The organism is Streptomyces sp. NBC_00212 (genome assembly GCF_045206365.1).
GTDB lineage: Bacteria > Actinomycetota > Actinomycetes > Streptomycetales > Streptomycetaceae > Streptomyces.
Window position 1 is genome coordinate 8,015,163 of record NZ_CP108115.1, and the last position, 54,913, is coordinate 8,070,075.

Below are 54,913 nucleotides of genomic sequence, written 5' to 3' on the forward strand. Positions count from 1 at the left end.
TCAGCAGAGGATCCAGCCGGACGAGAACCCGATGACGGACACGCAACGGCATGGGCGCAGGGAAGCCAGTGGCCCAATCGCCTCCACATCCGGCGCCAGCGGATCGATTCCGCTTGGTGTGCCCGGCAATGCGAATGGTGGCGGAAGAGTACGAGCCTTGCTCGCTGTGCTGCGGGCTCCAACTCCAACTGTGACTCCATCAGTTGTTCCTGGGAAAACAACTAACCAGTTACTTCAAGGAGACGGAAAGAAGCCGTCGACCCGCGCCAAACGATGGGGCCTGGCCATACGTTCAACGTTATGGGCGCTGATGCCTACGCTATCGGCCGGTCTTCTCCTGCCGGTTCCGTTCGTGCACGCTGCGTTCCGACTGCACGGGCGGAAGTTGTGGACGATCGCATCCTGCTACACCATTACTTGGCTGGGCCTCGGGATTCCGGCGATCGTCATAGGCAGTTCTCCGTCGGGCGAAGCTCCCGTGCCTTTCGACATACTGGCGACGATCTCCTGGATCAGTACCGTGCATGCGTTCAAGCTGCGACGCCGCGTCTTCGGGTCGGGAAAACCTCCCACCGATTCCCCGCCGTGCTGACCTCCGAATCGGGAGCGTCCCCCAGCGAATCGCTGATGCGATCTGCGTCTGCTCCGTCAGTTCTCTGAAGTGGGAGCCGTAAGGGCGCAGTTCACGTCCACCACTCCTTCGACGGAGTGGGTGAGACGTTCGGCCACCGGGATGAGGCTGCTGTCACGGACGGCCCCGGAGAGGGTGACGACTCCGTCTGCGACGTCGACCCGCACGTTTCGGTGCGAGACGGGAAACAGCCGGTCGACGACCTCGCGGCGCACCTCGGAGGCGAGTTCGTCGTCCGACCGCAGGAAGATCTTGAGCAGGTCGGCCCGGCTGACTACGCCTTTGAGTACGCCGCTGTCGTCCACTACGGGCAGCCGTTTGACGCGCCGGCCGGCCATGAGTCGGGCAGCCTGCGGCAGGGTGGCGTCGGCGTGGACGGTGATGGCCGGGAACGTCATCAGGTCCCTGGCGTGCGTCGAGCCGGCCTTTGCGGTGTCGCCGAGTCGTCGCATCTGCTCGATCATGCCGGTTTGGTGCTGGTGGAACTCCTCTTTGAACAGCAGGTCGGCCTGCGAGATCACCCCCACGACCTTGCCCTCGCCCTCGATGACGGGCACGGCCGTGACCCTCCACCGCTCCATGGCGGCGACGATCTCCTTGAATCCTGCGTCGGGTGTGACCGTGACGACGGTCGTGGTCATCACGTCGGCGACGGTGTACCGGCTGTTGGTCATGACGCTGTCCTCACTGGGCGCGACGAGCGGTCTCCGCTCGTTCTCAGCATGGCCCCGACCAGGCCGTCCGCCAGGGGCCGAGGGGGCACACTTCACGAGGTCGGAGCGGCGGCGGTCAGCGGACGAGCACGGCCTCGCCGGAGCGAGGCACGACAGCTGTCCAGCCCAGTTCGCGGTCGATCCGGTCCCGGAGCGCGTCGGCCGAGCTCTCCTCGCCGTGGACCAGATAGGTGGTGTGCGGCGCCGGTGCGTCACGCAGCCAGTCGAGGATCTGCGTGGCGTCCGCATGTGCCGAGAAGTGCGGCACGTCCGCCACCTCGGCGCGTACCGGCACGTACTCGCCGAACATCTTGAGCGTACGGGCGCCGTCCACCAGGTCGCGGGCGCGTGTGCCGGCGGCCGCGAAGCCGACGATGACGACGGCGTTGCGGGGATCGGGCAGCAGGCGCTGAAGGTGGTGCAGGACGCGTCCGCCGGTGGCCATGCCCGCGGAGGACACGATGACGGCCGGACCCTGCGTGCTGTTGATGTCGATGGACTCCTGGACCGTGCGGGCGGCCAGGAACGGCTCCGGACTCAGCGCGCCTGCCCCGTGCGCCAGGATCTCGGGGCGCAGCTCTGGGGAGCGGGCCGCGATGGCGTCGCGGTAGACGTCCAGCGCGGCGAGCGCCATGGGGCTGTCGACGTACACGGGCACGGACCTCGGCAGGACCCCGCCGCCGCGCAGGCCCGCCAGCTCATGGAGGACGACTTCCGTGCGGTCGATCGCGAATGCGGGAATGACCACGGTGCCGCCGCGCGCCAGTGTCTTTTTGATGACGGCAGCGAACGCGGCCCGCCCGCTCTCCGGGTCGTGCCGGCGGTCGCCGTACGTCGACTCCATCAGCAGTACATCTGCGCCGGAGAACGGTTCGGGCGGCAGCAGCAGGGGGTGGCCGGGGCGACCGAGATCGCCGCTGACGGCCAAGGTGTGGCCGTCTTCGAGGGTGAGGTGGGCCCAGGCCGAGCCGAGGATGTGCCCGCCGTGGTGGAGCCGCAGCCGGGTGCCCGCCATGATCTCGATGTCGGCGCCCATTGGCACGGGATCGAAGAACGTGAGCGTCTTGTCGACATCGGCGTCGTCGTAGAGGGGCTTCGCCGGGCGATGCTTGGACCAGTGGTCTCATTGGCGTGCCGCGCCGCCTCCATCTGAAGGTGTGCGCTGTCCCGCAGCACGATCTCGGCGAGCCGGGCGGTGTTCGCGCTGGTCAGGATCGGTCCCCGGAAGCCGTTTCGGACCAGCCGCGGCAGATAGCCGCAGTGGTCGAGGTGGGCATGGGTGACGACCACCGCGTGGATGTCGGAGGCGTCGCAGGGCAGCGTTTGCCAGTTCCGGCGCCGGAGGTCCGAGAGACCCTGGAAGAGGCCGCAGTCGACGAGGATGCGGGCGTGGTCGCTCTCGACGAGGAACTTGCTGCCGGTCACCGTGCGCACCCCGCCCAGGAACCTCAGCAGGGCCGGTCTGGGCGTCACGGCGCGCGGGCCGGGGCTCGGGGTGTCGGACATGTCCGGCCCTCCTTCGGTCGGTGAGGGGGCCAGGTTTCACCATCGCACTCCCGAGGACGACGACGGATGGGCCCGTCAGGCCCCCATAGGGGACCGTCCGGCCCATGCATGCGAGCCGGTCACCGCGACAGCCTGAGGCTGACGCACACCGGAACAGCCAGGAAGAAGGCTGATGTCATGAAGGCACTCGTTTTCCAGGGACCCGGACAGACCGCATGGCAGGACGTTCCAGACCCCGGCATCAAGGACGCCGCGGATGCGATCGTCCGCGTCGACGCGGTGACCATCTGCGGTACCGACCTGCACATCGTCAAGGGGGACGTACCCGAGGTGGTTCCCGGGCGGATACTGGGCCACGAGGCCGTCGGTACCGTGGTGGAGACCGGCGGGGACGTCAGGACGGTGCGGCCCGGCGACCGGGTGCTGATCTCCTGCATCTCCGCGTGCGGCCGCTGCCGGTTCTGCCGCGAGGCCCGGTACGGGCAGTGCCGCGGAGGCGGCGGCTGGGTGCTCGGCCACACCATCGACGGCACCCAGGCCGAATACGTGCGAGTGCCGTTCGCGGATCTTTCCGTGTACCCGCTGCCCAGTGCCGTGGACAGCTACGACGCGGTCCTCCTCGCAGACATCTTCCCTACCTCCTACGAGGTGGGCGTGCTGAACGGCAGGGTGCGGCCCGGAGACACCGTCGTCGTGGTCGGTGCAGGCCCGATCGGCCTCGCCGCGATCACGACCGCCCGGCTGTACTCGCCGAGTTGCATCATCGCGGTGGACCTCGCGGAGTCGAGGCTGGCCGCCGCCCGCTCGCTGGGCGCGGACGCGGCCGTGAATGCCGCAGAGGAACCGGAAAAGCTGGTCGAGGACCTCACCGAAGGTCTCGGCGCCGATGTGGTCATGGAGGCCGTGGGCGTGCCGGAAGCCTTCGAAATGTGCACGCGTATGGTCCGTCCCGGCGGCCGGGTCGCGAACATCGGAGTGCACGGCAAGCCCGCGACCCTGCACCTCGAAGACCTGTGGATCAAGGACGTCACCATCACCACGGGACTCGTGGACACGCACTCCACACCGCTGCTGCTGCGCATGATGGCGGCCGGACGACTGCCCTCGTCCTCGCTGATCACCCATCGTTTCGAGCTGGGCCAGATGGAAGAGGCCTACGAAGTGTTCGCTCGCGCGGGCGACACGGGTGCACTGAAGGTGGCGCTCGGCGGTCCCCAGCACACGGCCGTCACCGCACCGGCCGAGCCGTGAACCGAGGGAGATGAGCATCATGGCTGTCAACAGGTCCGAGCCGTCCTCCGCCGGGGCACCGGCAGGCCGCAGTGACCTCGGGCGGCGGATGGCAGCGCGCCGCGAGGCGCTCGGGCTCAGCCGCGAAGAGGTGGCCGATCGCTGCGGGGCGGCGCCCTCGTACATCGCCTATCTGGAAGAACGCGCTGCGGCGCCCGGCCGGGGCGTCTTGCTGCGCATCGCCGGCGCACTGCACACCAGCGTGGCCGAGTTGTCCGGCACGACGGTCGACCTTCCGCCGGGCAGGGCTGCCGCCGCCAGGGACGCCGAGCTGGTGTCACTGGACGAGCCGGAGTGCCGTCGGCTGCTCTCGACGCACGGCGTGGGCAGGGTGGCGACGTACAACGCCCGGGGGCCGGCCGTCGTGCCGGTGAACTACGTGGTGACCGGGAGCGGGATAGCGTTCCGCACCTCGGAGCACGGAGCGCTCGCCGCCGCCGCGGGAACCGAAGTGGCCTTCGAGGTCGACCACATCGACGATGCCATGCGGCAGGGCTGGAGCGTTCTGGCCGTCGGGCGGGCCGAGAGCGTGACAGAGGACACCACCGTCCGCCGGCTGGACGACCTGGCCCGCTCGCTCCCGTGGGCGGGAGGCCACCGCTCCCATTGGATGACGGTCACGCCGCAGAAGATCACTGGACGCCGCATCGAGCACGGTTGACGTACGAGGCGCGCTCCGGGCCGTCTAGTGAGGCGTAGGCGTGGGTGTTCCCGCAGGACGTTCCCTCACTTGATCTCCAGCACCTCGCGCACCGGCCGACGAGGGGTGGCCGGTCCCTGGGGGCCGTAGCCGAGGCGGATGATGATGTGGACGTGGCCCATCGCGGAGGTCGGGTCGCGTACGGCCCAGCGGAGTTCGGGCCATTCGAGGGGCTGCGAGGTCATGGACGTGACGAGGCCGTCAAGAGTGGCCTGGAGGAGCACGCGCTGCATCGCCTGCCCGGCCCTGAGCCAGTCCATCGGTGTGTCCTGGAAGGTACCCAGAATCGCGATCCGGGGGTGCCGTTCGAACCGGGCCGACTCACGGCCGAGGTGGGGCCGCCAACTGCCGAAGTCCCTGACCGGCGCGCTTGAACCGTACTGGCGCGGGCCGAACGCGTAAGCCGGGATTCCTTCCCTACGCGGGCCGTCGTTCTCGCCGCCCGGGTCCGTCCAACTGGCCGTCTCCTCCCGGACCGCAGGGTCCTCGGCCTCGTAGTGCTCGGAGTCGTGGACCAGGCCGAGCACGACCTCGGTGTGCCAGGCGTCGGGTAGGAGCAGCTTGGCGCCTTCGAGCAGGGCGGCCGCCTGGAGTCCGTCGAGGACGGGGGTGGGGATCTTCTCGTCGGTGAAGGGGAAGCGGCTCGTGTGACGCTGCCGCAGAGCGGGATGCAGGGCCGCCAAGTCGTCGTCGGGCCGGGTGGGTTCCCGGAGTTCGACGTTGGCCAGATGCCAGGGATCTTCGGGGGAGGGGAGCAGCTCGGTGACGGGCTCCCAGCCCGCCTTTGCCGCGCTGACCCGCAGGTTGAAGAGCGCGGCCGCGCAGCCCAGATGCAGCGCCCGGCCGTCCGGGTCGCTGTGGGTCATGGCCCGCTCGGGGTCACCGTGCAGTTCGATCGTGTACGTGCCGGGCCGGTACCGGAATGCCCAGGGCTGGGCATTGTGCATGGAGGGTGCCGTGACGGCGTCCTCGACCAGAGCGGTCACGGACGCCGCGTCCAACTGTGGTGAGAGCACGGGATGCATCCTGTTCTGTGCGTAGCGGTCGGCCGTGGCAGAGCAGGTCCACCACGCTCCGGTGACCGTGGGCCCCGTTCGACTTCGGACCGGGCGACGGCGGGCCTTCCGCCGACGAACCCGACGGGCGCATCTCGCTCGGCGCGCCCCTCACCATTCACCATCCGCCGGGAACCGCCCGCCCATCGAGGGCCGAATGGTCCTCCGCCAAGACCGACCGGGCCAGATCCGGCGGGAGCCGCCGGTCTCCGAGGACCGAACAGGGACCTTTGGCCCCCGGCCCGACCCCTGCGGCCCTCTCGCTCCGGCGGCTGACGGTGCCAGCGTGAGAGCTGACCCCCGCTGGCACTCGGTGAGGAGGAACCATGGAAGGCAGCATCACCGGTGGATCGGAACCCGGTTCGGTCGTCGTGGGCGTCGACGGCTCCGAGCAGGCCCGTGCAGCGGCCCTGTGGGCGGCGGCCGAGGCCGTACGGCGTGGGAGTTCCCTGCACCTCGTCCACGCGACGGACACCGACGGCCGGGCCGCGGACCTCTCGGAGAACAATGTTCTGAGCCTCCGCGCCGAGGGCCGCGAGCTGCTTGAGGACACCGCCGCAGCAGTGTCGGAGCGTCATCCCGGACTGCCCGTCACCACGGAACTCAGTCGCGGCGGACCTGCCGTCAGCCTGCATGGCGCGGCGGCGAATGACGGCATCCTCGTGGTCGGCAACCGTGGCCTCGGCGGGTTCAACTCGCTGTTGCTCGGGTCGGTCGGATTGAAGGTCGTGGCGAGTGCCAAGACTCCCGTGATCGTGGTGCGGGGCACCGCGGACCCGGACGGGATCAGCACAGTGCTGGTCGCAGTCCGTGACGAGCACGATCTCGTCTGCGCCCGCCATGCGGCGCGCGAGGCCGCGCTGTGCAAGGCGTCGCTGCGGCTCCTGCACGTGTGGAACCTCCTGCAGTCCGTCGGGTACGTCGCGCCCCTGCTCGACGACGTGGAAGAGCTCGCCGGGGGCCGCATGGGAAGCGTTGCCGCGGTGGCAGACCTGATCCGTGCCGAGTTCCCGGAGCTGACCGTGGACGTCGATGCGGAGAAGAGCGTCTCCGTGGCAGCCGTCCTGGTCGAAGCCTCGCACCATGCGCAGCTGCTGGTCATGGGAGGCAGGCGGTCGCCCGGCTACATCGGGCCGACGCTCGGACGGGTCACACACAGCCTCCTCCACCACGCGCACTGCCCGGTGGAACTCATCCCCAGGAGCGAAAAGGAGCACGGGGGTGGATCGTGATGGACATCGCTGAGGGCCGTGACATCGTCGTCGGCGTCGACCCCGCAGGCACGGGCCGCCTGGCCCTCGCCTGGGCGGTGGACGAAGCCCACCGCCGCAAGGTCCGGCTCCGGCTCGTCCTGACCGTGCCGCCCCGGCACGACACCCAGCACGTCGACGACGAACCCCGGTACATCGCGCTCCGCCAGACGGGATCGGATTCCATCAAGGGAGCCGCCGCCTGGGCCGAGGCGCGTCACGCCGATGTGGAACTTGCGACGGATCTCCTTGATGGTGCTCCGGCCCCCGTGCTGTGCAGGCTGTCCCGCCACGCCCGCATGGTGATCCTCGGCTCCCGTCACCTCAGCCGTGCGCAGGAGTTCTTCGACGTCGGCTCCGTGGTGCTGCCTGTCACGGCGCAGGCGCACTGCCCGGTCGTGGTGGTCGGCGACGCCGAGCACGTCACGCAGCAGCCGGCTTACCTAGTCGTCGGCATCGACGGCAGCGAGCCCTCGAAGGCTGCGGTGGCCCTTGCCTTCCGGGAGGCGAGCCTGCGCGGCTGCGCTCTGCGAGCCATCTCGGTGTGGCAGCCGCCCGCCTTCTCCTTCCAGGACGACGCCCTGGCTTTGAGTGCCCAGCGCCGCATGCTGTCGGAGGCCGTCGCCGGCTGGTCGGAGCAGTACCCGGACGTCGCGCTCACCCACGAAGCCCCCGTCGGGCACCCGGTCGAGACGCTCGCCGAGGCTGCGGAGCACGCACTGGCCCTGCTCGTCGGGCGCAGAGGCAGGGGCGGCTACAGCGGCATGCGCCTCGGGTCGGTCGTCCACGGGCTGCTGCACCGAGCCCACTGCCCGGTGATCACTGTCCCAGTGGCATGAGCGTGCCCGCGCTCGGGATGAACCGGCAGAAGCAGAGGCCTACGGTGAATATGAGCACGCAGTGCCGCCCCCCTCGACGCTGCCGGAGGTATCCATGGCCGCGGAGCGGCCACATGCCGCACGGAGCAGAGTTCCCCACTTGAAGCTCGATGAGCTCCTGGACGAGCTCCAGGCACGCGTCGATGACGTGAGGTGTGCCCGGGACAGGCTGAACGATCCAGCGGCTGTTCGCGACCGGGATGACCCTGCAGAGCGCGCAGAGGTTCGTGGAGCACCCGCTGGCGTCGGAACGGCTGGCACGGGCCATCGACGACTTGGACGCCACCATCAAAATCATCCGTTCGACCATCTTCGGGCTCCGCGAGCACGATGCGCCGGGAGAGGAAACCAAGCTCCGCCTCCGCGCTGCGCGGGCCGTCGCAGCAGCAGCCGCGGTGCTCGGATTCGCTCCTGCCCTGCGCACCGAAGGGCTGATCGACACGGATGTTCCCCGGACGGTCGCGGACGATGTCGTCGCGGTGATCGGCGAGGCGCTCACCAATGTGGCGCGCCATGCCCGGGCGACCCGGGCAGAGGTGTCGATCGTCCTCGCGGAGGGCGTGCTGACGGTCGTCGTCGGCGACAACGGGGTCGGCATCCCGGAGGCGAGCCGCCGCAACGGGCTGCGCAACCTCGCTGAACGCGCTGCGGGGCTGGGCGGTGAGCTGTCCCTCTCGCCGCACTCGGAAGGAGGCGGCACCCGGCTGGAGTGGCGCGTACCGGTGCGTGCGGAGTGATCCGCGGCTCAATGCGGGATTTCGTCCTGCTCGTGTGTGTGGGCGGCGATGACGGCTGCCTGAACGCGGCGTTCGACGCCCAGTTTGGCGAGCAGCCGGGAGACGTGGTTCTTGACCGTCTTTTCGGACAGATAGAGCCGTCCCGCGATCTGGCGATTGGTCAGGCCCTCGCCGATGAGTTCGAGCACGGCACGCTCGCGCTCGGAAAGGATGGCCAGGCGCTCGTCCTCCGGGGGTTTCCCGGCGTCCGGGTCCCGCAACGAATGCATCAGCCGGGCGGTCGTCGCCGGATCGAGCATCGACTGTCCCGTCGCCACCGTCCGCACCGCGGAGACGAGGTCGGATCCCTTGATCTCCTTGAGCACGTATCCCGCCGCCCCAGCCATGATCGCATCGAGCAGCGCGTCCTCGTCATCGAACGACGTCAGCATGAGGCAGGCGAGGTCCGGCATACGCGAGCGCAGCTCACGGCACACGGTGATGCCGTCGCCGTCCGGCAGCCGGACGTCGAGGACCGCGACGTGCGGCCGCAGAGCGGGCCCCCGGGCAAGGGCCTGCGCGGCCGTCGACGCCTCGCCCACCACCTCGATCCCGGGCTCGGCATCCAGCAGATCGTGCAGCCCGCGTCGGACGACCTCGTGGTCGTCGAGGAGGAACACCCGGACGGGGACCTCCGCGGATCCAGCTGATATCTCGGACATGCCTGCCCCTGAGGTCGGCGTACGCCTCACCTGAATTGTCCCAGAACGGTGCGGAAGGCACCTGTGGAGCCGATGCCCCGGGACGGACTACTGCAAGGGGTCTTCAGGCCGTCGTACCGGCCGTGCCTTCCAGCTGCAGGCGTATGTCGACGACACCCTCGACGGCACGGACGGCCCGCGCCAGAGAGGTACCAGGGCGCGGTTGTCCCGGCGACCGATCCGGAGAGTGACGACACCTTCCTCGACCGAGCATGCGATGTGCGCTGGTGGAGTCAGTTCACCGAGGACGGCGGTGCGGACCTCGTCCTCAATCTCCTCGTCCGGCCGCAGGAACACTCTCAGCAGGTCACCGCGGCTGACGACGCCCTCCAGCATCCCGATGTCATTGACCACAGGGAGCCGCTTCACGCCCTTGCGGGCCATGATGCGGGCGGCTTCGGAGACCGTGGCGGCCGGGCGCACGGTGACGGCAGGGCTGGACATGAGCTCTTCGGCGAGGACGGCTCCAGCCTTGGCGGCTTCCTCCGCCCGCTCCAGCGGGGCCGGATCGGCACGCCGGAACTGCTCCTTCACCAGCAGGTCGGCCTCCGACACCACGCCCACGACACGGCCCTCGCCCTCAAGCACCGGCAGGGCGCTGACCTTCCACTGGTGCATCACCTCGACGATCTCCTTGTAGGAGGCTTCGCGGCCCACGGCCACGGCCGTATGGGTCATGACGTCGCTGACGGTGTACTGGGACGCAGGCATCGTGACCTCCTTCTGCGGGCCGACCGGGAGGCAGCCGTCACAACGTGCTGCCGCTGCCGTAAGGGGCGTATCGATCGAGCAGCCGGACCCTGGCGGAGGTGAGCCGGCGGGCGAGGACCTCTCCCACCCAGTGACCGATCTCGGAGCCGATGGCCGGGTCCGCGTCCATCAGCATGCGCACGGCTTTCGCGTCGAACTCATGGGTACGTACGAGCGTCTTTGCCTCGGCGCCCAGATGCCAGACGTAGGGGCGGAACAGCCAGGACCAGCCGACCAACTCATCGGGGCCCAGGGTCTCCACCACCGTGGCCTGCCTGCCGGGCACGTGAAGGTCCAGTGCCACGGCGCCCGACTTCACTATCCAGAACCGGTCGGCGTGACCGCCCTCATTGAACAGGCGAGTACCGGCCGCGAAGTTCACTTCACGGGCAAGTTTCATCAGGCGGATCCGGTGGTCCGCGGACAGGGCGGCAGTGATCCGTGTCGGGGACTTGATGCTCATGGCAGCCTCCGTTTCGAGTCCTCTTCCAGTCTCCGTCGCCGACAGCCGGCCCGGGGAGGGCCGATCGGTCCACTCGCGGGTCCGCACGCCCCTGCGGGCGCTGCGTGGGTCTGCTCGGGTCCGCTCGGGTCCGCTCGGCCTTCGTGTCGGGCGGCCGGGAGCGGGATTCCGGGGACAGCGGCCCGAAGGAGCGCCATGCCCCGGCTTCTACTGCTGGACGGCGAACTCACCACCGCCGAGCCGAAGAAGCTCCGCTACCGGCTCCTGCACGTCGCCGCCCGCCTCACTCGCGGCGGCCGCCGCCTCCACCTGCGCATCTCGGCAACCTTGCCCTGGAAAAACGAACTGGCCACGGCCTTCCACCGGCTCGCAGCCCTGCCCCGACCCGCCGGATGACCTGCACGTCCTGCACACCCACGACCACGAGGACCTCGGAGACACCGGACACCGCGCGAGCCATCCGACATGCCCAGACCACGAAGCCAGCCCGGACACCCACAAGCTGACGATCAACACCGCCATCTCACTCGAAATGAAAGAGCGAGGCTAGAGGTACACGGCGTCGCCCACCTCCAGCACGTTCCATAATCGCGCGGCGTTCGCCGAGGCGCAGGTTGGTGCAGCCGGCCGAACTGAGGCCAGGCGTGGCGTTGCCATTCCCCTCGGTGGGCGTCCTTCCCTAAGCTGCCCCGGAGAAGTTGAACCGCAGAAGGCCTTGGGGGAGGCACGCGTGCGCAGACCGCTGGACATGGGCGAGGGGGAGGTCAGGCCGCTCTTCCTCCTCAGTTACGCGCATACGGCCGCTGCCGATCCGAGAGGCAAGGATCCCAGTGTCTGGGTGCAGAGATTCTTCAGGGATCTCTCGGATCATGTGACGCAATTGACATCTTTGCAGGTCGGCAGCGCCGGTTTCATGGCTCAGCGGATGCAGTCGGCGGAGACATGGGACGAGCGGTTATCGGAGGCGCTCGCGTATTGCAAGGTCTTCGTACCGCTCTACTCGCCCCGCTATTTTCTGAGCAGACAATGCGGCAGGGAGTGGTCCGTCTTCTCCAGCCGTGTTTCCCGTCACCAGTCCGCCGTTGACACCATTACGGTGAGCGGCATCGTGCCCGCGCTCTGGGTGCCCGTGCCCTTCCAACAGCTTCCGGCACCGGCGGAGCAACTGCAGTTCAACCACGCGGACTTCGGCGAGGAGTACGCCGACGAGGGCCTCCACGGGCTCATCAAGCTCAGCTACTTCCGGGACGCATACGAACGCGCGGTGTACGGGCTGGCCAAGCGCATCGTCAGCGTGGCCGAGCAGACCCAGCTCGCCGTCGGCGACCCATACCAGGACTACCGCGAGGTGCCGGCCGCGTTCGGGGAGCCGTCCGGTCCATCTCGCGGGTACGAGGTGTCCCCGGGATTCCGTCGGGACAGGGCACTTCCTGGCGAAAGGTCTCGAAGCGGCCCGGCGCCCTTTGGCGTGAGCTCGGCGGAAGGGACTGTGCCTCCAACTCCGGTAATGGAGAGCGGACATCCGCCCGGGTCGGCCGGCGCGTCGGATGGCGATGTCATCCAACGCATCGCAAAGGTCGCGGCTCAGCTGCGGGACCACACGGCCCCGGAAGTCGACGATGCCGCCGAGGCTGTCAGCAGGGAGATCGCCGACATGTACCTGCGCATCGGCCCGCCTCCCACCACGACGCCGTCCAGGAGAGATCGCGATCCGGGGCCGGGCAGCTCGGACCTCGAAGAGGGTAGCCGGCCTCCCGTACCGGCAGAGGACATGGCCGGGGGCGGTTGGCATGGCTGAGCAGGAGGTACCGCCTGGGACATCCGAGCTTGAGTTCGCGCACAAGATCGCCCGCGAGTGGGCGGACGTCCCGTCCGACCAACTGGTCGCCGTCCTGGACGCCATGGAACGTCGGCTCAAGCGGGAACATCAGCTGAGGGCCAAGCAGGACGAGCGACGGCATGCACTCGATCTCGCCCGCCTCAAGGAAGCCGAGCGCCACCACGAGCTCGAACTGGCGAAGCTCCAGGAACGTCGCGACCGTATGGACAAGGCCCACAAACAGCACCTGGTAGGCGTGGTTGCGGGCATGGTGGTGAGCCTCAGCTGTATCGGCGGGGCCACCTGGTTCGGCCTGACGGGGCACTACCTCCCGATGGGGATCCTGGTCGGGCCGGTGCTGATCGCTCTGACCAAGATGTTCGTGCTGCGCAAGAGCGATGCGGGTGACGTCGGCGCGGTGGCGACGTCCTTGAACAGACTCATCTCCCGCGCGCCGACAAACCCGGCCCCGGCCCCGGCACCCGCTCCCCTCGACCCGGGCGCGGGAGAGACGTCGTAACCGCGCCGACAGCCACCGCCCGCCTCTCTTCAGCAGATGACAACGGACACCCCGCACTGTCGGCGTACTGGCTCATGCCCTGGCAAGAGCACGGCGATGACGAGATCGGCCCTGGAGAAGATCACCGACCGCGAGCAGACCGTGGCGGGCGAGGCCGACCGGGTACGCACCCGGATCGAACAACTCAACCAGCATCTGCTCGGGAGATGGAGGGAGAGCTTGCCGAACGCGCCACCGCCCGCAAGGTCGTTCTCGCACTCGACACCGACGAGCCCGCCACCAGACAGCAACCGCACCTGCCCGACAACCCCGCCTACCAGCACATCCTCACCGCCCTCGCCGACGCCGGGGAACCACGGCGGGCCCGCGACCCGTGCCGGACGCTCGACCTGGGCATCGCGGCGGACCGGGTCGTACCCCTTGGCCCGGGAGAACCCGAAAGCCGGGTTTTCCTGTCGGCGCATGTATTGCTCGATAGTCCCTTATCGAAATGGCGATGCCGGCGGAAATATCCCCGGGGCGGTGCGGCGTTCGCCTCTGGCATCGTGATCGCGAGTGGGGGAGTGGTCGGTCTGAAGTTGTTCAGCACGGCAGGTGGCGTGGCCGAGGTGATGCCGCGTCTGGCTGAGGTCGAGGCGGATGTGCAGAACCTCGTCGAGGCACACATGGAGACGATGCTCGGCGTCAGGTTCCTGGCAAGTGAGTTCGTCATCGACTGTGTCGACGGCGGGCGGATCGACTCGTTGTGCCTCGACGAGAACGGGGCACCGGTGATCGTCGAGTACAAGCGCGGCACTGACGCAGGCGTGATCAACCAGGGCCTCTACTACATGGCTTGGCCCACGAACCACAAAGACGCCTTCCGGAGTCTGGTCCGCGACCGGCTCGGGGGGATGGCCGCGTCCCAGATCCTGTGGAGCGCCCCCCGACTGATCTGTGTCGCTGGCGACTTCACCCGCTACGACGCGCATGCCGTACGTGAGCACCGGCGCTCGATCGACCTGGTCCGCTACCGGTACTACGGCAGCGACCACGTCGGCCTGGAGACCGTGGCGTCGGTCACCGGGCAGCCGGCCATCGCTCGGCGGGTTCGCCGGCGTGGGGCCGGGCTGCTGAACGGGGCTCGGCCACCACGGCACCGGCGACCTGGAGCTGCAACTGCGTACGGAGCGGGATCTGGAGCGTGCCCAGGTCCTGTTCCGCCTCAGCTACGCCGCGGCGTAGTGGGCCGGTGGTCGACGCGGGCGTGTGCGACTGGGATGTGTAGTCGTCGCCTTTTGTCGTGGTGCTGCCTTTCGACTTGGCGGTCAGGGAATAGCGGTGGAGCTATAAGAATGCGGCGGATCCCCGGTTTCGGTAGGTGCTGAAGTTCTTTGACGTCGAGCTGGAGCAGTGAGATCCACTGCATCTGCCACGCCATCAGCGGCTTCCGTTAGGACCAGTTACAGGCCATTGTTTGGTTAATTTCACCATTTCAAGACATTTGATCAGTATTTGTCGTGTAGTGCGTATAATTTCCGTTTAGGGTGGGTGTTGTCAGTCGGAGAATTTCTTCGGCTGTACAACCGAAAGGCGTACCTCATGCGCTTCACGCGCACCATCGCCATCCCCCGAAGCCTTCTCGTCGCCGTGTTCGCTGTTGCCGGCCTCGCCGCTACCCCTGCCCTCGCTTCCGCAACAACGGCACAGACCAACGCGGGCATCGCCCGCACCCACACCGGCCTCAGCGCCCTGGGGCTCCCCGGTGGTAACGGAGCCAACGGCGTGGGGAGCAACGGTGGGATCGGCGGCCTGGGCGGCACCGGCGGTGCGTCCGGCGCCAACGGCAACGGAGGCAACGGAGGCGCCGGCGGCAACGCCAACGGTCTTGCGAGTGTCGGTGGCGCCGGTGGTGCAGGAGGCGCCGGCGGGGCCAACGGCAATGGCGGCAACGGAGGGTTCGGCGGCGCCGCCACATTCAATGGCACCGGTGGCAAGGGTGGCGTAGGGGGCGTCGGCGACGCCGGGACCGGTATCTCCGGCGGCCTGGGTGGCAACGGCGGCGCCGCCACGGCGGGAGGCGGCCACAAGGGCGGTACGGGCGGCGCCGGCGGCGCTGCCAGCCCTGTATGCCCGGGCAAGCCCGGCGGCAACGGCACCGCTGCCACGTTCATCGCTGACGGCACCACAGGTGCCACCGGCGCCGCCGGTCACACCACCCTCCCCTGCTGAGGCAACGAGCAGTACGGGCTCGATGATTGCGCCTGACTCTCGTTCCCAGGGAGGCCGTACACAGCCACTGAGCCCGCGACGATGAGCAGTCTCATTGATCCTTGAGTGCCGTAGTGCAGAAACGCCCGGCGCCCCGCACTAGTAGTGCGGGGCGCCGGGCATCAAATTCGTCAGACGACGCGAACGTTGTCGGCCTGGGGGCCCTTTGGGCCCGCCGTGACGTCGAACTCCACCAGCGCCGCCGCAGCTGTGGCTGCCCTCATCGACCGGTGCAGGTCGAGGGCTGGGTGCAACATTCGCCGACCCAGGTTGGGCGGCTCAGCACGACCCCTACATCACGTTGGGAGCGGCGCCTCCGGGAAGGCGGGCGCGGATGCCACAGACGTCGCAGCTCTTCCTGGACGTCAGTGGTGTCCTGCGTGCCGCGTTGCCGTCTGAGTTCTGAGGATCATCCGTGGGGCCCCGGCTAGTCCGGTCGGCGAAGTACCCCGCAAACCCTCCGGCGTGTCCGGCGTGTCCGGCGGCCAGGGGGGGGAACCACGCAACGGTGTAGGAGCTGGTACGCCATTTCGGGGTCAGGGGCCGCATGGTGCTCTTTTAGCCGCTCGGCAGCTTGCCCATCAGTGGACCCCCGAGGCGTGATCGCGAATCTCGGTCGTTGGCTCGCAGCCTGCCCGAGACCATCGGCCTCGACGAGGCCGTTGAGATCCTCGCGGCACCGCGCCGAGCAATTGTGTACTGGGACCATCGACGCAGCAGACCACACGAACTCGGCGCCGGATCGACCCGGCCCTGACCGAACTGCTCACCGACCCCGCCCTGACGGGCATGGCCCGCTCCGACTTCGACCACTTGGTGACGGTCTCGGAGCCGTACTGGGACGCCCTGGCCGAGGCCGCGTTCCAACGACGCTTTCACCGCCCGCGCCGCTACCTCCACCGACAGACCAGCAGCCTGGACCACTGCCACGGACTGCTGACGGCACTGTTACGCCGCCGCCGAGCAGCAACCAGTACGCTCCTGGCCCAACTGCTCGGCGTCACCCGAACCAACCTGTCGAACCAGTTCCAGGACGGGCACCGCCTCCTGGACCTGCACAGAATCACCGTCACGCCGATACCCCAAGCGCCCGCCCGCACTTTGGAGCAGCTGAAGGCTCGCAGGACGCCTACCGAAGTGCATCCCGCAGATCAACTCTGACGGTTATTCAATTGCAGGCCCCCGCGGTGCCGGAGTACTGCCGGGTCACACAGGCGGAGGCGTCCCCGTCCTTGAGGAACCCGGTGTCGTTCACGATCAGTGCCGTCGGTCTGACGACCGGCTGGATCCGCCAGGTCAGGCGGGCCCGCACCTGTGCCGGATCCCACGGGCTGGAGGTGACGAAGTGGCCCTCCAGGAGCAGCCCATGCAGATAGACCGCACCCCACCGACGCTGATCCACCCGACCGAACGGTTCGAGCATCTCCGCCACGAAGTCCTCCAGACAACACCGGACCGCGGCCAACTCCCCACCCAGCACACCCGATCATCAACACGGCCAATCAAGAAGACACGCACCGATGCTGCGAATGACTGGCGTGGGCCCGCGCCAGAACCGTAGGACGAGCCGAGTCGTGCGGTCAGGGGGTAAGCAGACCTGGCGGGGCCGATGCCATGCTGGTTGAGGCATCGGTGGCGATCGCCGCGGCGACTGCTTCGCTGCGCCATACGAGCATCGGTATGCCGGACATGTAGTAGTGGGTGCCGCTGGTGAGGTGGCCCAGGGCAAGAAGCGATGGCTGGGGCCTGCCGTTCCGGTCGACGAGCCGTCCGGTTTCCGGCTGCACGCGCACGCCGCCGTCCGGGTGCTGTTGTCCGCACCCGTTACGGATCAGGGAGTCCATCAGTCCATGGGGTGTGGCTGGGTGGGCCGCCGGTGGTGCGGTAGCGGCGGCGATCACAACGTCCGCTTCCACCGTGTGGTGCTGCACTGTGACCCGGAACCCCTGCTTCGCCGGCGTGACCTTCTCAAGGCCGCGTAGGACTTGCAACTGACCGCTGTCCGCCATCTCAACGAGTGTGCCGGCCGTTGCGGCGGGCATGGGGGAAGTGAAGCTGGCCCACAGCCGGTGGTAGCGGCGGAGGAACTGCTGCCGATCGCTGGGGGGCAGAGTCGGCCACCAATGGTGCACGGTGGTGATCAGAGCCCAGGTGGTCACCTGAAGCCAATCGACGTCCGGTATGCGTTCCCGGTCGGCGAGTTGTCGGCGTACACGGCTCAACCCCCAGTCCGCCATGGACATCTCGGAGGCGATTTGCCTTGGCGTGGCTCCGGCGCGAAGTGCTTCTGCCCGGGCCAGAGCAGCCACCGTCGACAGCCGAAGAGATGAGGACGAGCGCTCAAGGCGGTCCCGAACGGTTTCTGGGGTCATCAGTGACGGCCGCCCGACCTGTCGTGGGCGGCGTACGGCAGCCAGGATGCCGTCACGGGAGAGCAGTGTGATCCGCCCCTGATGTCTTTGGGCGCGCAGTCCCAGGACGGCGTCGACAGCGGTGAGCCCGCAGCCGATGACGGCCACGGAGGCCGACGGATGAATGGTGTCCAGAGTGGAGGCCACGGGATAGGGACGGCTGATGTAGGAAGGGTGACCAGCGAGTTCGTAGGGGTCGTAACCGGACGGTTCTCCGACGCACAGCACTGCGTAGTCGCACGGGACGGTGGCCCCGTCCTCCAGGTCGACCAATGTCTTGTCACCGTCGAGTGCGACACTCACGACGCGTTGGCGCAGCCATTCGACACGCCAGCCGGAGGCCGTCAGGCTGTCCAGGGTCTGAGAGAGAGTTTCCTCGAGGTAGCGGCCGTAGACATGCCGAGGCGGGAAGCTCTCCTGCGTCCATGGGTTGGAGGAACCGCTCTCGCCGGGGTGACGGGCGAGCCACCGCTGTGCGTGCTCCGGATCGTTTGGGTCCAGCGTCATCATGGTGGGCGGGGCGTTCACCACGATCTCGTCCCGGTCCATCCGGTACGCCCTGCCGCGCCACAGCTGATCCGAGGGCTCCACGATCACGAGGTCAACGTTTTGAGAGCCGAGCGCGCGGGCGAGCGCCATGACGAGACAGGCCGCGGCTGTGCCCCCGCCCACAATGCAGATACGCATGCGCGGCTCCTAGGCTGTCCGTGGTGCTGTGCCGGCGGATGGGCGCCTGCGAGCCAGCGCGAAGCGGTAGGTGATGCTGCCGAGGAACCCTTCCTCGTGTGCCCTGCGCCGCGCTTCGTCCTTCAGCGAGCGGGCGAGGTCTTTGCCGATCGTCCCGCTGTCGAGCATCGTGTCCACGCCTCGGTCGATGATGGTGTAGGCGTAAGCCGAGTGTGCAGCGGTGTAGTCATGGGCACCTGCCTGCACGAGCTGGAAGCCTGCCGCCTCCAGCAGGCGGGGGAGGGATCGCAGGTCGTGTGTGTTCACGACGTAGTGGGCACGCCAGGCGGTCACGCAAGCGTTCAGCGGATCATGCGGGCCCAACGAGAAGTCCGTCGATGCGTAGTCGCCGTCCAGCACGGCGATCTGCCCGCCCGGACGGCACACCCGGTATGCCTCTTGAAGCACCGAGCGGATGTCTGGAGTGTGGCTGAGTAGCGTGTACATGAGGACCGTCGAGAACGACTCATCGGCGAACGGCAGCCGATGCGCGTCGGCTGCCAGGAGCTTGAGGTTGTTCCCGGCCGTTCCGCTCGATCGGCCGGCCATCCTCAACAGGTCGACACTGTGGTCGATGCCGACGACTGTGGTGGCGGGCGCCCGGTCGCAGAGGTCGGCGAGAAGCTCACCGGAACCACAACCGATCTCCAGCACTGGCCCGGAGGTGACATCGACGGCCGTGAGGAAGCGTTGCAGCATCTGGCTCTGATCCGGGTCCTGCCTGCGGGAGTGCAGTACTGACGCGATCTGCTGCGTGGTCTCGCGATCACACGTGGCCAGCGAGGAGAACACGTCGTCGTTCATGAACGGTCACCTCCCGTGGTCGGTGCGGGCTCGACGCGGAAAAGGACCGCTTCGTCCTCCAGTCTGCTCAGTACTTCGAGAGACTGCCGGACCACGGACTCCTCAGGATGGACGAAGTAGACGATCCCTGTCTTGCCCTTGGTCAGGGTGCTCTTCTGGATCGGTTGCCCGACGTACGGCAGTCCCTGCGCGCTGTGGAATCCCGGGAGCCGACGTACGGATGACAGACCTGGCACCGCTGTCAGGACTCCGGACTCCCAGCAACGCACGAACGCCTTGCCCATCACCTGCGGCGGGGCGTAGGCGTCGGAGAAACGGGCCTTGAACGAAGAGGGGTCGTCCAGGCTCTCTGCCAGTACGTGCTGCTGGCTGTTGCCGAACGCGGCGAAGTAGGGATCGGGGTGGAGCACTGGTCCCAGGATGCGCGCATTGACCTCGATGAGGCGCGGGCCGTCAGGGGTGAGGCGCACGTCCGCATTGGCCGCGCCATTGCGGATACCCAGAGCGTTCAGGCAGTCGAGGGTGTAGGACACCACCTCCCGCTCGGCTGCCCCAAGGCTGGGGCAGCTGACGTTGTACCGGCGCACCGGAAGGCCGTCGAGTTCGGCGATGACATTTCGTGTCACCTCACACACCACGTGCTGGCCGTCCAGACTCACCGTCGTCACCACGTACTGCTCACCCTGCAGATATTGCTGTACGAGAGTCTTGTCGTTCGGCAGGCCCACGAGGTTCATCTGTTGGTGAATGTCCAGGAAGTGTGTCACCGCCTCTGTTTCCGTCCAGCACACCCTGCAACCGTCGCTGCCGGAGCTTTGGCTGGGCTTTACGACCACGGGAAATCCAAGGTGCCGAAGAGCCCTGGTCAGGTCTTCCACCGTTCCCGCTGTGGCCTGCCCCGCGCAGGGCACGCCGGCCTTCCGCAGAGCTTCGCCCATCAGAGCCTTGTCCCGCCGCGCGGCAGCCGTATCGTCTTCGTTGCGCGGCAGGCCCAGGGCTGCTGCAAGGTCATGGGCCAACGCGACGCCGAACTCGCTTGCGGGGACGACGTGTTGGACACCCCGGTGGCGCAGGGCGGCTACCGTGTCCGCCATGTTTTCACTCGCGATCAGGACAGGCGCGCTCGCGTCGCTTCTGGCCGATTTCGAGAACCGCTTCTGGTACAGGTGCACGCAGTCCTGGCCACGTTCCCTGAGGGCGGAGGAGAGGAAGACGCCGCTGGAAAGGGGGTCGACCAAAGCGATCATTGTGGTCCTCTTGCTTGCGAGGTGGTGGACGCACCGTTCGTCTCAGCGGTAGCTGTCCAGGTGGGTGTGCGGATGTGTCCTTTTCGGGGTGTGGCCGGTAACCGGTGACGCGGCATCAGCCCCGTATCAGAAAGCGCAGAGCGCACCCGCTACCCAGCGCGGGCGACCCCGACAGCAGACTCCGTAGCCGCTCCAACCGGTCCAGCTCCGTAGTCCCGCCCCTCTGGCCCGGCACCGATACCTCCCGGAGCTGCGACGCACCGCGGCCACTTGAGCGCAGCAGATCAAGCCTAGGAGCGATAGAAGAAGCCAATTCGGCAAAGCACCCAACCAAGCCACGGAACAGGCCGGAAACCCTCCCTCGACTTTCGATCCTGGGCCGATGCCTTCGCGGTGGCGGAGGTGACTGCACTCGGGCCGGTGCAGGCGAGGCAGGGGACCAGGATGCCCGGGGGCGGCTGCGCGGCGACTTTCACGTCGAGGCCGGCGGTGCGAGGCGATGTAGGTGTGCTGGTCGGCCGCGGTGGTGGGGTTGCTGCCGCCTGGGCCGGTCACCCGTACGTGCACGGCGCGTTTCAGAAGGGCGGGCCTGGTTGCTGTCCGGGCTTCTCGTCGATGGCCGCGATCACTGCGCGGGCCCAGTCGACGGGTGGGGCGGCGTCGAGCAGGTGAATCAGGTGGGCCGTGTTCGCCATGCGATGAGACGGGGCCATGGTCAGCGCGGTGTGCAGGGCGTCGACGAGGTCCCGCGGGTCGTGGGGGTCGGTGAGCAGTGCCGCATTCCCGAGCTGCTGGGCGATACCGGCGTGGCGGGAGAGGACGAGGATGCCTCCGCGTTCGGAGGCGGCTTGAGCGGTGAGGTATTCCTGGACGGTGAGGTTCATCCCGTCCGCCAGGGAGGTCACCCAGAAGACGTGGGCTGCCAGGTAGTGGTCCATGACCTCGGTGAAGGGGAGCGATCGGGGGATGTATTCCACTGGCTGCCATTCACCGGTGCTCCAGCGGGCGTTGAGTGTGCTGATGGCTTGTTCGAGTTCGATGCGGGTTGCCTCGTAGGCGCGGATGCCGGGTTCGGGTCGCGGGCACACGAGCCGCAAGCGCAGTCGTCCGCGCAGCTCTGGTTGTCGGTCGAGGAGGGTCGCGAGGGCGCGGATCTTGTGGACAGGGGCTTTGGCGTAGTCCAGGCGTTCCACGGACAGGACCAGCAGGCTGTCTTCAGTGGTGGCGTGGGGGGTGCGGGAGCGTGCGAGGGCTGCGACGGCTGCCTGGTCGATGCCCAGCGGGTGGACACCGGTGCGTGGCACGGTGGTGCTGTCTTGCAGGAGCTGGTGGAAGTGGTCGGCGAAGGCGGCCGTGTGGAAGCCTGCCCAGTCCAGTTGGACGAGGGAGGTGCACAGCTGTTCGGCGACGGGCAGGGCACGGAAGACGTCGGGCGGGGGGAATGGGGTGTGGTGGAACAGGCCGATGGTCAGGTCCGGCCGAGCGCGCTTGAGGAGGCCGGGGACGAGCCAGAGGTTGTAGTCGTGCAGCCACACGGTTGCGTCGTGGGCGGCGTGGGCGCTGATGTGGTCCGCGAAGGCGGCGTTGACGTGCTCGTAGTCGGCCCAGTGGGCCGGGTCGTGATGGATGAGGTGCGGCTGGGACATCAGCGCCGGCCACAGCATTTCTTTGCAGGCCCGGTGGAAGTACCCGGCCCAGCGGGACGCCGGCACGGGCAGAAGCGCCATGGGCAGGCGGTCGGGGAACGAGGAGGGCCAGGAGTCGTGGCCTTCCGCAGCGACCGCGGCGGCCCACACAGCGTGCAGGCCGCCGTCCTTGTTCGTGCTGCCGACGATGGATGTGAGGGTGGGCAGGATGCCGTTGGGGCTGGAGGGCTGTTCCCATCGTCCTTCGCTCCAGCGAGCGGGAGCGCGGTGGTAGCCGATGACGACAGGTGAGGGCGGATCGACCCAGTTGAGGTGGTGCAGCGTTGAGAGGATGGCGGCGGCCCCGTCGAGGTGGGAGCGGTGGATCAGGGGGCCTTCGGGGGCTCGCTCGGTGAGGGCCGCTTCGGCGTTGCCCACGATGACTCCGTGAGAGCGGAGGTGGAACAGTGACAGGTCATTGAGTGAGTCACCGGCAACGAGCAGGCCGGACAAGGGCCATTGGTGCTTGTGGATGAGCTGCCGGACGGCTGGTCCCTTGCCCGCGCGCGGGGGCAGGACGTCGAAGTAGCGTTCTTCGCTGTAGGACCAGGAGCATCCCAAGTTCTCCACTGCCGACGTGAGGTCGCCGGTCAGCCCTTCGGGAGCCAGAAAGTACGAGCAGCGCCCTTCCTGGGCGACGTTCTGGTACGCGAGTTGAGGGAAGCCGCGCAGCGCTTCCCGGACGGGTGCGTGCCCGGGCCATCCCATCCGCAGGGGGCGTTCCAGCGCGGCGGTGTGGCTCATGTCGGTGGCGTCGATGACGCTGGCACCGACGTCCGCGACGATCCACCGTGGTGCGGGGAGCAGCGGGTCCTGTCGCAGCAGCGCCCGTACGGAGTTCAGGCTGCGGCCTGTGGCGAAGACGACGATGATCTCCGGGTGGCGCTCCAGAGCACGGCGCAGCTGCAGGCGGCTCTCCCGGTCGCCGCCCAGCAATGTGCCGTCGAGGTCGGCGACCAGGACTCTTTGGCCCGCAGGGACGTGTCCGCCACGCGCCCGGTTTTCGCGGTAGTTCATGACAGCCCCCTGTTTTCCTGGTTCCACGTTCAGTGCGGCAGCCGTGTGAGCCATGTCGTGAGCTCGGGGGCGTAGAGCGCGTTCCTTGAGCCGGGTCCGGTAACGGCGGCGGCTCCGCAGGCCACGCCCGCTGCCAGGCAGTCGTTCAGCGGGCTGCCGTCAATCCACCGGTGCACGAAGCCCACGTTGAAGCAGTCTCCGGCTCCCGTCGTGTCCACCACCGGCACCGCAAGAGAGGCTTGAGCTGTCCGAAGCCCGTTCGTTGCGGCTACCGCGCCTGCTGGACCGCGTTTGATCACCACCGTGGGCACCAGCTCGCAGAGCAGTGACAGCGCCTCTTCGACCGTGCCGGCCCCGGTCACCCGCAGCGCTTCTGACTCGTTGGGCGCGAATACGTCCACCTGCCCCAGGGCCTTGCGTACGTCGTCCATGCCGATGTGGCCGGGATGGTCCTGGCAGTCCATGAATACCCGGGCCCCGTGCCGGGCTGCCATTTCCAGCGCGTCTGTGGCGTCCGGCCCGAACTGGAGGAAGGGGAGCATCACCACTGACGGGCGGAACGTATCGATCAACTCTGCGAGAGGGCGGGCCGTGACGGGGTCCTCGTGGGCGATCATTGCCCGGTCCTTCGCATTGGACAGGGCCACCGTCACATTGCGCACAGGGCGTGGGTGATGACGGAAGCCTGCCTCGTCCATGCCTTCTTGACGCGCCGCGGCCAGGACCTCACGGCTGAAGACGTCCGTGCCGAAATCGGCCGCCCACACTGCCTGCCGCCCCAGCCGGTGCAGCCCCATCGCCAACGTGAACGCCCCTCCGGGCACCATGTCCAGTCCATCGGCCCACACCTCGGCCCCCGCGCTCACCGGGCCGCGCAGATCCGTGAGGACCAGGTCGACCGCGTAGGCCCCGGCGATGAGCACTGTGTCTTTCGCTCGTTGAGAGGACATGGGCGTTACCGGCTCAGCCGGTAGGCGATGTACTCCACCAGTCGGCCGTCGCGCTCGCGCTTCAGCCGGTCCACCACCGTGCGCCGTAGTCCGCTGCGGTCCATCAGCGACCGATAGCCGTTGCGTACTGCGTCCGTGGCTGCCGCTGCGACAGCGTGCGGGTTGATGTCGACAGCCAGTGCATCACAGCCGCGTCCTGCGGCCAGGATGCCATTGATGCCGCAGCCGGTGCCCAGGTCCCGCACGCTTCGGCCTCTCTTGGCTTCTGAAAGGACCGACCTGTCCAGCACCTCGGCCACCACAGGAGCAGGCGCGAGGACTTCGGGCGACACCATGAGATCCAGCCCCGGGCAACGCACCACTCGCTCGCCGCTCGCCGCCTCCTGCCGGGCAGTCTCATAACCCAGTTCGTGGCACGCACGAATCAAGTCGGTCTCCTCCTGCGGCAAGTGCGGCACGTGCTGCGGATCAGGCATGATCGGAAACGTAAGCGAACGATGGCGCCCAGTCGTGATGTTGTTGAAAGAAGTGGCGATATATCGACTGCGCATTGCTCAAAAGGGCCCTCCGTGGCGAGCTGAGCCTGGTTCGGCGAGCGTGTGAAGGCAGTTTGTCCTTCATCGGCAAGGTTGGTCATCTGCAGCCGGCTGGCCTGGGCCGGCTGGTTGGGATGTCAGCGAGTCTGCTCGTGATGATGCCCTTCGGGGTCGTGTGTACCTCAGGTAATGGCGGATGCCGTCGTAGGTGACCAAGTAGTCGTGATGGTCCAGGAGTTCCATCCAGATCTGCCTTCCGTTGAGCCTTCTGCCGATCAGGCCTTCGACCAGGTCGGCGAGTTCCCCTGTGAAGGGGGCGGTCAGCAGACGCGTCTCAGTGGCGGTCAGGCGCGGGACCTCCAGGGCCAGGCGGACCTCCCAGCAGCGGAGGTTGTAGCGCTGGCAGAGGTGCTCGCGGAGACCGGCTGGTCGCAGACGCAAGCAGCAGCTGCCTTCGTCCGGGTTGCGTTGGAGAGCGGGGCACGTGATCTGGCGGGAGTCTCTCGTTCGCAACGGTTCGGTGTGGCGCCGGACGGTCCGGTGTTCCGGAACCAGGCCGGTAACTACGTGGAAGCGGCGGCCTATGGCATGACGTGGGCGCGGGCACGGAAGTACGTGCTGACCCGCACGGAACTTGCCTCCGGGCTGGCCAAGCGGCCATACGATCTCCGACATGCCGGGATCTCGTTCTGGCTGTACTCCGGTGTCGACCCGGCAGAATGCGCTCGCCGTGCGGGCCAGAGCATCGAGGTCCTCTTCCGTCACTACGCCAAGTTCCTGGACGGCGTCCGGGAGCAGGCCAACCGCCTCATCGAGCAGTCGATGGAGGAGTGGGACCGGGTCAGCCGGGCCGGGGCGCCCGCGGGGTGAGTCGGAGTTTGGTCCGTGACTGGTCCGGAAGGGCTGGTCACGAGTGGGATACCGGTGGGAGGAACTGGGAGGTAGAGCGCAAACTGGACCCTGCTCTGAGCGGGCTGAGTAGAAGGCGCCTGACGGGTAAAATCCCACGTCAGGCGCCTTCCTCCTCGTACCCCTAGAAGAAGCCCAGCTTCTTCGGCGAGTACGACACCAACAAGTTCTTCGTCTGCTGATAGTGCTCCAGCATCATCTTGTGCGTCTCGCGGCCGATCCCCGACTGCTTGTACCCGCCGAAGGCGGCGTGTGCCGGGTATGCGTGGTAGCAGTTGGTCCAGACTCGGCCGGCCTGGATCGCGCGGCCGGCGCGGTAGGCCGTGTTCGTGTCGCGGGTCCACACGCCGGCGCCCAGGCCGTACAGGGTGTCGTTCGCCGTGCCGATCGCGTCGTCGAAGTCGGTGAACGAGGTCACCGCCACCACCGGGCCGAAGATCTCCTCCTGGAAGATCCGCATGCGGTTGTCGCCTTCGAAGATGGTGGGCTGGACGTAGTAGCCGCCCGCCAACTCGCCGTCGTAGCTGACTCGTTGACCGCCCGTCAGGATCTTCGCTCCCTCCTGCTGGCCTATGTCCAGGTAGGAGAGGATCTTCTGGAGCTGGTCGTTGGAGGCCTGGGCGCCGATCATCGTGTCGGTGTCCAGGGGGTGGCCCGGGACGATCTGTTCCGTGCGGGCGATCGCCGCCTCCAGGAACTCGCTGTAGTGGCCGCGCTGGATCAGGGCGCGGGACGGGCAGGTGCAGACCTCGCCCTGGTTGAGGGCGAACATCGTGAAGCCTTCGAGAGCCTTGTCGCGGAAGTCGTCGTCCTTGGCCCACACGTCGTCGAAGAAGATGTTGGGGGACTTGCCGCCCAGTTCGAGGGTGACGGGCTTGATGTTCTCCGAGGCGTACTGCATGATCAGCCGCCCCGTCGTGGTCTCGCCCGTGAACGCGATCTTCGCCACGCGCGGGCTCGACGCCAGCGGCTTGCCCGCCTCCACGCCGAAGCCGTTGACTATGTTCACCACGCCCGGGGGGAGGAGATCCGCCACCAGGGTCATCCAGTAGTGGATTGAGGCCGGGGTCTGTTCGGCGGGCTTCAGGACCACCGCGTTGCCTGCCGCCAGCGCCGGGGCCAGCTTCCACACGGCCATCAGGATCGGGAAGTTCCACGGGATGATCTGGCCGACCACGCCGAGCGGCTCGTGGAAGTGGTAGGCGACCGTGTCGTCGTCGATCTCGCTGAGCGAACCCTCCTGCGCGCGCAACGCGCCCGCGAAGTACCGGAAGTGGTCGATGGCCAGCGGAATGTCGGCGGCGAGGGTCTCGCGGACGGGCTTGCCGTTCTCCCAGCTCTCGGCGACGGCGAGGTCCTCCAGGTGCGCCTCCATCCGGTCCGCGATCTTGAGCAGGATGTTCGCGCGGGCCTCCGGCGAGGTGCGCCCCCAGGCGGGCGCGGCCGCGTGTGCCGCGTCCAGCGCCAGCTCGACGTCCTCGGCGGTGCCGCGCGCGATCTCCGTGAAGGGGCGGCCGTTGACGGGGCTCGGGTTCTCGAAGTACTGGCCGAGCCGGGGCGGCACGTACTCGCCGCCGATCCAGTTGTCGTAGCGGGACTGGAACGAGACGAGCGCGCCCTCGGTGCCGGGTGCTGCGAAACGGGTCATCTCCGTGGCCTCCCTCTGCCGCGCCGCCCGCCTTTGGACGGCGCACGGTGCGCAGATTAGGCGCGCGGACGTTGCAACCCCGTTGCGAGGCCCTGTTCCTCCTTCAATTCCGTCAACTTGGCCTGTGCGGACGCCTGTTGACCCCTTGGCAGTGCAGTCGCCAGGGCCTGCCACGCCGGCAGGTCGTCCTCGCCCCACGGGCTGTACGCCCAGTCGGCCAGCAACCCCGGGTCGGCGCGGGCCAGCAGCGCGGCCCGTAGCTGGTCGGCCAGGCGTCGGCGCAGGCGAGTCACCGCGGGCGCCTGTGAGCCCGGCAGGAGCGGGCCGGCGTACACCGTCATCGCCGCGGCCACCGCGCCCGAGCCGAGGCGTCGGGCCACCGTGTCGAAGTCCGCGTCCACGGGTGCGGTCAGCCGGTAGGGGCGGGAGGCGAGGAGTTCGGGGCCCAACAGCCGTCGCAGTCGGGACAGTTCGGCGCGCAGCGTGACCGGGCTGACGGTCTCGTCCTCGTACAGGGACACCAGCAGTTCGTCGCCGCTCAGGCCCTCGGGGTGGCGGGCGAGGAGGACCAGGATTTCGCTGTGGCGGTGGCTCAGGCGGAGCTTGCGGCCGTCCGCGACGAGCAGCGCCTCGTCCCTGCCCAGAGCGCTGAGGGAGATCGTTTCGTGCATCAACGGCGGTGCTATCAGGGCGAGTTCAGCCTCTACGGTCCGTGCCACGGCTTGGACGAAGCCCAGGCTGTGCGGGTGGGCGAGGCCGTCGCCGCCCGTCAGGTCGACGGCCCCGAGCAGCCGTCCCGTACGCGGGTCGTGCACGGGGGCGGCCGCGCAGGTCCACCGCTGGACCGGGCGGCGGAAGTGCTCGGCCGAGAACACCTGGACCGGGCGGTCCTCGGCGAGGGCGGTGCCGGGCGCGTTGGTGCCCACGGCCGACTCGGCCCAGCGGGCGCCGGGTACGAAGTTCATCCGTCCGGCCGCGGCGCGCGTTCGCGGATGTCCCTCGACCCACAGCAGCCGCCCCTGCGCGTCGCACACGGCCACCAGGTGCTCGCCGTCACCCGCGTACGACCCGGTCAGTTCCCGTATCACCGGCATGACGCGGGCGAGTGGATGGCCGTCGCGGTGCCCGGCGAGCTCCTCCTCGCCGAGTTCCACACAGGCCGCGCCGTCCGGACTGACCCGGGCCCGCGCGGACCGCCGCCAGGACGCCGCCACCAGCGGACGCACCGGGCGCACCACCCGCCCGTCACCGGTGAACTCGTCGTGCGCGCGCCGGAGTTGGCCGCTTCGCTCGGCAGGGTCGACCCCCGCCTCCAGGGCCACCCAGGACTCGTTACGCCCGTCCGTCAACTCGGCCTCCCTGCACGCCGTATGGACCGCCCCCATCGTGGTCCCGGAGAAGCGGCCCGACAAGCAGCCCCGGGTGACCGGCCGCCGATCAGGCGAAGTTGACCAGTCTGATGTACCGCACCCAGTCCCACTCGGGCCCCGGGTCGGTGTGGTCGGTGCCGGGTACCTGGTAGTGGCCGAGGATGTGCTCGCGGTCCTTCGGGATGCCGTACCGGTCGCAGATGGATGCGGTGAGCGCCGCCGACTTCTCGTACAGCGCGTTCGTGAAGTAGGCGGGCTGGTCGATCCAGCCCTCGTGCTCGATGCCGATGCTGCGGGTGTTGTAGTCCCAGTTCCCGGCGTGCCAGGCGATGTCGTGCTCCCGGACCATCTGTGCGAGGTATCCGTCGGCGGAGCGTGTCACATAGTGCGCGGACACCTTCTTCGCCGGGTTCTGGAAGATGTCGACGGTGTTCGACCAGGTTTCCTGCGTGACGTGGATGATGACGTAGTCGATCGGATACGTCGAAGGCCTGGTGGATGCGGTGTAGTTGGAGTTCGAAGCCGGCATCCAGTGCGCGCCCGGATAGTCCGTGGTGCCGTCCGCCGCCGCCTCGGTCGCCGGGAACAGGAAGCCGGCGGCGGCCGAGGCGGCCGCGCCCTGGAGGAGTCTTCTTCGGTTCATGGACATGCTCCTCAACTAGGCTGGAAATGAAGGGAGTTGGGCTGCCTGCTCGCGCAGGTGGCGGTGCAGGCCCCGGTGCGGCTCGCCCCGCCGGGGCAGCCACTCCTTGCGGATCTTCGCGACACAGGTGTAGTTGGTGTCGCAGACGTTGGCCAGCGGAGCCTCGCCCGCCTGGCTCACGAGTTGGTACGCGTCCAGCGGCGAAAGGCCGTAGTCGCGCTCCAGCCAGCGCACCAGGTCCAACTGCGAGATGCGGAAGGCGTCTTCGAGGGGGCGCGCCGAGCCCGTCGACATGATGTGTGTGTCGGACTCGATGCGTGGCCAGGGTGTGTCGACGCCCTTGAGGAGCTCGATCACGACGACCGTGTTCATGGCGCACTCCACGGCCACCCCACATGTCTCGCCCTCGCCCTGGCGGGCGTGTCCGTCGCCGAGACTGAACAGGGCGCCCTCCACATTGACCCCGAGATAGCAGGTCACACCCGCCCGCATCTCCGGCGTGTCCATGTTCCCGCCGTGGGCGTCCGGGACCAGGGCGGAGCGCACCTCCAGGTTGGCGGGGGCCACGCCGACCGTGCCGTGCATCGGGTCCATCGGCAGCTCGATCTCGATGTCGTTCTCACGGGCCCGGAACAGACACGTCCCGCGCGCCCGGTCGAGTTCCCACATCCACACCACCTCGGGCAGCGGCGGCTGGAGCGTCGCCGTCGCATGGGTGGAGGTGAGCGCGCCGAACAGGGGGACGGTCGTGGACGCGGCCCAGTCGCGCGCGGGCCGGATCGACACGAAGTGCACGGCGAGGGTGTCGCCCGGTTCTGCGCCCTCGACGTAGAACGGCCCGGTCTGCGGATTGAGGAACGGGAACTCGCAGACGCGGGACACCAGATCGCGCTCGGAACGCACCCGCCCGGCGAAGCAGTCCTCGGTGTACAGGTCAAGGGCGGTGCCGGGGGTGATGCGCGCCACCGGGGCCGCACCCCCGAACGTCCAGGCGTACTCGTTCTCCTTGGGCCGCACGGTCAGGATCCGGGGATCGTCGCTCATCCTCGTACTGCTCCTGTCTCCTCGTGGTCCTCATCGGGATCAATGAGGTGAACGCGGCCGGTCTGCGCAAGGCGCTCGGGGTGCCGGCGCGTCACCACCACGAGCACGACGACCCCGATCGCCATCCACGCCCCGACGACGGGCCCGGCGTACGACACCGGCGGCGCGAGCTCGGCGACGAAGCTGAAGGCCGGGATCCCCGCCGCGGTGAGCAGCGCCGGGACGAACGCGGCGATGCCGAGCACCGGGAACAGCACATGCCGAACCGGGCTGAACAGTTCGCGGCGCCGCCGCAGAAAGTATCCGGCGCAGGCCAGGTCGGCCACGATGTACACGCCGATGATCACGGTGACGATGACCGTGGCGAGCAGGGCGAACGCCGTCACCGGGCCGTACCGGAGGCCGAGCCCCAGCATGGCCGCGACCGCCACGACGAACTGCACGGCGACGCCGGTGACGGGCGAGCGGTGGCGGGGGTGCAGGCGGGTGAACGAGCGGGGGAAGAGCCCGATCCGGCCGAGCGCGAAGGCCGTACGCGTCGACACGTTGGAAGACGCGTTGGCGTTCCCGATCGTCGAGTTGACCACGGCCAGGAAGAGGACGACCCAGAACAGCCCGAACGAGGCTCGCGCCACGCCCTCCCACGAGGCGTCGCCGGACGCGCCGAAGCCGGCGAACCGGTCGGGACCGAAGTAGACCGCCATCGCGTACGTGGTCACGACGTACACCACCCCGATGGAGAGCGCCGCCCCGAACACCGCGCGGCGCATCGTGCGTTGCGGGTCCTTGGCCTCTTCGGCGAGCGGGGCGGCCGACTCGAACCCGGCGAAGGCGAGCACCGCGAAGACGGAGCCGGCGAACACCCCGCCGATTCCGCTGTAGCCCTGCGCGGTGTGCGAAGTGCCGAACACGGAGAGGGTGTTGTGGGACCCGGCCGCCGCGATGAGCATCACCGCGAAGGCCATGAACACCAGCACCTCGAAGATGCCGAGCACCGTGCCGAACCGGGCCGAGGCCCGCACTCCGAAGAAGCCCGTGACCGCTATGACGACCGCCCCGGCCAGCGACCACGGCCACCACAGGCCCGCCGGATACGACGCCCACTGCTGGTGCAGGGTGCCCGCCGTGGTGAAGCCGAGCTGGAGCAGCGGCAGGGGCGGTACGAGCACCTCGACGAACACATAGCCCCAGCCGACCAGGAAGCCGACCGCCGGATGCAGCCCCTGCGCACTGTAGGTGGCGACCGAACCGGCGGCGGGCAGGTGCTGGGCGAGCTCCGCCACGCACGACGCCGTGAACAGGCACGCCACCAACGCCACCAGGACCGACAGCGGCAGGCTGCCGCCCGCGAACGCGGCGCCCGCCGGAATGGACGCGGCGACGGCAGCCGCGGGCGCCATCGCGGTGACGCTCTGGAAGAGGACCTCGCGCAGACCGACGGCGTTCTTCGCCAGCCCCGTACCCGTACTGGATTCCCCCGGCACGTCTGCTCCCTCTGTCGGTCAACAGCCAAGAGGCTAGCGACAGTTACCGTACGGTCCGGGGCGCTCGGGGCGCTCGGGGCGGAAGGGGACGGGCGGTGCGGGCGGGGCGCCGCACATGCTGCGGCCCTTCGGGCAGGTTGACGCAACTTCCGCAGAAGGGTCGCGGGGGCGCCCCCTTTCCGCCGACTCTGGAGGGTATGGCCACACCGCCCGTACCGCCCAAGCCGCCCGGTCCGCCGTACGGGCAGGGATTCGGACCGCCGCCAGGAGGGGGCTTCGGGCCGCCGCCGCTTCAGCCGCCGGGAGGGGGACGGCGCAGAGGTCCCTTTCTCGCCGTGGCGATCGTCGTGGCCGTCGTGGCGATCGCCGCCATTGCCTTCGCGGTCACGCGGGGCGGTGGCGGCGAGAAGCCGCACGGCCCCGCTGGGAGCAGCCCCGCGAGCCCGACGCCGACGCCGTCGCTCAGCCTGCCGAGCGGATTCCCGACGTCCCTGCCCACCGCGCTGCCGTCCGAACTGCCCTCCCTGCCAACGGACTTGCCCAGCGGGTTTCCGACCACGTTGCCCAGTGGGTTCCCCACGGAATGGCCGAGCGGGGTCCCCTCCGGGGTGGAGGGGCTGGTGACGGCCGGCCGAACGCTGGGCTGAACGTCCCCCCGCGCCCGGCTCAGCCGCCGGCGCCCCCCTCCGCCGGCATCGTCTCCAGCGCCGCCGCCGGGTCCCGGTCCGCCGGGCCCGCCGGGGTCCAGCGGCCGCGCTCCTTGCGGTAGGGCCACCACCGGCCGTCGCGGCCGAGCCGCAGCTGGGCACCCCGGCCGGTCACAGTCCAGCGGTTGCCGGCCGCCCGCAGTGCCGGGCGCTCGGCCTCGGGCCAGGCGCGGTCGAGACCCGCGACGGCCCGGGCCAGCTCCTCCGCACCCGGAGCCCACTCCTCCTCAAGGGCCTGGAGCGACGCGGCCCCGCCGAGCCGCCAGGCGCGTACGGCTGCGGCCAGATCGGCGGGGCGACGCCCCGAAGCGGTGGCGAGGCGTGCCGAGATCAGGTTTTCGTGACACGAGGCGGCCAGGCGAACCGTGTCCTGATCCTCCGTCAACTCCGCCTCGAACGGATGCAGTTCATGCCCGGTCGCCAGCGCCTCCGCCAGCATGCGGTGCGCCCGTGCCGCCGCGTCGGCGGCCAGGAATTCCAGCGCCGCCGGGTCGACACCGGGCTCCGGTGAGGTCTCGGTGTCCAGGTGCGCGGGCTCGCCCGGCTCCGGCGGAAGGTGAGGGAGACCGGGCAGCGGCGGCACTATGTCCACGGCCGCGAACGCCTCCTCGACCGGGACGCCCTGAGGTAGCGCGGGCTCGTCCGCGAGCGGGCCCGCACTGCGCTCCTGCAACGCGTCGAGCAGCGGCCGTTCCGCGCGGCCCCGCATCAGCAGCAGGACGAACGGATCCTGGTCCAGGAGCCGCGCCACCTGATAGCAGAGAGCCGTCGAGTGCGGGCAGTGGTCCCAGGCCTCGCAGGTGCACGCGGCCTCCAAGTCGCCGATTGCGGGGAGGAGTTCGACCCCGGCGCTCGTCGCGTCCTCCACGAGGTGCGGTGGCATCTCGCGGTCGAGCAGGGCCGCGACATGCCCCGCGCGCTCCGCCGCCATCGTCAGGAAGCGGTCCCAGTCGTCCTCGTCAAGCTCCTGCAGCAGCACGTCGCTGCGGTGCTGCGAACCGTCCCGGCCCCGTACGACCGCGGTGATCCGGCCCGGCCGAACCGTCACCGCGCCGACCGTGCCCTCGCGGGCGAGCCGGCGCCCCTCCTTGAGCTGCCGGCCGTCGAGCGCGGTGTCCTCCAGGGCCTTCAGCCAGGCCAGGCCCCACCAACTGGTCGCGAAGCCGCGCCCGTGCGCGGGCGGCAGCGGTTCGAAGGTGCGCTCGTTCTCGTACGTGTCGCTCATCGCCCGCTCCCTCGCAACGCCACCAGATCCGTCAGCTCGGCATCGGAGAGTTCGGTCAGCGCGGACTCGCCCGAGCCGAGCACCGAATCCGCCAACTCCCGCTTACGGTCCAGCATGTCGGCGATCCGGTCCTCGATGGTGCCCTCAGTGATCAGCCGGTGCACCTGGACCGGCTGGGTCTGGCCGATGCGGTATGCCCGGTCGGTGGCCTGCGCCTCGACCGCCGGGTTCCACCAGCGGTCGTAGTGGACGACATGGCCGGCCCGGGTGAGGTTGAGGCCGGTGCCGGCCGCCTTCAACGACAGCAAAAACACCGGGACTTGACCTTCCTGGAAGCGCTGCACCATTTCCTCGCGGCGTTCCACGGGCGTCCCGCCGTGCAGGAACAGCGTGGGCACACCGCGCGCCGCTAGGTGCTCCTCGATGAGCCGGGCCATCTGCACGTACTGGGTGAAGACGAGGACCGAGCCGTCCTCGGCGAGGATGGTGTCCAGGAGCTCGTCGAGCAGCTCCAGCTTCCCCGAGCGGCCGGTGATCTCGGGGTCGTCCTCCTTGAGGTACTGGGCGGGGTGGTTGCAGATCTGCTTGAGTGCGGTCAGCAGCTTCATCACCAGGCCGCGCCGCTCGAAGCCGTCCGCGCCGGAGATCTCGGCCAGCGTCTCGCGCACCACCGCCTCGTACAGGCCGGTCTGCTCCTTGGTGAGGGAGACGGCCCGGTCGGTCTCGGTCTTGGGCGGCAGTTCGGGAGCGATGCCCGGGTCGGACTTGCGGCGGCGCAGCAGGAAGGGCCGCACGAGCCGGGAGAGCCGTTCGGCGGCCGCCGGGTCGGAGCCGCTCTCGGCGGCGGACGCGTACTTGGTACGGAACGTGGCGAGCCGGCCGAGGAGGCCGGGCGTGGTCCAGTCGAGGATCGCCCACAGCTCGGAGAGGTTGTTCTCGACGGGCGTGCCACTGAGCGCCACCCGGGCCCGCGCCCCGATCGTACGCAGTTGTCGGGCGGTGGCGGAGTACGGGTTCTTGACGTGCTGGGCCTCGTCGGTGACCACCATGCCCCACTGGGCGGCGGCCAGCTTGGCGGCGTCCAGGCGCATCGTGCCGTACGTGGTGAGCACGAACTCGCCGTCCGCCAGCGAGTCGAGCGAGCGGGAGGAGGCGTGGAAGCGGCGCACGGGCGTGCCCGGCGCGAACTTCTCGATCTCCCGCTGCCAGTTGCCCATGAGGGAAGTGGGGCAGACGACGAGGGTCGGGCCCGCCGACGCCGGGTCGCTCTGGCGGTGCAGATGCAGGGCGATGAGTGTGATCGTCTTGCCGAGGCCCATGTCGTCGGCGAGACAGCCGCCGAGGCCCAACGAGGTCATGTCGGCAAGCCAGTTGAGTCCGCGCAGCTGGTAGTCGCGCAACTGGGCGGTGAGCGCGGCCGGTTGGGCGACGGGCTGCTCGCGGTCGCCCTCGGGATCGGCGAGGCGGTCACGCAGGCGGGCCAGCCAGCCCGTCGCCTCGACGTCGACCCGGCGTCCGTCGATCTCGGTGGAGCCGGTCAGGACGGCGGCGAGCGCGTCGACCGGGGTCACCTTGCGGTCCTGGGCCGCGCGGGCGCGCCGCACCTCCTCCGGATCGACGAGCACCCACTGGTCGCGCAGCCGCACCACGGGACGATTCGCCTCGGCGAGCGCGTCCAGCTCCTGCCGGGACAGCTCGGTGTCGCCCAGCGCGAACCACCAGTTGAACGCGAGCAGCGCGTCGGCGGACAGTACCGAGGGCGCCCCGGACTCGATCCGCTCGGGTCCCTGGTCCTGCGGGCCGATCACCGCACGCGCCGTCAGTTTGCGGGACAGCTCCTTCGGCCAGTGCACCCGCACGCCGGTCGCGGCCAGCGTGCGCGAGGCCGCGCCGAGCAGCTCGGCCGCCTCCTCGTCAGCGAGCTCGACCGCGTCCGGCACGGCGGCCGAGAGCAGCGGGGCCAGCGGGGCCCAGGCGCGGGCCGCCCGGCGCAGGGCGAGCAGCGCGTCCATGCGGGCCCGGGGGCCGAACGCGGCGGCCGCACCGGATCCCGCCCACACCTCGGCGGCGTCCGCGACCAGCGCGGGATCGCTGACGCTGTGCATCTGGAGCACGGCCCGGAACACCGGCCCCGCGCTCTCGGGGTCCGCCGAGGCGAGCCCCGGAAGTTCCACCCGCAGCGAGATCCGTACGCCCGCGTCGTGCCCGGCGGCCACATCGGCGGCCCAGGCCCGTTGCTCCGGCAGCCGCTGCGGCGCGTCGGCGGCGAAGGCCGGCGAGCCGGTGGCCCGCATTGCGGCGAGGGTGCGCGGAAGGCCGTCGGCGACCGCGTCCAGGAAGGCGCGCAGGAGCCGCTCGGGCTCCGGAAGCAGCAGCGGTCCGGGCGCGTCGAGCGGTACGGCATGTGCCTCAGGAGGCATCGCGGCGGCCAGCTCACGCACCTTGTCCAGCTCGTCGGCGCCGAGCGGACCGACCCGCCACGCGTCGTGGTCGCTCGCGGTCAGACCGGGCAACAGCAGCCCCCGAGCGGCGAGTTGAAGGGCGAGCAGGGCTGCCGTGCCCCAGAACGCGGCGGGGCGCGATGCCTGGGCCGAGGCTCGGGCCCGGGTGAGCACGGGCAGCGCGTCGCGCACCGGCAGCAGGAGGGCGCGCACGTCGTGGAGCGCGACGTCTGCGCCGACGACGGTGAGGTCCTCGACGGTGCCGGGCGCGGCCGGGGGCGCTTCGCCCTCCGGGTGCCAGAAAGCCATCCGCCCGGTGCGGGAGGGATCGGCGGGCAGGAAGGTCACGGAACAGCTGGCGAGTTCGGCGAGCTGGGGCGGCGTGGGAGCGGGGAGCCTCTGCACAGCGATAACGCATTCCTCAAATTTGACTACGTTGGCCGGAGCGGCCGAGGGTACAGGAAAGAACGGCCGGGCGGGGGCTTCGCGAGGTGGCCTGCGTCACACGCGATGCGGGTGGGTGTTGCCAGCACCACCCGGCGGCGCGGGGCAAGCCCCCGCCGGTAGAGGGGTGGTGGCTCCATGGTCGTCAAGGGGTGGCTGTCCGTACGTTCAGTCAGGTCAGCGCAGGGGACTGCGGGGGACGACCGACCACCGGAGACGTCATGTCACAGGCGACCATGCCGCAGCCCACCGCGGGCCTCGGCGCCCCTGCCGAGCCGCGGGCGGGCAGCGAATTCGCGCCGCTGCTCAAGACGGTGAAGGGGCAGGGCCTGCTCGACCGGCGCACCGGCTGGTACGCGACCCGCATCGCCGTCAACCTCCTCGCCCTGGCCGCGACGATCACCGCGCTGGTACTGACCGGCGACACCTGGTGGAATCTGCTGCTCGCCGTGCCGCTCTCGGTGTTCTGGGCCCGCAGCGCCTTCTTCGGCCACGACGCGGGCCACGCCCAGATAACCCGGGGCAAGGGCGCGGGCCGGCTCATCGGCCTGTTCCACAGCGACCTCCTGCTCGGCATGAGCTACGCCTGGTGGAACGACAAGCACAACCGTCACCACGCCAACCCGAACCACATCGACAAGGACCCCGATGTCGGGGTCGGCGCCCTCGTGTGGACCCAGCGCCAAGCCGAGCAGCGCGAAGGCTTCGCCCGCTGGCTCACCCGCAACCAGGCCCGCCTCTTCTTCCCGATGCTGCTCCTGGAGGGCATCGCCCTGAAGGTGTACGGATTCCAGGACCTCAAGCGGCAGCCGCCCCGCGAGCGGGCCGCCGAGGCGCCCCTCCTGACCGCCCACCTCGTCGGCTACGCGACCCTGCTCCTGACCGTCATGTCGCCGGGCAAGGCGCTGGTGTTCGCCCTGGTGCACCACGCGCTGTTCGGCCTGCACCTCGGCATGACCTTCGCCCCCAACCACAAGGGCATGGAGATGCCCGACCCCGACGACCCCGAGGACTCGGGCTGGGGCCATCTGCGTCGCCAGGTCCTGACCTCGCGCAACGTGCGCGGCGGCTTCCTCACCGACTGGTTCCTGGGCGGCCTGAACTATCAGATAGAGCACCACCTCTTCCCGAGCATGCCGCGCCCGCACCTCAGGCTCGCCCAGCCGATGGTCCGCGCCCACTGCGCCGCCGTGGGCATCCCGTACACGGAGACCTCGCTGACCGAGTCCTACCGGCAGGCGCTGGGTCACATGCACGAGGTCGGCGCGCCGCTGCGGAAGTGACGCATAGTGGAAGCAGAGCTGGAACCAGCGGGCGCCGCCGTGCGTTCTCTGGACAGGAAGAGCGGCCACAGGCCGCGCAAAGGAAGGCGACGGACATGTCGAAGCGCGCGATGATCGCCGGCGGTGGAGTCGTGGCGGGGCTCATCCTGATCCCACTGATCGGTTTCTGGCTCGCCCTGCTGGTGCTGATCGGCGTCCCCGTGGCGGCCTACCTGATGCTGGACCCGAGCCAGCGCCGCAGGCTGCGGCACATATCCCGCAAGGAGCTCGGCCGCTAGGCAGCCCCTGGATGCCCCTGGATGCCTCTGACCTGCCGGGATAGGCTCGGGCCGATCATTGTCACGGCAAAGGGGAGCCCCGCGCGATGAGCGGCACCAAGGGCACGGTCACGGCGGTCAGCAGCAATGGTGAGTACTCATTCACCAAGCCGAGCCGGGACAGCATCACGCTGCTGCCCGGGCTCGGGGTGGAGGGAGACGTCCATGCGGGCGTGACGGTCAAGCACCGCTCTCGCGTCGCCCAGGACCCGACGCAGCCGAACCTGCGCCAGGTCCACCTGATCCACGGGGAGCTGTTCGGTGAGGTCGCCGAGCAGGGCTTCGAGGTCGCCCCCGGGCAGCTCGGCGAGAACGTGACAACTCAGGGCATCGACCTCCTCGGCCTGCCCGTCGGCACCCTGCTGCACATCGGCGCCGACGCGGTCGTCGAGGTCACCGGCCTGCGCAACCCCTGCCTCCAGATCGACGGGTTCCAGGACGGCCTCCTGAAGCAGGTCGTCGGCCGCGACGCCGACGGCAACATAGTCCGCAAGGCCGGAATCATGAGCGTGGTCCGCGCGGGCGGCGAGATCCGCCCGGGCGACCCGATCACGGCCGAGCTACCGGTGGGACCGCACCGGCCGCTTGAGCGGGTTTAGGCGGTTGGGGCTCAACTGGGCGTCGGTGCGGGGGAGTTGAGGCCGGGGCGGGCTGGTGCCTGCGCCGCCCGAGGTGTTGGCGCGGTTGAGACAGCGGGCGTGCTGCTCAGCGACGTCACACCGCGACGCTCACCCGCGTCACTCGTAGTAGTCCCGCATCAGCTCCACCGACCACTGCGGCTGCGTGGTCTCGCCGCGCGGGCCGAATTCGGCCATGTGCGGCTTGATGTCGAGCACCGGCGTGCCGTCCACCGCGTCGAGCCCGGCGACCCGCACCTCCAGACCCTCGACCGCGAGGACACGGCAGCGCGAGACGCCGAGGCGGTTGGGGCGGTTCTTGCCGCGCTGGGCGAAGATCCCGACCAGCGGCCAGTCCGGGTTGCCGCGCGGCCGCCGGGCGCCTGACTCGATCTTCTCGGGGGCCACCCGGTCGAAGTGGAAGACCACTTCGAGATGCGAGAAGTCCGCGAGACCGTACAGCGCGTCGGGCCCGAACTGCTCGGCGTCGAGCCGGATCACGGCCGTCTCGCGGTCCCAGTGATCGTCGGCGACCTCGGCCCGCCCGCCGACGACCCACCCCACCGGCCGGCACACGACGTCGGGCCCGGCCGAGCCCTTCCCGTTCGCGTTCCCGGCCCTGCCCTTGTCAACGCCCTTGTCCGTCATGGCAGTTCCTCCCCGTAGTGCCCGTTGCGCCCCTTCGGCACTCGATCGGATCGAAGTGCCGGGAGCGCCGGGGACGATCGTAGACCTGGTGATCCCGAACGCCCGGTCGGGGTTCGGCGGCGGCGACCGCTCCCTCAGGACGGCCGCACGGCCATGGCCTCCAGTGCTTCGAGGAGGGCGGGCAATTCCGTGCCGCGGCCCACGGGGTGTACCTCGCCGGGGGAGTCGTCCAGCAGGACGAAGGCTATGTCGTCCGTCCTGGCGACCAGGGACCAGCCGGGGCCGTCGGCGCGCAGCATGCGGGCGCCGCCCGGGGCGAAGGCCGAGCGGACGCGGCCGACCGGGGGAGCGGAGTCGAGGTAACCGTGCAGCTCGCTCAGTACGCGCCGGACCCCGGACATCTCGGCCCCGGCGTCGGGGTGTTCGGAGTCTTCGTCCGGATCGGCGTTCGCTGAGCCCTCGCCCTCGCCCGCCCCCTGGTCCGCACCTGAGGCCACGGGCCCGGCCGCCCCCTCCTGCGGTACGGAACGCGCAGGTGTCGCTGCGGCTTCGGGCTCTGCCGAGGAGGCTCCCGCGGGTTCGGCCCCGCCCGGCGCGGCCCCTGCGGATTCCGGCTCGTCCGAGGTCGGCGCGTCGTCCGGTGCCGGCCCGAACTCGTCGTCCCCCAGCTGCTCCCGCCACGCCGCCCACTGCAGCGCGATCTCGTCCGCGCCGAGGCGGCGTTGGGCCGGGCCCCATTCGGTCGTGTCGGGGGAGACGAGCGGGCGCCGGCCCTCTGCTTCGGGGACGGGGTCGTGCGGGGCGGGGATGTCCGGGGCCGAGATGGCCAGTTCCAGGGGCCAGCCGGGCAGGGCCGCGACCACGGTGCGCTCGTCCGGCGACAGCTCGTACTCCATGCCGCAGTCCCAGGACGCGATCGCGACCGCCACCAGCGACACGTCGTCGACGACCACCGTCCAGCGCGCGCCCGTGCCGTCCTGGCCGAGTACGAGACCGTAGCCCTGCGCGTACGGCCCGAGGCTGAGCGCCGCGCACGCCTCTGGGTAGTCGTCGCCGAGCACGCTGGGGAACTGCGCCGGCGTGAGGAGCACCGCCGTGAGCACGTACAGCGCCTCTTCTGCGGCGGTTGCGGCCGCTTCGGCCTCGTCCGTCCCGGTCACGGAATCCTCCCCTACGGTTCGCTCGTCGGCGCACCTTAACTACTGAGTAACGCGGACGTCGAGGGTCATGAACCAGCAACTCGCGGGGTGCTCCTCAGGCCGCCGGCAGGCCCATCAGTTCCTGGGCGACGGCACTCGGGGACTCGTCGCGGTCGCGGGCCAGGGCGATGACCGCCCGACAGGCCAGTTCGCGCACCCCGAACGACAGGGCTTCGGGCGACACCCAGCCCGCCGCCTCTTCGAGCGCGTCCTGGTCGTCCTCCGCACAGGCGGCCACATACGCGGCCGCAGCCTCGAAGATGTTGTGGTGGCGATCGTCGGCCGCTCGCGACCGGGCCGGCTTCCGGAATCTCCCGAACATCAGGACCACCTTCCCTGGATTCCCGTGGACGACCCGGCCGCAGCGCGGCAGCGCCGAACTCTCGAACGGTCCCGTCCAACGTAGAGTTGAACCTCCGTCGACACATAGGGGGCAGCGGTGACTCGCTTCGACCGGCTCAAGGAAATCCAACGACTCGACCCCGAGCGGGACTTCCTCGCGATCTACCGAATGTCGTCGACGCTGGAATTCCCCTGGGACTACACGCGCGCCCTGGAGTTGGCGCTGTACCGCACCTACGCCGTGCCCAGCATCGGCCGACTCCTCGCCGAGACCGCCGAACTGACGGACCGTCCGCAAAAGAGGTACGACGACACCGTCCTCCTCCTCGACACCGTCGTCGAGCACGGCTTCGACAGCGTGGGCGGACGCACCGCCGTGCGTCGCATCAACCAGATGCACCGCTCGTACGACATCAGCGACGACGACATGCGCTACGTGCTCTGCACCTTCGTCGTCATGCCCAAACGCTGGATCGACTCCTACGGCTGGCGGCGGCTGAGCGACCACGAACTGCGCGCCTCGGCCCGTTACTACCAGACCCTCGGCAAGCACATGGGCATCAAGGAAATCCCGGAGTCCTACGAGGAGTTCGAGCGCTGCCTCGACGAGTACGAGGCCGCCCACTTCGGCTTCGACGAGGGCGCGCGGCGGGTGTCCGACGCGACCATCGACCTGATGGCTTCGTGGTATCCGAAGCCGCTGGCCCCCCTGCTGCGCACCGCGAGCCTCGCGCTCCTCGACGAACCCCTGCTGCGGGCGTTCCGCTACGCCCCGCCCGCCCCCGCCGCACGGACCCTGGTCCGCGGTGCGTTGCGCCTGCGGGCCCGCACTGTACGCCTGCTCCCGCCGCGCTCCGCTCCCCATTACGCGCGCCAGAACCCCGAGGTCAAGGGCTACCCCAAGGGCTACCGCGTGCCGGAGCTCGGCACATTCCCGACACCGGGCGTACGCGGCTGTCCCGTCCCGCACCTCAAGGCCACCGATGGCGAGTGAGCGCGGCTCAGGGCTCCAGTGAACGCAGCGTCGCGCGGAGCCACTTGAGCTCCGCCGCGCTGGTGGCCCGGGCGATCGTGAGCATGCCGCGCCGGAACGGGTCGTCCAACTCCTCGGCGCTGATGGGCCGTTCACCGTCGTAGAAGAAGCTGGCCGGTTCCTCCAGGAAGGCCAGCCTGCGGCGCAGCACGGCCGCCTGCTCGGCGGGGTCCGGCAGATGGCGCAGAAACGCGAGCAGCGTGAACCAGCGGTTCTCGTCGGTGACATCGAGGCGGTCCGGTTCGGCGAGCCGGTGCAGCAGATCCTGGCGGCCGGCCTTGGTCAGGGTGAGCGTGTGCCGGGGCGCGGCCGCCGCCCCCGGCTGGGTCTCGCGGGCCAGCAACCCCGCCTTCTCCAGGCGTTTGATCGCCGGATAGAGCGTGCTCTCGCCGACCGGGCGCACATGGCCGGTGAGCGCGGTGATGCGCTTGCGAAGCTCGTAGCCGTGCAGTGGCGCTTCGTAGAGGAATCCCAGGATGGCGAGTTCGAGCATGCCCGCATTCTGCCTCATGTGTGGGGTACATCGGTAGCGTAGTACTACGTCACCGATGTATGGTCTCGTTCGAAGGAAGCGACCAGCGACAGGGAGTGCGTCATGCGGCAGGCGGAGTTCGACGGGCGGGGCAGCCGGATCCGGTGGACGGAGAGCGAGGGGGAGGGGGCCGCGCTCGTCTATGTGCACGGTCTGGGTTCCATGTCGGCCGTCTATCACGCGCACGTCGCCGGGCACCCGGCGCTCGCGGGCCGCCGTCAGCTCTTCGTCGACCTGCCCGGTCACGGCATCAGCGACCGGCCCGCCGACTTCGGCTACACGCTGGAGGACCACGCGGGTGCGCTCGCGGCGGCCCTCGACGCGGCGGGCGTCACCGGGGCCGAGCTGGTGGCGCACAGCATGGGCGGCGCGGTCGCCGTCGTGCTCGCCGACCGCCGCCCCGATCTCGTGACCCGGCTCGTGCTGACTGAGGCCAACCTCGACCCCAACCCGGTGCCGACGGCGGGCAGCAGTGGGATCGCCTCGTACACCGAGGAGGAATTCGTGCACGGCGGAGGCTTCCCCGCGGTGCTCGAACGCGTCGGCCCGCTGTGGGCGGCGACCATGCGCCTCACCGACCCGCTCGGCCTGCACCGCACGGCCATCGGCCTCGTGCGCGGTACGGAGCCGACGATGCGCGAGCTCCTCATGAAGCTGCCGGTCGACCGCACCTATCTGGTGGGCGGGCTCGACGACTCGCTGCCCGGGCGCGCCGAACTCGTCGGCTCCGGAGTCCGGGTCGTGACGATTCCGGACGCCGGCCACAACATCGTGTTCGACGCCCCGGCCGCCTTCGTGCGCGAAGTGGCCGGGCCGGCCGCGGTCTGATCCGGACGGAATCCAGACACAGTTCGCGAGCGGTCGTCAGGCCTCGCGCACGGCCACCGCGAGGTAACGCTCGTCCTCGTCGGCGTACGACACCAGCCGCCAGCCGGCCGAGGCGAGCAGCGGGCGCAGCCGGGGTTCCGCGCGCAGGTCGTCGTCGGTGAGCCGGCGGCCGTGGCGCGCGGCCAGTGCCGCCCGGCCGATCGGGTGGAACAGGGCGAGGCGGCCGCCCGGGCGCGTGATGCGCGCCAACTCCCGCAGATTTCCCGCTGGTTCGGGCAGATGCGAGATCAGACCGGCGCCGAACACCACGTCGACGGACGCGGTACGCAGCGGCAGCCGGGCCACATCCGCGCGCAGCAAAACGGCGTACCGGTCGCGGCCGGCCCGTACGGCCTCGGCGAGCATCTCGGGCGTGAGGTCCGCGCCGAGGACGGTGCCCTCGGGGCCGACGGCGGCGCGCAGCGGCATCAGGGCGCGGCCCGTTCCGCAGCCCGCGTCGAGGACGGCATCGCCCTGTGCGAGGCCGAGTTCCGCGACGGCCGCGGCATAGGCCGGGCCGTCGTCGGGGAACTTGCGGTCCCAGTCGGCCGCCCGGGCGGCGAAGAATTCCTGAACGTGTGTGTGGTCTTCGGCCATACCGTCATGATCCCTCATGGGGCATCGATCCACGGGTGGCTGAAAATCGACCGCGGCGGGCAGGTTCGAACAAAGGGCGATCGCTCTGGAACATCTCTTCGTCATATTCCAGCAGCTTTCGAACTGCGCCCCCGTCGTGCGCCCCTCCCCGGACTAGCGTCCCTGGGCCATGGGACACCTGGACCACGCCGCCTTCGGCTGGCTTACCCCCGCGCTGTCGTACGTGATGGCCTGCATAGGCGCCGCCCTCGGGCTGCGCTGCACCGTGCGCGCCCTGGGGGCGAGCGGCCGTTCCCGGCGCAACTGGCTGATCACCGCCGCGTCCGCCATCGGCACCGGCATCTGGACGATGCACTTCGTCGCGATGCTCGGCTTCGCCGTCACCGGCACCGACATCCGCTACGACGTGCTCCTGACCATCCTCAGCCTCCTCGTCGCCATGGTCTTCGTCGGCGCCGGGGTCTTCGCCGTCGGCTACGGCAAGGACCGCACCCGCTCCCTGCTGCTCGGCGGCCTCGCCACCGGACTCGGCGTGGCGGGCATGCACTACCTCGGCATGGCGGCCCTCAGGCTGCACGGACAGGTCCACTACGACCCCGTGCTCGTCGCGCTCTCCGTCGTCATCGCCGTGGTCGCCGCGACCGCCGCCCTGTGGGCCGGGCTCAACATCAAGTCGCCGATCGCCGTGGCCGTCGCCTCCCTGGTGATGGGCGCGGCCGTCAGCAGCATGCACTACACCGGAATGTTCTCGGTGAGCGTGGACGTCGCACCGAGCGGCGCCGAACTGCCCGGGGCGACGGCGATGCAGTTCATCTTCCCCCTCGCCGTCGGCCTCGGGTCCTACCTCTTCATCACCGCCGCCTTCGTCGCGCTCTCGCCGACGGCTCGCGAGCGCGCCGAGTACACCTCGGCCGAACAGCTCGCCCCCACGTCCTGAACCACCGCCCGCCGTCCGGCAGTTGAGCCCCATTCGTAAGCGAGGAGATCCGTGCGCATACCCCGCAAGGCCCCGGACGCCGCGCCGCCGATCCCGGTGGGCGCCCGTGGGCGACGTGCCCACGCAGGACCGCCGGCCGCCGACGAACGCGCCCTCGGGGAGCAGCCTCCCGCACCTCAGGACGGCGAGCCCCTGTGGCGGCTGCGGCCGCGCACCGTACGCGCCAAGATCGTCTCGCTCCTGATGGTGCCCGTCGTCTCGCTGCTCGCCCTGTGGGGCTTCGCCACCGTCACCACCGCCCAGGACGTGTCCGCGCTGCGCCAGTCGCGCCGTGTCGACGAACAGGTCCGCACCCCGGTCGCGGCGGCTGTCGCCGAGCTCCAGGCCGAACGGCGGTCCGCCGTAAGGTACTTGGCGTCTCCAGCCGACGACCGGGCCGCCGAACTCGACCAGCAGGCCAAACGCACCGACACGGCGATCGGCAGGCTCAGGCTCGACCAGAAGCACACCGTCGCCGACGCGGGTGATCTGCCCTCGGGCGTGTCCGACCGGCTGCGTACGTTCGTCGCCGAGGCCCTGAAACTGCCCGCGCTGCGCACCGGCGTGCATGATCGCTCCACCGGCTGGGATGCCGCCTACCAGCAGTACACCGACACCATCGGCGCGGGCTTCGACGTCGACGGCGCGCTCGCCGACGTCCAGGCTCCGGCGCTCGGCTCCGGCGCACGCGTCCTGTACGAGTTCGGCCGGGCCGGCGAAATGCTCGCCCGCGAGGACGCCCTTGTCACCTCCGCGCAGCTCGGCCGCACCTTCACGGCCGAGCACCTGCGCCGCCTGACCGGCGCCGTCGACAGCCGCCGCACCCTCACCGACAGCGCCGCCGCAGACCTGACCGGTTCCGACCACACCGCCTGGGCCACGCTCAGCGGGCAGAGCGCCTACGCCTCGCTCCACACCGCCGAGGACAAGATCCAGTCCGCCGAGCCGGGCCGCGCCGCCGCCACCGCCGTGGACCCCGCCGCCTGGGACACCGTCCTCGGCGCCGTGCAGAAGGGCATGCGCGACATCGAGACCGGCGCCGCGGCGAGCGCCGCCGACCGCGCCGACCCGTTCGGCCGCGGACTGCTCACCGCGGGCGGAGCCGCCGTCCTGTTCGGCCTCGCAGCCGTCGCCGCTTCCCTTGTCATCTCCGTACGCATTGGACGCGGCCTCGTCGTCGAACTGATCAGCCTGCGCAACAGCGCCCTGGAGATCGCCCGGCGCAAACTCCCCACCGCCATGGGCCGGTTGAGGTCCGGTGAAGAACTCGACATCCAGGCCGAGGCGCCGTCTGGCCCGCCCCCGCGGGACGAGATCGCCCAGGTCGGCGAGGCCCTTGGCACCGTCCACCGGGCCGCCCTGCACGCCGCCGTCGAACGCGCGGAACTAGCCAGCGGAATCTCCGGCGTCTTCGTCAACCTCGCCCGCCGCAGCCAGGTCTTGGTCCACCGCCAGCTCAACCTGCTCGACCGCATGGAGCGGCGCGCCGACGACCCCGGCGAACTCGGCGACCTGTTCCGCCTCGACCACCTCACCACCCGCATGCGCCGGCACGCCGAATCCCTGATCATCCTGTCCGGCGCCGCCCCCGGCCGCGCCTGGAGCGTGCCGGTCCCGCTCACCAACGTGGTCCGGGCCGCGGTCTCCGAGATCGAGGACTACGCCCGGGTGGAAGTGCGCCGGCTCCCCGAGGCCGCCGTCACCGGCGGCGCCGTCGCCGACCTCACGCACCTGCTGGCCGAACTCGTCGAGAACGCCGCCCAGTTCTCGCCCCCGCACACCAAGGTGCGGGTCACGGGCGAGCCCGTCGGCAACGGCTACGCCCTCGAAATCGAGGACCGCGGACTCGGCATGGGCGACGAATCCCTCGACGAGGCCAACCGCAGGATCGAGCAGTCCGAGGCGCTCGACCTCTTCGACAGCGATCGCCTCGGCCTCTTCGTCGTCAGCCGCCTCGCCGCCCGCCACGCCATCAAGGTCCATCTGCGCACCTCGCCGTACGGCGGCACCACCGCGGTCGTGCTGCTCCCGACCGGCCTCCTCCAGGCCGCCGTCGCAGCGGCCCCCCGCCCCGCGCGGGCCACCGCCCGGCGCGAGGACCAGCCGCACGGCGAACCCCGCAGGAGGATCGAGGTGCCCCTCGAAGGACCGCCCCGGCCGGCCCTGGTCGCCCAGCACGCACCCCCGCCGACGCGGTCCGAACCGCCCGCGCCGCCCGGCGTCACCACCCTGCGCCAGCGGGCCCGAGGCGTCGCCCCGGACGGCGCGGAGGCCGGACTCCCGCGCCGGGTGCGGCAGGCGAGCCTCGCCCCCCAACTGCGCGAGGCCCCCGTCCCCGAGCCCGACACCGGCCCGGACACCGCGTCGCCCACCCCCGAGCAGGCGCGCGACCGCATGACGGCCTACATGGGCGGCTGGGCCCGCGGCGGCGCTGCCCGCACAAGTACTCCCGCACCGGGCGCGCCCGGCGTCGGCCACCCGAGCGAAGGAGACCGCGCATGATCGACCACCAGAGGCTCGACGCCCCGCACCGCACCGGGGCGGCACCCGGCTCCGGATCCCGCTCCGGCTCCGGCGAACTCGACTGGCTGCTCGACGACTTGGTCATGCGGGTCGGAGAGGTCCGGCACGCCGTCGTCCTGTCCAACGACGGCCTCGCCGTCGGCGCCTCCAGCGCGCTGACCCGCGAGGACGCCGAACACCTCGCCGCCGTCGCCTCCGGATTCCACAGCCTCGCCAAAGGGGCCGGACGCCACTTCCACGTCGGGGGCGTGCGCCAGACCATGGTCGAGATGGACGACGGCTTCCTCTTCGTCGCGGCCGCCGGAGACGGCTCCTGCCTCGCCGTGCTGTCCTCGCTCACCACCGACATCGGGCTCATCGCGTACGAAATGGCGCGCCTGGTGAAACGTGTCGGCGAACACCTCTACACGCCGCCGCGCCACACCGTGCGCCCGCCGGCCGCCGGTTGACCGGAAAGGGGACGCCGACCCCATGAACGAGCACAGGCCGGAAGGCCCCGCGTACCGGCCGAGCCACTGGTACGACGCCGAAGCGGGGCCGCTGGTCCGCCCGTACGCCATGACCGGCGGCCGCACCGCACCCGGCCCCAGCGGCGTACGCCTCGACCTCATCGCGCTCGTCACGCTCGCCGCGCCGCACGGCCCCGAGCCCGCCGAGGAATCCCTCCTCGGCCCCGAGCACCGGGCGCTGCTCGTCCTGTGCCGCAAGGAGACCCAGTCCGTCGCCGAACTCGCCGCCGACGCGGACCTGCCCGTCGGCGTCGTCCGCGTCCTCGTCGGGGACCTGCTCGAAGCAGGCCACGTGGTCGTGAGCCGGCCCGTTCCGCCCGCGCAACTGCCCGACGAGATCATCCTGAGAGAAGTGATCGATGGCCTCCGAGCCCTCTGAACCCACCCCCGCCCTCGCGCTGAAGATCCTCGTCGCGGGCGGATTCGGAGTGGGCAAGACCACCCTTGTCGGAGCGGTCAGCGAGATACGGCCGCTGCGTACCGAGGAACTCCTGAGCGAGGCAGGGGAGTCGGTGGACGACACCGGCGGCGTGGACCAGAAGACCACGACCACCGTCGCCATGGACTTCGGCCGGATCACCATCCGCTCGGGCCTGTCCCTCTACCTGTTCGGCACGCCGGGGCAGGATCGATTCTGGTTCCTGTGGGACGAGCTCTCCCAAGGAGCGCTGGGCGCCGTCGTCCTCGCCGACACCCGCCGCCTGGAGGACTGCTTCCCGGCCGTCGACTACTTCGAGCACCGCCGCATCCCGTTCGTGGTCGCCGTCAACTGCTTCGCCGGAGCCCGCTCCTACGGTGCCGCCGACGTGTCAGCGGCACTCGACCTGGACCGCGGCACCCCCGTGGTGCTGTGCGACGCCCGCGACCGCGACTCCGGGAAGGAGGTGCTGATACGGCTCGTCGAATACGCGGGGCGCATGCACACGGCGCGCCTGCTCGACTCGGTCGGCTGATGCGCCGCCCGCGCCGCCGCGCGACTCCCCGGCGCCCGGCACCGCTTGCCCGTGACGCGCCGGTGGTGAAGGGTGGCAGGAGAACGGGGAAACGGGGAATTGCATGAGCGGGGAGGCCTGACATGGCACTGAACAAGGAACTCGACTGGCTGCTCGACGACCTGACCAGGCGGGTCGAGCACGTACGCCACGCGATCGTGCTGTCCAACGACGGTCTGGTCACCGCCGCGAGCGCCGACCTGAAGCGCGAGGACGCGGAGCACCTGGCCGCGGTCTCCTCCGGACTGCACAGCCTCGCCAAGGGCTCGGGCCTGCACTTCCGGGCCGGCAAGGTCCGCCAGACGATGGTCGAATTCGACGAGGGAGTCCTCTTCGTCACCGCGGCCGGCGACGGCAGCTGCCTGTGCGTGCTCGCCTCCGCGGAGGCCGACATCGGCCAGATCGCCTATGAGATGACCCTTTTGGTCAACCGCGTCGGCGAGCACCTCTCGGTGGCGGCCCGGCAGCCGGGGAACTTCGGCGTGACCGAGCTCTGAGCCGGTGACCTGAGCCGGTGAACCGGCGCTCTGCGCGCTCGATTTGAGTTATCCACAGGCCGCGCGGGATGTCCGTGCTGCGGGTTACGGTCGTCACCGAGAGTATTCGTCTCTCGCGTACTCGTTCCTCACGGGGGAGGATCCGATGACTGCCGTCACCACTGTCACGACCAAGAACGCCGTCGCGCCCGCCATCGCGGCGGGTGCGGCGGCGCCGCCCGGGCCGCGGCTCGCACCCGGCGCCGCGGCTCGCGAACTGGAGCTGAAGCGCGGCGAGTTCGAGCTGGCCGTCCAGCTCGGACACATCCGCACCGTCCCGGATCCGGGCGGCGGGCAACGCCGGGTCACGGCGCGGGAGGTGGCCCGGTTGAGAGCCGCAGCCGACTTCCCCGAGAGCCTGCGCGAACGGGTGCGGACCGTCGGCACCGGGGAAGGCGCCGACCTGCTCGGCATCGCACCGGGGCGCTTCACCAAACTGGCCCGCACGGGGCGGCTCACCCCGGTGCGCTGCTATCTCAACCGATACCGGGCGGTCGTCTGGCTCTACCTGGCCGACGAACTGGTCGAACTGGCCCTGCGCGAGCCGGAGTTGCTGAGCGGCCGCCACCCGGAGCCGGACGGCGGCCAGGACTGGCGGGCGCGCAACTGGCGCGGGCGCAGGATCGCCATGCTGGCCCGCCAGACCGACGACCAGTGGGAACAGGCGGCCGCGGTCGCCTCCGCCCTCGACAGCGCACACCTCGCCGAGATCGTCCGGGACCCCTACGAGCGAGCGTGCCTCAGGCGTCTGCAGCCCGAGACGTTCAGGATCCACCCCGAGTCCGCGATCGCCCAGGGCATCGTCGACCGGGTGCTCCTGGCGGACGAACCGGACGAGATCGAGTGGTACCGGCTGCGCCTGGTGGAGGCCCTCGCGGACGCGCGGGACCAGTGCCCGGCGCCGCGCCCGATCGGAGACCCGGCGGCGCAGCGGGGCGCCCCGGCCGGCGTGGAACCGCCCGCGCCGCGGCCCTTGGGGCGGACCAGCCCGCGGACCGCTGCCCCCGCGGCGCGCCCTGCCGAGCCCGAACGCACGCGGCGCAAGCCCACCCCGAAGGAGGCAGGAGCGCCCGTCCCACGAAGTCTGCTGCGGCGGCTACGGCGGGAAAAGTAGCCGGGTCGGGGTGGGCGGTCGAGCCGGCCGAAGTCCATGACATCCTGTGACGTCACAGCTCGCCGGACGGGATCGGCGGACGTCCGGGCATTACGGGGAAGGTCGATGAGGCTCTGCTTCCTGGTGGAAGAGCACTACCGCCATGACGGCATGCCCGTCGAGGTGATCCGCCAACTCGACGCCTGGGGCCACCAGGTCGACGTGGTGCGCCCCGGCGGGTCCCTGCTGCGGATGTCGGAGGCGGTCCGCGCCGGCAGCCACGACGCCTGGGTGCTCAAGACGGTCTCCGGCGGCCCGGGGCTCCCGCTCCTGGAAGCCGCCGCCGCGGTGGGCCTGACCACGGTCAACGACGTGCGGTCCATCCGCGGGGTACGGGACAAGGCGCTGGCCTCGGCCATCGGCCGCAGTCGGGGCCTGCCGGTGCCGATGACGTACGCGGCGGCCCGGCCCGAACTGCTCGCGGAGATACCCGAGTCCGAGTATCCGCTGGTGGTGAAGCCCGCCGACGGAAGCTCGGGGCGCGCCGTGCACCTCGTCCCGTCACCGGACCGGCTCGCCGCGATGCTGCCCGTCCTCGCCGGGGAGGGGATGCTCATAGCCCAGCCCTACGTGCCCAACTCTGGCATCGACCTCAAGGTGTACTGCGTCGGAGGCGAGCTGTACGCCACCGAGCGCCGCTCACCGCTCCACCCCGACCAGGGCGTCCGCGAACGGCATGTCCCGCTGCCCGCCGAAGTGGCGGCCATCGTCGACCAGGTCGGCGCGGTCTACGGACTCGACCTGTACGGCGTGGACGTGCTGCTCGGCCCGGACGGGCCGGTGGTCGTCGACGTGAACGACTTCCCGAGCTTCCGTCAGGTCCCGGACGCGGCGGCCAAGGTGGCCCGCGCGGTGCTCGAACTGGCCCGTACGGGAAGCGAGGTCGCCGCCGCGGCCTTCGTGTCCGGCGCAGGGCGGATCCCGGAGCAGCCGTTCGCGGCACAGCCCGTCCGGAGCTCGGCGGGGGCGGGCGAGGGCCGGTGAGCACCACGACGACGGTCGGGCTGATCACGCCCGAGCCGGGCCATCCGCTGCTCGCTGCCACGACGGAACTGCTCGGCCGCGAACACCGGGTGGTGACGGTCCACCCGGAGACGGCCTCCGCCGCCGTGCTCGGCCTGCTCGCGGACGTCTACCTGCTGAAGTCGCGCACGCCCCGGGCTCTCGCGCTGGCCCGAGGGCTGGAGGCCCGCGGGGCTGTGGTGATCAACTCGGCGGAGGCGACCACCTTGTGCCAGGACCGTACGGCCATGGCGGAGCGGGCCCGCGATGCGGGGCTGCCGTTCTCGGCGACCCGCACGTTCGGTTCGCTGGCCGAGCTCGCGGCCGATGCGGGGTCGGCCGGTCCGCTGGTGGTGAAGAGCCGCCACAGCAGGCGGCACGACCTCGTGGCCCGCGTCGACAGCCCGGGCCGGCTGGCCGAGCTGGCCGGCGCATGGGCGGACGAGCCCGTCGTGGCGCAGGAGTTCGCGGAGAACAACGGGTACGACCACAAACTCTGGGTGATCGACGGCACGGTGTTCGCGGCACTGCGCCGCTCCGAGCTCGCCCCCGGCGGCCGCGGTCCCACGGTGCCGCTCGTACTCGGTGAACTCCCGCCCGGCTGGGCCGAGTTGGTGGTCGAGGTCGGCGATGTCTTCGGCCTCGACGTCTACGGGGTCGACGTCATAGACACGGGGGAGGGCACCCCGCTGATCGTCGACATCAACGCGTTCCCCGGGATCCGGGGACAGGCCGGCGCCCCGCAGGCCCTGGCGGCGCTGGCGCTGCGCAGGGCCCGTGCGGCGGTTGCGGCGGCCTGAGGGGGGCTGTGGCTGAACCCGGCCCGATCGGGCGCGGTCACACGCCCGATCCGGGTAGCCGCAGGGCCTCCGGCCGGCCCGCTCAGTTCGCCGTGTGCTGCAGCACCGTGTTCCAGGCGGTGATCACCGGGCGGTCGTGTTCGCGGCCGAGGCGGGACACCGCGCCCGTGTCGAGGACGAACAGCGCGCCCCCCGAAGCGGGCAGACCGAGGTAGCGGGCGGTCAGGACGCGCAGGAAGTGGGAGTGGGCGATCAGGACGACGTCCTCGTCGCCCGCGCGCAAGGCGGCCTCGGCCTCGGCCAGCACCCGGTCGGCCCGCGCGCCGACCTCGGCCGGGCTCTCGCCGGGATGGTCGGCAGGGCCGGGTGCGACGCCGTCGGTCCACAGGTTCCAGTCGGGGCGGCCGCGGTGGATCTCGACGGTGGTGATGCCCTCGTAGCCGCCGTAGTCCCATTCGTGGAGATCCGGGGTGATGCGGCCGTTCTTGAATCCGGCCAATTCGGCTGTGTGCACGGCCCGTTGGAGCGGGCTGACCAGGGCGAGGCCGATGGGCCGGTCGGCGAGCAGCGGCGCGACCGCGCGGGCCTGCTCTTCCCCGTGTGCCGTGAGCGGCAGGTCGGTGTAGCTCGTGTGCCGCCCCGACAGTGACCATTCGGTCTCCCCGTGACGTACGAGGATCAACTCACCCATGGCTGTGTATTCCGTTCTCCGTGTGCGTCCCCCGGGCCGGTACCGCCCCGGCCGTACGCGGGGACAACCTCCGAGGGTGCGCGCGCATTCCGGGTGTGCCGGAGTGTCGGGCGTCGGATACCTCACGTGCGGGGCTGCGCCATGCGGGCCGGGCCGGGATGCCTCGGGCCCGGCCCGCACGGCGCGGACCGCGACGCTCAGGCGGAGTGCAGGGCGAGCGTCGGGGACAGCCGGGATGCGCGAACCGCCGGATAGAGTCCGGCGACCGTCCCGATCACCAGGGTCGCGCCGAAGCCACCCGCGACGGCCCACGGCGGAATCACCCAGGGGATGCCGCTCGACACCGAGTACACCGCTGTCGCGGCCCCGCCGAGCACGATGCCGGCCGCGCCGCCGAGCCCCGACAGGAGCAGTGACTCGGTGACGAACTGGCCCCTGATCTGGCCCCGGGTCGCGCCGATGGAACGGCGCAGGCCGATCTCGTAGCGGCGCTCCAGAACGGAAATGATCATGGTGTTGGCGACGCCGACCCCGCCGACCAGGAGCGCGACCCCGCCGAGCCCGAGCAGCAGACTGCTGAACGCGCCCTCGGTGGCGGCCTTCGCCTGGAGACCCGAGGACGGGTCGGAGACGCTGACGTCGCGCGGCGTCTCGGGTGAGACCGTGCGCGGGATCAGGTCGTGGACCCGGTCGACCGAGGCATCGGCGGAGCGCTCGTAGAGGGCCGTCGGGTGGCCGTCGAAACCGAGGCGGCTGGTCGCGACGTCCCAGCCGACCAGGGCCGAGCGGGCGATGTCGGGGGCCAGCGGCAGCGGGTCGAGGATGCCGAGCACCGTGAAGTACTGGCCGTTGATGAACACCTGCTGGCCGGGTGCGGTGATGCCGAGCCGGCCGGCCGCCACATCGCCGAGCACCACCGACGGATATTTCCCGGTGGCCGAGTTGAGGAAGGTCCCGCTGCGCATCGTGCCGCGCAGGGTGGTGAGCAGGCCGTCGGTCGCCGCCTGGACCTGGATGCCGCCGGTGATGGTGTCGGGGATCTTCTCCGACCGGCGTACGGTCTGCGGCACCGAGCCCGTCGCGCCGACGTGCTCCACTCCGGCGATCCGCCCCACCCGCCCGGCCGCGTCCCTCGCCAGCGGCACCGGCTTCCCGGTCAGCAGGTCCGTGCCGGGGGTCACGACCAGCATGTTGGTGCCGAGCTTGTCGAGTTCCCGGAGCAACTGCTCCTTGCTGGACGCCGAGATGCCCACCACCGCGATCATCGTGGCGATGCCGATCGCGATGCCGAGGGCCGAGAGCACCACCCGCAGCGGGCGGCTGCGCATTCCGGCGGCGCCGGTGTGCAGGATGTCGCGCGGGCCGAGCCGGGCCGGCCTGAGCGCCGGCCGCCCGCTCATCGGACGTCCTCGGGCGAAGGCGCCGTCCCGGGCCCGTTGTCCTCGATCGCGCGGCTGTCCGTGGCACCCGGGCCGATGTCCTCGACCACCCGCCCGTCCCGGATCCGCACCTGGCGCGGCAGCCGTGCCGCGATCTCCGTGTCGTGGGTGATCACGGCGATGGTCGCGCCCTCCTGGTTGAGTTCGTGGATGAGCTCCATCACCGCCGCGCCGGACGCCGAGTCGAGCGCGCCCGTCGGCTCGTCCGCGAGCAGCAGATCGGGCTCGCCGACGACGGCGCGGGCGATGGCCACGCGCTGCTTC

53 protein-coding genes and 6 pseudogenes (2 of these 59 only partly in view) are annotated in these 54,913 nt (G+C 70.2%); 29 read left to right on the forward strand and 30 right to left on the reverse strand.

What is annotated here, in order from left to right; all coding sequences use genetic code 11:
• Positions 1–592: the end of a caspase domain-containing protein gene (locus tag OHA17_RS36605; protein WP_406510082.1), read on the forward strand. It extends 1,247 nt beyond the left edge of the window; 592 of the gene's 1,839 nt are visible here — the last part of the coding sequence; its start codon lies off the left edge, out of view; the stop codon is at positions 590–592.
• Positions 593–648: 56 nt separating this feature from the next.
• Here the strand turns inward: OHA17_RS36605 and OHA17_RS36610 are convergent, their stop codons facing one another.
• The 3 genes and pseudogenes from OHA17_RS36610 to OHA17_RS36620 all read right to left on the reverse strand — a co-directional run.
• Positions 649–1,305 carry a CBS domain-containing protein gene (locus OHA17_RS36610; protein ID WP_406510083.1) on the reverse strand — a complete coding sequence of 219 codons (657 nt, stop codon included), beginning with the start codon at positions 1,303–1,305 and terminating at the stop codon, positions 649–651.
• Positions 1,306–1,420: 115 nt separating this feature from the next.
• Positions 1,421–2,380: an MBL fold metallo-hydrolase RNA specificity domain-containing protein gene (locus tag OHA17_RS36615; protein ID WP_406510085.1), complete on the reverse strand. Its 960-nt coding sequence runs from the start codon at positions 2,378–2,380 to the stop codon at positions 1,421–1,423.
• A 212-nt stretch (positions 2,381–2,592) separates the two neighbouring features.
• A pseudogene (locus OHA17_RS36620) lies at positions 2,593–2,850 on the reverse strand (MBL fold metallo-hydrolase); the annotation flags it as partial.
• 177 nt (positions 2,851–3,027) lie between these two features.
• Between OHA17_RS36620 and OHA17_RS36625 the strand changes: the two are divergent.
• Positions 3,028–4,101 carry a zinc-dependent alcohol dehydrogenase family protein gene (locus OHA17_RS36625; RefSeq protein WP_406510086.1) on the forward strand — a complete coding sequence of 358 codons (1,074 nt, stop codon included), beginning with the start codon at positions 3,028–3,030 and terminating at the stop codon, positions 4,099–4,101.
• A 19-nt stretch (positions 4,102–4,120) separates the two neighbouring features.
• Positions 4,121–4,801: a helix-turn-helix domain-containing protein gene (locus OHA17_RS36630; RefSeq protein ID WP_406510087.1), complete on the forward strand. Its 681-nt coding sequence runs from the start codon at positions 4,121–4,123 to the stop codon at positions 4,799–4,801.
• A 65-nt stretch (positions 4,802–4,866) separates the two neighbouring features.
• On the opposite strand, the gene OHA17_RS36635 is transcribed toward OHA17_RS36630, so the two are convergent.
• Positions 4,867–5,856, reverse strand: a complete 990-nt coding sequence (locus tag OHA17_RS36635; RefSeq protein ID WP_406510088.1) for an Acg family FMN-binding oxidoreductase — start codon at positions 5,854–5,856, stop codon at positions 4,867–4,869.
• Between the two features lie 365 nt (positions 5,857–6,221).
• Here OHA17_RS36635 and OHA17_RS36640 point away from each other — a divergent pair, with 365 nt between their 5' ends.
• The 3 genes and pseudogenes from OHA17_RS36640 to OHA17_RS36650 all read left to right on the forward strand — a co-directional run.
• Positions 6,222–7,127 (forward strand): universal stress protein, encoded by a 906-nt coding sequence (locus tag OHA17_RS36640; protein ID WP_406510089.1) that lies wholly within the window; start codon positions 6,222–6,224, stop codon positions 7,125–7,127.
• A complete protein-coding gene (locus tag OHA17_RS36645) occupies positions 7,127–7,984 on the forward strand; it encodes a universal stress protein (RefSeq protein ID WP_406510909.1) in 858 nt (285 codons plus the stop codon). The genes OHA17_RS36640 and OHA17_RS36645 overlap by 1 nt, the downstream gene beginning before the upstream one ends.
• 215 nt (positions 7,985–8,199) lie before the next feature.
• A pseudogene (locus tag OHA17_RS36650) lies at positions 8,200–8,760 on the forward strand (sensor histidine kinase); the annotation flags it as partial.
• Between the two features lie 8 nt (positions 8,761–8,768).
• Here the strand turns inward: OHA17_RS36650 and OHA17_RS36655 are convergent.
• From OHA17_RS36655 to OHA17_RS36665, 3 genes and pseudogenes are all read right to left on the reverse strand, one after another.
• Positions 8,769–9,461 (reverse strand): response regulator, encoded by a 693-nt coding sequence (locus OHA17_RS36655; RefSeq protein ID WP_406510090.1) that lies wholly within the window; start codon positions 9,459–9,461, stop codon positions 8,769–8,771.
• A 103-nt stretch (positions 9,462–9,564) separates the two neighbouring features.
• A pseudogene (locus OHA17_RS36660) lies at positions 9,565–10,211 on the reverse strand (CBS domain-containing protein).
• 37 nt (positions 10,212–10,248) lie between these two features.
• Positions 10,249–10,713, reverse strand: a complete 465-nt coding sequence (locus OHA17_RS36665) for a cyclic nucleotide-binding domain-containing protein (RefSeq protein ID WP_398875517.1) — start codon at positions 10,711–10,713, stop codon at positions 10,249–10,251.
• 195 nt (positions 10,714–10,908) lie between these two features.
• Here OHA17_RS36665 and OHA17_RS36670 point away from each other — a divergent pair, with 195 nt between their 5' ends.
• The 3 genes from OHA17_RS36670 to OHA17_RS36680 all read left to right on the forward strand — a co-directional run bounded on the left by OHA17_RS36670 (position 10,909) and on the right by OHA17_RS36680 (position 13,052).
• Positions 10,909–11,109 (forward strand): transposase, encoded by a 201-nt coding sequence (locus OHA17_RS36670; protein WP_406510091.1) that lies wholly within the window; start codon positions 10,909–10,911, stop codon positions 11,107–11,109.
• 334 nt (positions 11,110–11,443) lie between these two features.
• Positions 11,444–12,511, forward strand: a complete 1,068-nt coding sequence (locus OHA17_RS36675; protein ID WP_406510092.1) for a TIR-like protein FxsC — start codon at positions 11,444–11,446, stop codon at positions 12,509–12,511.
• Positions 12,504–13,052, forward strand: a complete 549-nt coding sequence (locus OHA17_RS36680) for a hypothetical protein (RefSeq protein ID WP_406510093.1) — start codon at positions 12,504–12,506, stop codon at positions 13,050–13,052. Before OHA17_RS36675 ends, OHA17_RS36680 begins: the two co-directional genes overlap by 8 nt.
• A gap of 29 nt (positions 13,053–13,081) precedes the next feature.
• Here OHA17_RS36680 and OHA17_RS36685 read toward each other — a convergent pair whose 3' ends face one another.
• Complete coding sequence (locus OHA17_RS36685; RefSeq protein WP_406510094.1) at positions 13,082–13,516, reverse strand: hypothetical protein; 435 nt, start codon at positions 13,514–13,516, stop codon at positions 13,082–13,084.
• Positions 13,517–13,663: 147 nt separating this feature from the next.
• Between OHA17_RS36685 and OHA17_RS36690 the strand changes: the two are divergent.
• The 4 genes and pseudogenes from OHA17_RS36690 to OHA17_RS36705 form a co-directional block, all read left to right on the forward strand.
• Positions 13,664–14,276, forward strand: a pseudogene (locus OHA17_RS36690) (transporter).
• A gap of 357 nt (positions 14,277–14,633) precedes the next feature.
• Positions 14,634–15,263 carry a hypothetical protein gene (locus OHA17_RS36695; protein ID WP_406510095.1) on the forward strand — a complete coding sequence of 210 codons (630 nt, stop codon included), beginning with the start codon at positions 14,634–14,636 and terminating at the stop codon, positions 15,261–15,263.
• Between the two features lie 658 nt (positions 15,264–15,921).
• Positions 15,922–16,059, forward strand: a complete 138-nt coding sequence (locus OHA17_RS36700; protein WP_406510096.1) for a hypothetical protein — start codon at positions 15,922–15,924, stop codon at positions 16,057–16,059.
• Positions 16,038–16,384: pseudogene (locus OHA17_RS36705) on the forward strand (ISAzo13 family transposase); the annotation flags it as partial. The gene OHA17_RS36700 and the pseudogene OHA17_RS36705, both read left to right, overlap by 22 nt.
• A gap of 98 nt (positions 16,385–16,482) precedes the next feature.
• Here OHA17_RS36705 and OHA17_RS36710 read toward each other — a convergent pair.
• From OHA17_RS36710 to OHA17_RS36740, 7 genes and pseudogenes are all read right to left on the reverse strand, one after another.
• Positions 16,483–16,782: pseudogene (locus OHA17_RS36710) on the reverse strand (transposase); the annotation flags it as partial.
• Between the two features lie 100 nt (positions 16,783–16,882).
• Positions 16,883–18,400, reverse strand: coding sequence for an FAD/NAD(P)-binding protein (locus tag OHA17_RS36715; protein ID WP_406510097.1), 1,518 nt, complete (start codon positions 18,398–18,400; stop codon positions 16,883–16,885).
• A gap of 9 nt (positions 18,401–18,409) precedes the next feature.
• Positions 18,410–19,243 (reverse strand): methyltransferase domain-containing protein, encoded by an 834-nt coding sequence (locus OHA17_RS36720; RefSeq protein ID WP_406510098.1) that lies wholly within the window; start codon positions 19,241–19,243, stop codon positions 18,410–18,412.
• Positions 19,240–20,490: an ATP-grasp domain-containing protein gene (locus OHA17_RS36725; RefSeq protein ID WP_406510099.1), complete on the reverse strand. Its 1,251-nt coding sequence runs from the start codon at positions 20,488–20,490 to the stop codon at positions 19,240–19,242. Before OHA17_RS36725 ends, OHA17_RS36720 begins: the two co-directional genes overlap by 4 nt.
• Positions 20,491–21,065: 575 nt before the next feature.
• Positions 21,066–23,192 (reverse strand): trehalose-6-phosphate synthase, encoded by a 2,127-nt coding sequence (locus OHA17_RS36730; protein WP_406510100.1) that lies wholly within the window; start codon positions 23,190–23,192, stop codon positions 21,066–21,068.
• 29 nt (positions 23,193–23,221) lie between these two features.
• A complete protein-coding gene (locus OHA17_RS36735) occupies positions 23,222–24,115 on the reverse strand; it encodes a carbohydrate kinase family protein (protein WP_406510101.1) in 894 nt (297 codons plus the stop codon).
• 32 nt (positions 24,116–24,147) lie between these two features.
• A complete protein-coding gene (locus tag OHA17_RS36740; protein ID WP_406510102.1) occupies positions 24,148–24,618 on the reverse strand; it encodes a 50S ribosomal protein L11 methyltransferase in 471 nt (156 codons plus the stop codon).
• Positions 24,619–24,900: 282 nt separating this feature from the next.
• On the opposite strand from OHA17_RS36740, the gene OHA17_RS36745 reads away from it, so the two are divergent.
• Complete coding sequence (locus OHA17_RS36745; protein ID WP_406510103.1) at positions 24,901–25,548, forward strand: hypothetical protein; 648 nt, start codon at positions 24,901–24,903, stop codon at positions 25,546–25,548.
• A gap of 163 nt (positions 25,549–25,711) precedes the next feature.
• Here the strand turns inward: OHA17_RS36745 and adh are convergent, their stop codons facing one another.
• Genes adh through OHA17_RS36770 form a run of 5 tightly spaced genes read right to left on the reverse strand, consistent with a single transcriptional unit; the run spans position 25,712 to position 31,776 of the window.
• Complete coding sequence (gene adh / locus OHA17_RS36750; protein WP_406510104.1) at positions 25,712–27,235, reverse strand: aldehyde dehydrogenase; 1,524 nt, start codon at positions 27,233–27,235, stop codon at positions 25,712–25,714.
• A 56-nt stretch (positions 27,236–27,291) separates the two neighbouring features.
• Complete coding sequence (locus OHA17_RS36755) at positions 27,292–28,620, reverse strand: GAF domain-containing protein (protein ID WP_406510910.1); 1,329 nt, start codon at positions 28,618–28,620, stop codon at positions 27,292–27,294.
• 52 nt (positions 28,621–28,672) lie between these two features.
• On the reverse strand, positions 28,673–29,248 hold the full coding sequence (locus OHA17_RS36760) for an N-acetylmuramoyl-L-alanine amidase (RefSeq protein WP_406510105.1): 576 nt from the start codon (positions 29,246–29,248) through the stop codon (positions 28,673–28,675).
• Positions 29,249–29,263: 15 nt separating this feature from the next.
• Positions 29,264–30,292: an acetamidase/formamidase family protein gene (locus OHA17_RS36765; protein ID WP_406510106.1), complete on the reverse strand. Its 1,029-nt coding sequence runs from the start codon at positions 30,290–30,292 to the stop codon at positions 29,264–29,266.
• Entirely contained in the window at positions 30,289–31,776 is a 1,488-nt protein-coding gene (locus OHA17_RS36770; RefSeq protein ID WP_406510107.1) for an APC family permease, read from the reverse strand. Before OHA17_RS36770 ends, OHA17_RS36765 begins: the two co-directional genes overlap by 4 nt.
• A 335-nt stretch (positions 31,777–32,111) precedes the next feature.
• Here OHA17_RS36770 and OHA17_RS36775 point away from each other — a divergent pair, with 335 nt between their 5' ends.
• Positions 32,112–32,423 carry a hypothetical protein gene (locus tag OHA17_RS36775; RefSeq protein WP_406510108.1) on the forward strand — a complete coding sequence of 104 codons (312 nt, stop codon included), beginning with the start codon at positions 32,112–32,114 and terminating at the stop codon, positions 32,421–32,423.
• Between the two features lie 19 nt (positions 32,424–32,442).
• Here the strand turns inward: OHA17_RS36775 and OHA17_RS36780 are convergent, their stop codons facing one another.
• Both OHA17_RS36780 and OHA17_RS36785 read right to left on the reverse strand, forming a co-directional pair.
• A complete protein-coding gene (locus tag OHA17_RS36780; RefSeq protein WP_406510109.1) occupies positions 32,443–33,708 on the reverse strand; it encodes an SWF or SNF family helicase in 1,266 nt (421 codons plus the stop codon).
• Entirely contained in the window at positions 33,705–36,554 is a 2,850-nt protein-coding gene (locus OHA17_RS36785) for a DEAD/DEAH box helicase (RefSeq protein WP_406510110.1), read from the reverse strand. The genes OHA17_RS36780 and OHA17_RS36785 overlap by 4 nt, the downstream gene beginning before the upstream one ends.
• Before the next feature lie 275 nt (positions 36,555–36,829).
• Between OHA17_RS36785 and OHA17_RS36790 the strand changes: the two genes are divergently transcribed.
• The 3 genes from OHA17_RS36790 (at position 36,830) to OHA17_RS36800 (ending at position 38,792) form a co-directional block, all read left to right on the forward strand.
• A complete protein-coding gene (locus tag OHA17_RS36790) occupies positions 36,830–37,876 on the forward strand; it encodes a fatty acid desaturase family protein (RefSeq protein WP_406510911.1) in 1,047 nt (348 codons plus the stop codon).
• Positions 37,877–37,971: 95 nt separating this feature from the next.
• Positions 37,972–38,154: a hypothetical protein gene (locus OHA17_RS36795; protein ID WP_406510111.1), complete on the forward strand. Its 183-nt coding sequence runs from the start codon at positions 37,972–37,974 to the stop codon at positions 38,152–38,154.
• An 86-nt stretch (positions 38,155–38,240) separates the two neighbouring features.
• Positions 38,241–38,792, forward strand: a complete 552-nt coding sequence (locus OHA17_RS36800) for an MOSC domain-containing protein (RefSeq protein WP_406510112.1) — start codon at positions 38,241–38,243, stop codon at positions 38,790–38,792.
• Positions 38,793–38,930: 138 nt separating this feature from the next.
• On the opposite strand, the gene OHA17_RS36805 is transcribed toward OHA17_RS36800, so the two are convergent.
• From OHA17_RS36805 to OHA17_RS36815, 3 genes are all read right to left on the reverse strand, one after another.
• Positions 38,931–39,458, reverse strand: coding sequence for an SAM-dependent methyltransferase (locus OHA17_RS36805; RefSeq protein ID WP_406510113.1), 528 nt, complete (start codon positions 39,456–39,458; stop codon positions 38,931–38,933).
• A 134-nt stretch (positions 39,459–39,592) separates the two neighbouring features.
• On the reverse strand, positions 39,593–40,618 hold the full coding sequence (locus OHA17_RS36810; protein WP_406510114.1) for a hypothetical protein: 1,026 nt from the start codon (positions 40,616–40,618) through the stop codon (positions 39,593–39,595).
• A gap of 94 nt (positions 40,619–40,712) precedes the next feature.
• Positions 40,713–40,979 carry a hypothetical protein gene (locus OHA17_RS36815; RefSeq protein ID WP_053724953.1) on the reverse strand — a complete coding sequence of 89 codons (267 nt, stop codon included), beginning with the start codon at positions 40,977–40,979 and terminating at the stop codon, positions 40,713–40,715.
• Between the two features lie 117 nt (positions 40,980–41,096).
• Here OHA17_RS36815 and OHA17_RS36820 point away from each other — a divergent pair, with 117 nt between their 5' ends.
• Positions 41,097–41,993, forward strand: a complete 897-nt coding sequence (locus OHA17_RS36820; protein WP_406510115.1) for an oxygenase MpaB family protein — start codon at positions 41,097–41,099, stop codon at positions 41,991–41,993.
• 7 nt (positions 41,994–42,000) lie between these two features.
• Here OHA17_RS36820 and OHA17_RS36825 read toward each other — a convergent pair whose 3' ends face one another.
• Positions 42,001–42,525 (reverse strand): PadR family transcriptional regulator, encoded by a 525-nt coding sequence (locus OHA17_RS36825; RefSeq protein WP_406510912.1) that lies wholly within the window; start codon positions 42,523–42,525, stop codon positions 42,001–42,003.
• A 102-nt stretch (positions 42,526–42,627) separates the two neighbouring features.
• Between OHA17_RS36825 and OHA17_RS36830 the strand changes: the two genes are divergently transcribed.
• Positions 42,628–43,392: an alpha/beta fold hydrolase gene (locus tag OHA17_RS36830; protein WP_406510116.1), complete on the forward strand. Its 765-nt coding sequence runs from the start codon at positions 42,628–42,630 to the stop codon at positions 43,390–43,392.
• Between the two features lie 36 nt (positions 43,393–43,428).
• Here the strand turns inward: OHA17_RS36830 and OHA17_RS36835 are convergent, their stop codons facing one another.
• Positions 43,429–44,028, reverse strand: coding sequence for a class I SAM-dependent methyltransferase (locus OHA17_RS36835; RefSeq protein ID WP_406510117.1), 600 nt, complete (start codon positions 44,026–44,028; stop codon positions 43,429–43,431).
• 169 nt (positions 44,029–44,197) lie between these two features.
• Here OHA17_RS36835 and OHA17_RS36840 point away from each other — a divergent pair, with 169 nt between their 5' ends.
• The 9 genes from OHA17_RS36840 (at position 44,198) to OHA17_RS36880 (ending at position 52,519) form a co-directional block, all read left to right on the forward strand.
• Entirely contained in the window at positions 44,198–44,965 is a 768-nt protein-coding gene (locus OHA17_RS36840; protein WP_406510118.1) for an MHYT domain-containing protein, read from the forward strand.
• Positions 44,966–45,016: 51 nt separating this feature from the next.
• Positions 45,017–47,506: a nitrate- and nitrite sensing domain-containing protein gene (locus OHA17_RS36845; protein ID WP_406510119.1), complete on the forward strand. Its 2,490-nt coding sequence runs from the start codon at positions 45,017–45,019 to the stop codon at positions 47,504–47,506.
• Positions 47,503–47,976, forward strand: a complete 474-nt coding sequence (locus OHA17_RS36850; RefSeq protein ID WP_406510120.1) for a roadblock/LC7 domain-containing protein — start codon at positions 47,503–47,505, stop codon at positions 47,974–47,976. The genes OHA17_RS36845 and OHA17_RS36850 overlap by 4 nt, the downstream gene beginning before the upstream one ends.
• Positions 47,977–47,998: 22 nt before the next feature.
• Positions 47,999–48,415, forward strand: a complete 417-nt coding sequence (locus OHA17_RS36855; protein WP_398877107.1) for a DUF742 domain-containing protein — start codon at positions 47,999–48,001, stop codon at positions 48,413–48,415.
• Positions 48,396–48,989 (forward strand): GTP-binding protein, encoded by a 594-nt coding sequence (locus OHA17_RS36860; protein ID WP_398877106.1) that lies wholly within the window; start codon positions 48,396–48,398, stop codon positions 48,987–48,989. The genes OHA17_RS36855 and OHA17_RS36860 overlap by 20 nt, the downstream gene beginning before the upstream one ends.
• Before the next feature lie 122 nt (positions 48,990–49,111).
• Positions 49,112–49,525 (forward strand): roadblock/LC7 domain-containing protein, encoded by a 414-nt coding sequence (locus OHA17_RS36865; protein ID WP_053724893.1) that lies wholly within the window; start codon positions 49,112–49,114, stop codon positions 49,523–49,525.
• 145 nt (positions 49,526–49,670) lie between these two features.
• Positions 49,671–50,678, forward strand: coding sequence for a DUF6397 family protein (locus OHA17_RS36870; RefSeq protein WP_406510121.1), 1,008 nt, complete (start codon positions 49,671–49,673; stop codon positions 50,676–50,678).
• A gap of 105 nt (positions 50,679–50,783) precedes the next feature.
• On the forward strand, positions 50,784–51,701 hold the full coding sequence (locus OHA17_RS36875; protein ID WP_398877104.1) for a RimK family alpha-L-glutamate ligase: 918 nt from the start codon (positions 50,784–50,786) through the stop codon (positions 51,699–51,701).
• The gene (locus tag OHA17_RS36880; RefSeq protein WP_406510122.1) at positions 51,698–52,519 is read left to right on the forward strand and encodes a RimK family alpha-L-glutamate ligase; all 822 of its coding nucleotides are present in this window, start codon (positions 51,698–51,700) and stop codon (positions 52,517–52,519) included. Before OHA17_RS36875 ends, OHA17_RS36880 begins: the two co-directional genes overlap by 4 nt.
• Before the next feature lie 82 nt (positions 52,520–52,601).
• Here the strand turns inward: OHA17_RS36880 and OHA17_RS36885 are convergent, their stop codons facing one another.
• From OHA17_RS36885 to OHA17_RS36895, 3 genes are all read right to left on the reverse strand, one after another.
• Positions 52,602–53,210 carry a histidine phosphatase family protein gene (locus tag OHA17_RS36885; RefSeq protein ID WP_406510123.1) on the reverse strand — a complete coding sequence of 203 codons (609 nt, stop codon included), beginning with the start codon at positions 53,208–53,210 and terminating at the stop codon, positions 52,602–52,604.
• 197 nt (positions 53,211–53,407) lie between these two features.
• Complete coding sequence (locus OHA17_RS36890; protein WP_406510124.1) at positions 53,408–54,610, reverse strand: ABC transporter permease; 1,203 nt, start codon at positions 54,608–54,610, stop codon at positions 53,408–53,410.
• Positions 54,607–54,913, reverse strand: the 3' portion of a protein-coding gene (locus OHA17_RS36895) for an ABC transporter ATP-binding protein (RefSeq protein WP_406510125.1). It continues 458 nt past the right edge of the window; only the last 307 of its 765 coding nucleotides appear in the window; its start codon lies off the right edge, out of view; its stop codon occupies positions 54,607–54,609. Before OHA17_RS36895 ends, OHA17_RS36890 begins: the two co-directional genes overlap by 4 nt.

Coding starts and splice junctions, on each gene's coding strand:
- OHA17_RS36610 (WP_406510083.1), bottom strand. CDS start 1,305: ATGACCAACAGCCGGTACACCGTCGCCGACGTGATGACCACGACCGTC.
- OHA17_RS36615 (WP_406510085.1), bottom strand. CDS start 2,380: ATGGGCGCCGACATCGAGATCATGGCGGGCACCCGGCTGCGGCTCCAC.
- OHA17_RS36625 (WP_406510086.1), top strand. CDS start 3,028: ATGAAGGCACTCGTTTTCCAGGGACCCGGACAGACCGCATGGCAGGAC.
- OHA17_RS36630 (WP_406510087.1), top strand. CDS start 4,121: ATGGCTGTCAACAGGTCCGAGCCGTCCTCCGCCGGGGCACCGGCAGGC.
- OHA17_RS36640 (WP_406510089.1), top strand. CDS start 6,222: ATGGAAGGCAGCATCACCGGTGGATCGGAACCCGGTTCGGTCGTCGTG.
- OHA17_RS36645 (WP_406510909.1), top strand. CDS start 7,127: ATGGACATCGCTGAGGGCCGTGACATCGTCGTCGGCGTCGACCCCGCA.
- OHA17_RS36655 (WP_406510090.1), bottom strand. CDS start 9,461: ATGTCCGAGATATCAGCTGGATCCGCGGAGGTCCCCGTCCGGGTGTTC.
- OHA17_RS36665 (WP_398875517.1), bottom strand. CDS start 10,713: ATGAGCATCAAGTCCCCGACACGGATCACTGCCGCCCTGTCCGCGGAC.
- OHA17_RS36670 (WP_406510091.1), top strand. CDS start 10,909: ATGCCCCGGCTTCTACTGCTGGACGGCGAACTCACCACCGCCGAGCCG.
- OHA17_RS36680 (WP_406510093.1), top strand. CDS start 12,504: ATGGCTGAGCAGGAGGTACCGCCTGGGACATCCGAGCTTGAGTTCGCG.
- OHA17_RS36685 (WP_406510094.1), bottom strand. CDS start 13,516: ATGCGCCGACAGGAAAACCCGGCTTTCGGGTTCTCCCGGGCCAAGGGG.
- OHA17_RS36695 (WP_406510095.1), top strand. CDS start 14,634: ATGCGCTTCACGCGCACCATCGCCATCCCCCGAAGCCTTCTCGTCGCC.
- OHA17_RS36715 (WP_406510097.1), bottom strand. CDS start 18,400: ATGCGTATCTGCATTGTGGGCGGGGGCACAGCCGCGGCCTGTCTCGTC.
- OHA17_RS36720 (WP_406510098.1), bottom strand. CDS start 19,243: ATGAACGACGACGTGTTCTCCTCGCTGGCCACGTGTGATCGCGAGACC.
- OHA17_RS36725 (WP_406510099.1), bottom strand. CDS start 20,490: ATGATCGCTTTGGTCGACCCCCTTTCCAGCGGCGTCTTCCTCTCCTCC.
- OHA17_RS36730 (WP_406510100.1), bottom strand. CDS start 23,192: ATGAACTACCGCGAAAACCGGGCGCGTGGCGGACACGTCCCTGCGGGC.
- OHA17_RS36740 (WP_406510102.1), bottom strand. CDS start 24,618: ATGCCTGATCCGCAGCACGTGCCGCACTTGCCGCAGGAGGAGACCGAC.
- adh (WP_406510104.1), bottom strand. CDS start 27,235: ATGACCCGTTTCGCAGCACCCGGCACCGAGGGCGCGCTCGTCTCGTTC.
- OHA17_RS36755 (WP_406510910.1), bottom strand. CDS start 28,620: ATGGGGGCGGTCCATACGGCGTGCAGGGAGGCCGAGTTGACGGACGGG.
- OHA17_RS36760 (WP_406510105.1), bottom strand. CDS start 29,248: ATGAACCGAAGAAGACTCCTCCAGGGCGCGGCCGCCTCGGCCGCCGCC.
- OHA17_RS36765 (WP_406510106.1), bottom strand. CDS start 30,292: ATGAGCGACGATCCCCGGATCCTGACCGTGCGGCCCAAGGAGAACGAG.
- OHA17_RS36780 (WP_406510109.1), bottom strand. CDS start 33,708: ATGAGCGACACGTACGAGAACGAGCGCACCTTCGAACCGCTGCCGCCC.
- OHA17_RS36790 (WP_406510911.1), top strand. CDS start 36,830: ATGCCGCAGCCCACCGCGGGCCTCGGCGCCCCTGCCGAGCCGCGGGCG.
- OHA17_RS36795 (WP_406510111.1), top strand. CDS start 37,972: ATGTCGAAGCGCGCGATGATCGCCGGCGGTGGAGTCGTGGCGGGGCTC.
- OHA17_RS36800 (WP_406510112.1), top strand. CDS start 38,241: ATGAGCGGCACCAAGGGCACGGTCACGGCGGTCAGCAGCAATGGTGAG.
- OHA17_RS36805 (WP_406510113.1), bottom strand. CDS start 39,458: ATGACGGACAAGGGCGTTGACAAGGGCAGGGCCGGGAACGCGAACGGG.
- OHA17_RS36815 (WP_053724953.1), bottom strand. CDS start 40,979: ATGTTCGGGAGATTCCGGAAGCCGGCCCGGTCGCGAGCGGCCGACGAT.
- OHA17_RS36825 (WP_406510912.1), bottom strand. CDS start 42,525: ATGCTCGAACTCGCCATCCTGGGATTCCTCTACGAAGCGCCACTGCAC.
- OHA17_RS36830 (WP_406510116.1), top strand. CDS start 42,628: ATGCGGCAGGCGGAGTTCGACGGGCGGGGCAGCCGGATCCGGTGGACG.
- OHA17_RS36835 (WP_406510117.1), bottom strand. CDS start 44,028: ATGGCCGAAGACCACACACACGTTCAGGAATTCTTCGCCGCCCGGGCG.
- OHA17_RS36840 (WP_406510118.1), top strand. CDS start 44,198: ATGGGACACCTGGACCACGCCGCCTTCGGCTGGCTTACCCCCGCGCTG.
- OHA17_RS36850 (WP_406510120.1), top strand. CDS start 47,503: ATGATCGACCACCAGAGGCTCGACGCCCCGCACCGCACCGGGGCGGCA.
- OHA17_RS36855 (WP_398877107.1), top strand. CDS start 47,999: ATGAACGAGCACAGGCCGGAAGGCCCCGCGTACCGGCCGAGCCACTGG.
- OHA17_RS36860 (WP_398877106.1), top strand. CDS start 48,396: ATGGCCTCCGAGCCCTCTGAACCCACCCCCGCCCTCGCGCTGAAGATC.
- OHA17_RS36865 (WP_053724893.1), top strand. CDS start 49,112: ATGGCACTGAACAAGGAACTCGACTGGCTGCTCGACGACCTGACCAGG.
- OHA17_RS36870 (WP_406510121.1), top strand. CDS start 49,671: ATGACTGCCGTCACCACTGTCACGACCAAGAACGCCGTCGCGCCCGCC.
- OHA17_RS36875 (WP_398877104.1), top strand. CDS start 50,784: ATGAGGCTCTGCTTCCTGGTGGAAGAGCACTACCGCCATGACGGCATG.
- OHA17_RS36885 (WP_406510123.1), bottom strand. CDS start 53,210: ATGGGTGAGTTGATCCTCGTACGTCACGGGGAGACCGAATGGTCACTG.
- OHA17_RS36890 (WP_406510124.1), bottom strand. CDS start 54,610: ATGAGCGGGCGGCCGGCGCTCAGGCCGGCCCGGCTCGGCCCGCGCGAC.